Source organism: Mesorhizobium australicum WSM2073 (assembly GCF_000230995.2).
Lineage (GTDB): Bacteria > Pseudomonadota > Alphaproteobacteria > Rhizobiales > Rhizobiaceae > Mesorhizobium > Mesorhizobium australicum.
On sequence record NC_019973.1, the window covers coordinates 4,177,506 to 4,233,479 of the forward strand.

Here is a 55,974-nt window from a genome sequence, read left to right on the forward strand (position 1 = left end):
TGATCGATGTCGATTCGGTCTATTTCCAGTGCGCTCGCGCCATCGTGCGGTCGGAACTGTGGAACCCTGCCAAGCATGTCGACCCGAAGTCGCTGCCGACACCCGGAAGGATTTTGGAAATCACCAGCCGCAAGAATATCGACGGCGAAACCTACGACAGGGAGTGGCCGGAGCGGGCGAAGAAGTCGATGTGGTGATCGCCTGGAAGCGCGATCACGCCTCGTTCAGCACGTCATAGATATTGCGCATCTGCTCGCCGATCATGTCGCATTGTTCCGGCGTCGACTGGCTCATCGCCTTCTCGATCAGCGCCATATGCACTTTCAACGCCCGCATCAGCAGCGCCTCGCCGGCTTCGGTCAGCGTAAGCCGCAAGATGCGCTTGTCCTTCTCATCGCCTTCGCGCCGCAGCAGGCCACGCGTCTCCAACTGCGGCAACAGCATGGTGATGTTGGAGCGGCCGACGAGCAGCTTGCGGGCGAGGTCGTGCTGCGACATGCCCGGGTGGCGGTAGAGGTTCATCAGCACGTCGAGCTGCGCCGGCTTAAGGTCGAGCGGCGCAAGTTTCACCGCCAGCGTGCGCTCCAGCACATGGCAGGCGCGCGCCACCGCGACCCAGTTGCGAAAACGCGGGTTGTCCCAGGGTAGCTCTTGTTTATTGTTCATCTTTGAACTATTATGTTCATGCTTGAACGTATGGATGGATTCTGACTATGGCATCATTCGGGCTGAAGGTCATCCGAGGTGTGTTTGGTGCGGCCGAACATGTCGCGCCGCGCATCACCGGGCGTGCGGCTTTCGAATTGTTCTGCCGTACGCCAAGCACCAGGACACTGACCGACGGCGAGCGCCGCGCCATCGACCGCGCCGCGGAGTTCATGGCCGAGGCGCGGCATCACCGGCTGAAGACCGCGACCGGCTGCGTCATGGTTCATGAATTCCGCCCCGAGCCGGGCCGCGAGTCCGCCGGCACCGTCCTCGTCATCCATGGCTGGCGCTCGCGTACCGAATATATGCGCGTGCTGATCGAAGGTTTTCGCGCCGCCGGCTACAAGGTCGTCTCGCTCGATCTTCCCGGTCATGGCCATTCGCAGGGCAGGCACCTGAACATGGTCAATGCCGTCGAAGCCGCAAGAGTGGCCGGCGAATGGTTTGGGCCGTTCGTGGCTGCCGTCGGCCATTCCTTCGGAGGCGCCGTTGCCGCCAATGCCATCGCCGGCTCCGTCAAGGACATCCCGCCGCTGTCGGCCGCACGTCTTGTGCTGATCGCGGCACCAAGCTCGCTGCCGGCAATCTTCGCCGACTTCAGCCGCATGCTCAATGTCGGTCCCCGCTCGCAGGTCGCCATGGCTGACCGCGTCGAATATCTCTCCGGCCGGCCGTTGCACGAATTCACCGGTGACCGGCAGCTCGCCCAGGCGCCCGTGCCGACGTTGGTCATCCACGCGCCCGACGACCGGGAGGTGCCGGCTGAACATGCACGACGCTATGCCGGCGCCGGCGACCATGTACGGCTGCACTGGGCCGACGGGCTCGGCCATCGCCGCATTCTGGCCGACAAGGGCGTGGTTGAACGCGCCGTCGGCTTCGTGACCATGCAGCAGAACCCGTCGCTGCTCCACTGAGCGGCACTCAGGCTATTTCTTCTTGTCTCCGGGCTCTACAGGCAGTCCGGCAGCCTTCCAGGCCGTGTAGCCGCCGAGGATGTGTTTGACCGGGGAAAGACCCATGTCCTGCGCCGTCTTGGTAGCCAACGCTGAACGCCAGCCGCCGGCGCAGAAGAAGACGAAGCTTTTTCCGGAAGCGAAGAAAGGCTTGTGGTAGGGGCTTTCGGGATCGATCCAGAACTCCAGCATGCCACGCGTGACGTGCTTGGCGCCGGGAATTCTGCCGTCGCGTTCGATTTCACGAGGATCGCGCAGATCGACGAAGATGGTGTCTTCGTCCTCAAGCAGCCCTGCCGCTTCCTCGGGCGAAACCACTTCGATCTCGGCATTGGCTTCATCCAGCAGTTCGCGATACCCTTTTTTCACGTGGTTCCCTCCGGCCGCAAGTTTGCTGGCAAGTCGGATTTCGAGCACAACGGATGGTGTTTGTCACGCCTCGATGGTGCCGGCCATGGCCTTCCAAGCGGCCATTGCCCCGGCTACCGTCGCCATCAGGGCGGCGCGGGAAGCGCCGTCACGCGCCTGAATCGACATGCCATGCTGGACTGTTGCGAAAAAGGTCGCGGCTGCAAGGCAATCGAAGTCGGCAGGCAATTCACCCTCGGCCACGCCGCGCTGCAGACGCTTCTTCAGCGCGGCTAGATTCTCGGCGCGCCGGCGCCGCAAATCCGCGCAGATCGCGCCCCGGCTCGAGTCTTCGTGCAGCGCACCCAGCGTAATCAGGCAGCCCTGCGGACGATCGCTTTGCGAATAGGCCTTCGCGGTCCGGCGCAAGAACCGCTCGATCGCAAGCCGCGCCGTTGGCGCCTCTTCCAGCGCGAGCCAGATGTCGGCGCCCTCAACGCGGGAATAGAGATCGGTCGCCTCGAGGAACAGGGCCTCCTTGCTGCCATAGGCGGCGTAGAGGCTCGGCGAATTTATGCCCATTGCCACGGCGAGATCGCTGATCGATGCGCCTTCATAGCCCTTGGCCCAAAACACGTCCATCGCGCGCCGCAAGGCCGCGGTTCGATCGAAGATGCGGGGACGACCTCTTTCCGACATGATGCTCTTTTCTGTGTTGATCGATACATAAATGAGTTGACGCGGCCAGGCAAGGCTGGCAGGTATTTATGTATCAATCGCTACATAAATGGAGAAACCGATGTCATCAGGAAATTTGAACGGCAAGGCAGCACTCGTCACCGGAGGCAGCCGCGGTATCGGCGCGGCCATTGCACGAAGGTTGGCGGCGGAGGGGGCCGATGTGGCGCTGACCTATGTGCATGGCGAGGAGCAGGCTCGGTCCGTCGTCGCTGAGATAGAGACCAAGGGCGGTCGCGCCATCGCCATTAAAGCCGACAACCGTGACGCCGAGGCCATAGACCAGGCGGTGGCCGATGCTGTGACTGCCTTCGGCCGGCTCGACATCCTGGTCAACAGTGCCGGCATCTGGCGCGCCGCGCCGATCGATGCGCTGTCGCTTGCCGATTTCGACGAAACCATGTCGATCAATCTGAGAGCGCCGTTCATCGCCTCGAAAGCGGCGGCAAGGCACATGGGCGAGGGCGGCAGGATCATCTCGATCGGCAGCAATCTGGCCGAGCGGGTCACCGACACCAGCCTGGGCGCCTACTCGGCCAGCAAGGCGGCGCTGGTCGGCCTGACCAAGGCATTGGCCCGCGACCTCGGGTCACGCGGCATCACCGCCAATGTCGTCCATCCCGGTTCGACCGACACCGACATGAACCCGGCCGACGGCCCGCATGCCGAGCATCAGCGCCAGAAGATGGCCACCCCGCGATTCGGCCAGGCGGACGATATCGCCGGCATGGTTGCCTGGCTCGCCGGACCGGAGGGCAGGTTCGTCACCGGAGCCGCGCTGACCATCGATGGAGGCGCAAACGCGTAAGCCACAGGGATTCCCGGGCCGGCGCGACAGTTCGGTCGCGCCGGCCGTCACGATGTTGTGAAACCGTTCTGCAACAGCCCTGCCGAAATTTATGAAAGCTTAACGAAATCGGTATGAATCGGTATAGTCGCGCCTTACATCCGCCATGCGGTGAGCGGGACGGTCTAGCGTGCGGAACGGGAACCGGTTGCGACCGGAGCGGGTGATCCATGAAATTCCTCGGTAAAAAAGCAACCGTGATGCCGCTGGTGGCGATTACGGCGACGCTGGCTTTCGGCATGCCTCAGGCAGGAGCCCAGGGATTTTTCGACATGCTGTTCGGCGGTGGCATCAGGCATGAGCCGAAAGGCGAGTTTCCGCCTCCTCCGCCAAAGCACAAACCCAAGCCGAACGCTCCGGCCGGCGGCGGCGTGAGGATCAGCAGTCCGTCCTACTATACTTACAAGGCCGACAAGCTGGTGCGTGTCGACTTCTCGACGCTGGCGACGGCGCCGCAGCCGGCTGCACCGCAAGACGCCGCTTTCGTGCCTTCGGCCACGGGTGCTGCCTTCCATGAAGCCATTGCTGGGCTCGCCGACTATGAACTCTATGCCGAGCCCGACATCGCCAAGGCGCTGATCGCCTATTACTCGGCCAACCCGGATTTCATCTGGGTGACCGGAACCACCCCGAACAACCGCGCGCAGGATGCCGTGCGGGTGCTTGGCGAGGCTGCAAGCTACGGCCTCACGCCTGCCGACTACACGGTCGATGTGCCTGCCGCCAGTTCGTCCTCGGCGGACGACGAGGTCAAGCTGAAGGAGCTCGTGCGATTCGAGATGGCGCTGTCGGCACGTGTCCTGCGCTATGCCCATGACGCCCAGAATGGCCGTGTCGAGCCCAACCGCATGACCGGCTACTACGATTTCCCGGCCAAGCCGCTCGACATGATGGGCGTGCTGAAGACTCTGGCGCATACCCAGGAGGTTCGCACCTATCTGGAATCGCGCCATCCGCAGAATGCGGAATATCAGGCGCTGCGCGTCGAACTGGAAGCGCTGCAGGCGAGCGCCGAGAACGAAATCGTCGTCGATCCCAAGCTGCTGCTGAAGCCAGGCGAAACCAGCCCCGAATTGCCGAAGCTGCTGTCGCTGATCGCGCGTAATCTCGATGACGAGATGGGCGGCACCTATGGCGAGGTCCTGTCGCGGCTGGCAACCAGCGAAGTCTACGTTCCCGAGCTGGTGCCGCTGATCAAGGCGGTGCAGCAGAAGGAAGGCATGAAGGGCGATGGCGTCATCGGTCCACGCACGGTCGCCACGCTGGCCGGGACGTCGAAGGCCGACAGGCTGCTGAAGGTGGAGGTGGCGCTGGAAGAACTGCGCTGGCTGCCTTCCGATCTCGGCAGCCCGCGTGTTTTCATTAACCAGCCTGCCTTCACCGCAAGCTATATCGACGACGGCCAGGAAAAATTGAAGACGCGTGCCGTCGTCGGCCGCGTCACCAACCAGACCGCCTTCTTCTACGACCAGATCAAGCAGGTCGATTTCCACCCCTACTGGGGCGTGCCGCAGTCGATCATCGTCAACGAAATGCTGCCGAGGTTGCGCGGCGATCCCGGCTATCTTGACCGGGCCGGCTACGAGGTGACGGATTCACGCGGCAAGCGCATCCCTTCGTCGGCGGTGAACTGGGGCGCTTATGGCGCCAACATTCCCTATAATGTGCGCCAGCAGCCGAGCGAGGCCAATGCTCTGGGCGAACTGAAGATCCTGTTCCCCAACAAGCACGCGATCTACATGCACGACACGCCGCAGAAATCGTTCTTCAAGCAGGATATGCGCGCACTCAGCCATGGCTGCGTGCGCCTGCAGGATCCGCGCGGCATGGCGGCGGCAGTGCTCGGCACCTCGGTCGATTATATCGCGGAGAAATTGAAGCACGGACACTCGACCGAGGATGTGACACGCACGATCCCAGTCTATGTCGCTTATTTCACCGCCTGGCCCGACATGTCCGGCAAGGTCGAGTATTTCAGCGACGTCTACGATCGCGATTCCCGGCTGAAGCAGGCCCTGGACGCAACCGAGGCGGTGCGCTCACCCTCGAGCTAGTCGTTATCGCTCCGACAGCGAGCGCCTGAAACCGGCGTCGCGCCCGGCGATCAGCCAATAGACCAGCCCGGCAACCAGACCGGCGGCGGCTATGATGCCGATGTCGGCCCAGCGCTCCAGATCCACGTCCTCCGCCGCGCCCGGCCAGATCAGGAAGAAACCTCCGGCCGCAGCCGCGGCGCCGAAGACCATGTGCAGCATAGCGTTGCGAAGAGAGAAGAATTCGGCGATCAGCGCAAAAATCAGCGTCTGGGGCGCGGTCACCACGATGGTCAGGAAATAGATGAACATGCCGAGCGGCGGTACCACAAAGGCCGCGATCGGCGAGACCCCCATGAGGTCGAAATAGGCTGGCGCGTTGGGCAGGGAACTCAGCGCGGCATAGATCGCCACGACGGCGATCAGACCAACCAGTATGGCGACGAGATAGCCGGCCAGCATCATGAGGACGCGCTTCATCAAGTGCTTCGCAGCCGACATACCCACCCCCTGAAGCGCGGTCCCTCCACAATCAGCCATCAATGGCGAATTGACGCAAGGGGAGACGGAGCATTCCTGGGCTCGCTGGTGAAAATCCCGCAGCTCAGGCGCCGCCGCACATATGCTGCGAATCCGGGAGAGCCCAGGAGCCTTTCGCGACGAGGTCGACGGAATAATAAACCCGGCCACGGTCGTCGTCCTTGGGGCAGTCCCTGGGAATGGAGATCAAGCACATGACGACGGGTTCGCCGACCTTGGCGGCGGCAAGGCCAGCCTCGCGATCATAGGATACGGCGCCGCCGCCATTGGTGAATGTGGCCGCGCTGCCCGCTTCGGGAGTAGCCGTTTCCAGCGGATCGTCGCCAAGCCGCGTGGTCAGCGTCTCGATATGCGTCGACGCGCATTGGCCAATCGCCGAGGGCAGGGGCTGGTCCTTATTGCCGGGATTCCGTGCAGCAGCGTCCAGCGCCTTCTTGCCGATCAGCGCGATGGTGTAGTCCTGCACCCAGGACGGCGCATTTCCATAGGTCTGCAAGGCGTTGTCGAGCGCGCTGGCGATACAGGGGGTATCGCTCTTGCAAGCATTGCGATCGGCGATCAGCCCGCGGGCAATCTTGCGCTTGTCGCCGCCGAACGCCGGCTCGAATTCCTTGTAAGCCTTCGAAACCAGCAGATCGATCGCCGACAACTGCGGGTCGGCGCAGATCGCCTTTTCCGCCGGCAGGTTTGCCTTGCCGCAGTCGAAGGACGGCCCGTCCGCCAATGCCGGAGAAACGGCAAGGAAGCCGCCGGCTGAGACGATGGCGAATACAGACAGAAGATAGGGTCTAACGAAACATCGCATCATGGCCCCCAAGCCAACAGGATTGCCGAAGGCGCGGCCCCGCGCCCAGCCTAACATACGCCAGGATGGACAATTTTGACGCTCGTTTTGTCGTTGAGAACACGCAGACGCAGCGCATTCGCGACGTGATGTCCGCGAACCTTATTTTGGTTCGGCCGTCACAGGATCGAAGACGATTTCGACCTTTGCCTTGTCCGAGGTATAGTAGGTGACGGTGTAGCCGTCCTTGTCCCAGTCGACCTCCTTCACGTACCGAAACCCGTCACGCTGCTCGACCTTGGCGATGATCTCCGACAGCTTCTTGGCATTGGGTGGCGGCAGTGCAGTTTCATCCGCGGCAAAGGCGGGTCCGGCGGCGAAAAGAACGACGACGGAGGCCGCAAGCAGAAATCTGGACATGGTTTTCCCTCAAGTTTCGACGCAAGGAAACTCGCTGTCATGCAGGTTTGTTCCGCATGTGGGTGTTCCGGCGTTCAGCGCCTGTGCGGAAAGGCAGAGCGCCAAAGGGGAAGGCGGGCTGTAGCTGCCGATGTGATGTTCAGCAAACAGATGGTGGGCGATGCAGGGATTGAACCTGCGACCCCACCCGTGTGAAGGGTGTGCTCTCCCGCTGAGCTAATCGCCCGCTCGTTGCCCGAAGGCCAAGCGAGCCGCGATATAAGGGAGGCCGACCCATTAAGTCAAGGCAGCGTCTGGTGTTGTCACACAGATCGGATTTGCGGTCTCGCCAAGGCCCGTTCCGCAGAGATTTTCATCGTGGCGCTCAGTGTGCGGCGGCGCCGATCAACCTTTGCGCCAGATCGAGCGTCAACGCATCGAAATGCGAGATCACCGCCGAGGGCTCGAACTCGCGCACATGACGGTCGGTGTAGCCGAAATCGACGGCGACGACAGGAATGCCGGCCGCCTTGGCGGTGTCGATATCGGTTTGCGAATCGCCGACCATCAAGGCGCGGTGCGGATCACCGCCGGCGAGTTTGATGGTCTCGATCAGGTGGCGCGGATCGGGCTTGCGGAACGCGAACGTGTCCTGCCCGGCAATTGCCGCGAAATGCCTGGTCAAGCCGAGTGCTTCGATCAGCGCCAGCGAATTGGCCTGGTATTTGTTCGTGCAGATTGCCAGCAGATAGCCGGCCTTCTCAAAACGGGCAATCGCCTCGGTCACGCCGGGGTAGGGGCGGGATTTGCCCGGAATGTTGTCGGTGTAGTGATCGAGGAACAGTTTCAGCAGCCGGTCGTGCTCCTCGACCTTGAGGGATCGTTGCTGCGCGGCATGCGCCCGTTCGATCATCACCCGGCCGCCATGGCCGACGAAGCGTTTGAAGCCGGCTTCGTCGACGGCCGATAGTTCGCTGGCCGCCAGGCTGTGGTTGAGGCTGTCGAGCAGGTCCGGCGCCGTGTCAATCAGCGTTCCATCGAGGTCGAACACGATGATCGGGCGAGTCATGATCCATCCTGCGCAGGTTTGTGCATGGCAGGCGATAACGGCTGCGACGCGTTAAGGCAAGCAGACCGGCGGGGCGGCTGCCAAGGGCTTTGACCCGGCCTGCAAAAATGCTAGGAGCCGAAAACGCTAAAGCGCGTCGCGTCGAAACAGACTCATGCGGCGCGCTTCAGGTCTTTCTTTCATGCATGTCGTTTTCCCAAAGCCGAGGTCATTTTGGGCGACATGCATTCGGTTTCGGGGCAGCAAAGCAGCATGGATGCGAGGCAATTGAAGGTCGAGGCCGCGCGGGCGGCCCTTGCCCATGTCAGCGACGGCATGCGGCTCGGCATCGGAACCGGCACCACTGCCGAGGAGTTCGTGCGGCTGCTTGCCGACAAGGTCGCCACCGGCATGACCATAACAGGCGTGCCGACCTCTGAACGCACTGCTGCGCTGTGCCGCGAACTCGGCGTGCCGCTGTCGACGCTGGAGGAAACGCCTGAGCTCGATCTCACCGTCGACGGTGCCGACGAGGTCGACCCGGAGCTGACATTGATCAAGGGCGGCGGCGGGGCGCTGCTGCGCGAGAAGATCGTGGCCGCGGCCTCGCAGCGCATGATCGTCATCGCAGACCGATCGAAGATGGTCGAGACACTCGGCCGGTTTCCGCTTCCAATCGAAGTCAACCAGTTCGGCCTGCGCGCGACCGAGATCGCCGTGGTCATGGCGGCTGGAAATCTCGGCCTTTCGGGTCCGGTGACATTGAGGATGACGGGACGCCAGCCTTTTGTTACAGACGGCGGCCATTTTATCCTCGATGCATCTTTTGGCCGCATTCCGGATACAAGAGCGCTTTCGAATGCTCTCCACGCCATTCCTGGCGTGGTCGAGCATGGTCTTTTCATCGGGCTGGCGTCAGCGGCCATCATCGCCGGCGGCGACGGTATCCAAACTGTCCATGCCGCCCGAAAACCAGGGAGTTCTACCGATCATGATGTTGCATAACCGGGTTCGCCGTCTTTCCGTCCTTGTGGCGGCTTCGGCCGTCTTCGCGTTCTCCTCGCCTGTCTTCGCGCAGGACGTCACGGAATCGCATCTGAAGGCCGCACGCGCCGCGGTCGCCGCGATCCACGCGACCGACCCGTTCGACAACATCCTGCCGCAGGCCGCCGCGGCGCTCGAATCGCAGCTTATCCAGAAGAACCCGGACATGCAGGAACTGATCGGCAAGACGATCAACGAGAAGGCGCTGGCGATGGCCTCACGCCGTGCGGATCTCGAGAAGGAAGCGGCTCTTGCCTATGCGAAGGTGTTTTCCGAAAAGGAACTCTCCGACATCGCGGCTTTCTACAGCTCCGAGTCCGGCAAGAAGCTGCTCGACAGCGGCCCGACCGTGACGCGTGACCTCGTCAAGGCCGCCGACATCTGGCAGAACGGCGTCGCGCGCGATCTCGCCCAGCAAGTCGGCGAGACTCTGGCAGCGGCGGCAAAAGCCAAGGCGCCGGCCGCACCCGCCGATGCAACCGCGCCCGCGGACGGTGCTGCTCCTGCGGATGGCGCGGCCCCCGCCGACGGTTCTGCGCCGTCGGACGGCACGCAGAACTGATCGTGATCTTTCCGACGGCCTCGCGGCCATCTGTGAAGCCCGGCTTGTCCGGGCTTTTCTTTTGACGGTTTGCGGCCTACCTGTCAGTCGCATTTTGGCGTTCAAGGAGCCGCTTCATGGCCGGTTATGACTACGACCTCTTCGTCATCGGCGGCGGCTCCGGAGGGGTGAGGGCGGCGCGGGTCGCGGCAGCGCTCGGCAAACGCGTTGGCATTGCCGAAGAATACCGTTTCGGTGGCACCTGCGTCATCAGGGGCTGCGTGCCGAAGAAGCTCTATGTCTATGCCTCGCAATTTCCCGAGCATTTCGCCGACGCCGCCGGCTATGGCTGGACAGTGCCGGAAGCCAGTTTCGACTGGCAGACGCTGGTCGCCAACAAGGACCGCGAGATCAGCCGGCTGGAAGCGATCTACAAGAAGAATGTCGAGGGTTCGGGTGGCGAGACGTTTCACACGCGGGCGATGATCGTCGACCCGCACGTGATCCACCTCCTGAGCGAGGACCGCACCGTCACCGCCGATCAGATCCTGATCGCCACCGGCGGCCGTCCGGCAGCGCATCCGGCGCTGCCCGGCCACGAACACTGCATCTTTTCCAACGAGGCTTTCGACCTCAAGGAACTGCCAAAGGCGATCATGATTGAGGGCGGCGGCTATATCGCGGTCGAGTTCGCCAACATCTTCCATGGCCTCGGCGTAGACACCACACTGGTCTATCGCGGCAAGGAAATCCTCGGCCGCTTCGACATGGACCTGCGGCGCACGCTGCATGAGACGATGGAGAAGAAGGGGATAAAGATCCTTTGCCATTCCGTCTCCGAATCGGTCAGCAAGCGGCCGGACGGACGGCTCGACGCGCAGCTCATCGGGGGGCAGGTGCTGACGGTCGATCAGGTGATGCTGGCCATCGGCCGCATCCCCAACACCGAGAATATGGGCTTGGAAGGCATAGGCCTCGATATGACCGCCGCGACCGGTGCGATCAAGGTCGACCCGTATTCCTGCACCAGCATCGACAATATCTGGGCGATCGGCGATGTCACCAACCGCGTGCAGCTGACCCCGGTGGCGATTCACGAAGCCATGTGCTTCGTCGAGACGGCCTTCAAGGACAATCCGACGGCGCCCGACCACGACACGATCGCAACGGCTGTCTTCTCGCAACCGGAAATCGGCACGGTCGGCCTGTCGGAAGACGAAGCCGTAAAGCGCTTCGCCGATGTCGAAATCTACCGCGCCAGCTTCCGGCCGATGCGGCACACGCTGTCGGGCCGTGACGAAAAGATGCTGATAAAGCTGGTCGTCGATGGCGCTTCGCGCAGGGTTCTCGGCGCCCACATATTGGGGCCGGATGCCGGCGAAATGGCACAGCTGCTCGGCATCCCCCTGAAGGCCGGACTGACCAAGGACGACTTCGACCGCACAATGGCCGTGCACCCGACCGCCTCCGAAGAGCTCGTCACCATGTACAAGCCGACCTATCGAGTGAAGGACGGCGAGCGCGTCTGACGTCGCCTGACGCGGCGCTGCCGCCGCCAGCCACGGCCGGCGGCGGCAGTCGAACCGCTACAGCAAGGTGCCGCGCAGGATGACGAGCGCCACCGAGAAATAGATCACCAGTCCGGTGACATCGACCAGCGTGGCGACGAACGGTGCGGATGCACTGGCGGGGTCGAAACCGATCCGTTTCAGGGCGAAAGGCAGCATCGACCCCGACAGCGAACCGAAGGTGACGATGCCGACCAGTGCGGCACCAACGGTTGCGGCAATCAGCGGCCAGTGCGGGCCATAGTCATAGAAGCCCGTATATTGCCATAGCGCGATGCGGCAGACGCCGACCACGCCCAGCATGGCGCCGAGCACGAGACCGGTAGGCAGTTCGCGCAGCGCCACCCGCCACCAGTCACGAAGGCCGATTTCGCGCAGCGCCAGCGCGCGGATGACCAGCGAGGTCGCCTGCGAGCCGGAATTGCCGCCGGAGCTCATGATCAGCGGGATGAACAGCGTCAGCACGATCGCCTTCTCCAGCTCGCCCTCATAGCTTTGCATGGCATTGGCCGTCAGCATCTCGCTGATGAACAGCGCACAGAGCCAACCACCGCGCTTCTTGATCATGGCGAGAAAGCTCATCTTCATATACGGCTCGTCCAAAGCCTCCATGCCGCCAAAGCGATGCACGTCTTCGGTCGTCTCCTCAATCATCGTGTCGATGATGTCGTCGATGGTGACGATGCCGAGGATCTTGCCGTTGTCGACGACCGGGACGGCGAGCAGATCGTATTTGGAGATCGTCTGCGCCAGGTGTTCACGATCCGTCAGCGGAGTGACCGTCACCGGCACGCGGTCCGGCGCTACCGACAGGATCGGGTCGTCAGGTTCACCGGTGATGAGCCGACGCAAGCCCGTCGACCCCACCAGGAGATTTGTCCGCGGATCGACGATGTAGATTGCATAGACGGTCTCGCGCGTCCGTTCGACCTTGCGGATGTATTCGAGCGTGCGTCCGACGGTCCAGTCGGAGGGCACGCTGACGAACTCCGTCGTCATGATCGAGGCGGCGCTGCCTTCGGGATAGCCCAGAATGGAAAGCAGGGTGGCGCGCAGCGGCGGCGCCAGCGCACCGAGCAGCTCGGAGCGTGCCGGCTCGTCGAGCTCGCGCAGGATGTCGGCCGCGCGGTCGACGGACATGGCGGTGAGCAGCTTGCTCGCCTTGGGACGAGGCAGGGCCTCCGCCAGTTCGGGCGCGCCTTCGAGCTCAGGCTGGTCGAAAATCTCGACCAGCCGTTCGAAGGGTACGGCGCAAAGCAGCTCCGTCGCGGTTTCGCGCGATTCATGGTTGAGCGCCTCGACAAGGTCGGCGACGTGATCATTGGCAAGGATGCGGGCGATGGCGACGGCCTCGTCGTCCGCTACGGGGAAAAAATCGTTCATGGCTCACTCCTTGCCGTCCGGCAGGACATGAACCATTCAGGTCACGTCTAGGCGGACGGCGGTTGCGTTCGACTGTGACTGTCGCCAGGCATGGCGCGGTGACCTTTCTGCTTGCGGGTTCGCTTTTAACTGCTGCAAGCCGGCGCAACATAGGAGCGCGCCTTGCCGAGTCAATCGCGGTGAGGAAGGAAAACAGTGTCGAACGGCCCTGATCGCGAGACTGTGATCACCGTGGATCGGTCACCGTTGCAAGCCACGGTGACATCAGCGTTATTTCTGCTTCAGCCGGCGCGAGAAACGCGTCCATTTGTCCTCGACCGGCCTTGGCTGGGCCAGGATCGTGGTGAGTTCCAGCGGCAGGCTCGGGGCAAGCGGCTTCTTCGTGGCGACGCCATCGGCGATCAGGACCATCGAGTGGTAGAACTCGGTCCCGGCGGCAGATCTCGGTGCCACGGCTTCGTGCATGACACTGATCACCGTCACATCAGGGCAGTTGTCCTTGATGGCCTGGTGGAAGGCGATCTTGCCATCAGGGTCGAGAGCCCCGGTGGCCTCGTCAAGGAACAGCAGGCCCGGTTGCTGCAGGATGATACGAGCCACCACCAGTTTCTGCTTCTGGCCGCCCGACAGGACCTGATCCCAGCTCTTGCCCTCGCGGCTTTCATTGGCCATGTGTTCGATGAAATCGCCAAGGCCAGCCTTGTGCAGTGCCGACGCGACCTGGGTATCGCCGTGGTCGCCTTCGGAGCCTGGTAGGCAGACCAGCTGTTTCAGCGACACCTGCGGCAGCTTGACCTCCTGGGCGGCATAGAAGCTCTTGACGCCCTCGGGGAAGACGATGGTGCCGCGGCCATAAGGCCACAGGCCGTTGATCGCCTTGATCAGCGAGGTCTTGCCGCACCCGGATTCGCCTTTCAGGAAGGTCCATTCGCCGCGCCGGAAGCGCAGGTTGGCGGAACTGAGGAATGGTGTCGCATCCTCACCCTGATGCGCCAGCTCCAGCTTCTGGATGGTCAGACCGAAGACCGGATTCTGGCTGGCGTAGTGGAAGTCGGAACGGCCGCTCTGGCTGTAAAATTCCTGCGGGTGCTGGACTTTCTCGATCGCGTTGGCGAGCTCCGTCACGCGCTGGCTGTTGGCGCGCAGCGTCGCGATGGCGGGCATGACATGAATGAACCAGGAACACTGGCTGATGAGCTGGGCGACCATTTCGGAGCCGGTGATGTAGCCTTTATAGTCCAAGCGGCTGTGGATGAACGGCACAAGGCCTGGAGCATAGGCGACGATACGGGCGCCGACGAAGTTGTAGATCAGCTCGAACGACATATAGCTGGTGTTGACGACATTCAGCCGCCCCCAGGTGCGATCGATGTCGACATAGAGCCGGTCGTGCATCCTCTTCTGCACGCCCTCGCCATGCGAGGCGGCGACATGGAAGCTGCGGCGCAGGAACGTCGTCAGTTCGCTACGATAACTTCCCTCGGCCTTCTGCATGCGAATGTTGAGACGTTCCAGCAGGCTGCCGAGCTTGACGGCGATCCAGGTGTTGAGGGGGACGTAAGTGGCAACCGCGAGAAGGGCGAGAACAGCGCTGCCATAGCTGCCAAGGAACTCCAGGCCTTTGACCTCCACTGACGACTGCAACAGGTTCTGGCCTATAAAGTAGAGCGAAGTCGCCAGCCCCAGCACGCCCATGGCGAGGCCGATCGCACCGCCGGTCATGTCCTTGATCGATTCCTGGATGCGCTGGTCGACATTGTCGGGCGCAACGATGCCGCCGTCCGCGGAACCATGTTGAGCGTGAAAATGAGTATGGTTGCCGTCGAGCAAGGCCTGGTTGAATTGGTCGTTCAGCCAGCCGCGCCATTTGCGGTGCAAGGTTGCCGAGACGAGATTGCGCACGCCGGTGAAGCCGACGTCCTTGAGCATGACCAGCAGCACCAGTATGCCGGCGTTGGTCAGGATTGTCTCCAAGGGCCTGGTGTTGGCGGCATCGTGCAGGAAGGCGATCGAATTCACCAATTCGCCCGACGCCATGGCGAACCACACGCTGGCCTTGCTGGACAGCGCGGTGAGCAGGGCTATCACCAGCGTCAGCGCCCAGGCTTCCTTCCAGCGGTCCGAGATCCAGTAGGCTCGCACGAGCCCCCAGAAATTGCGCATCGAGGATACCGGCGTCAAATGCGACCGCCCTGCGGCGTCGCTGCGTAGTCCATCCGGTACTGACTCTTGCGATCGCCTGCCGATCCGAATCACGATCCCGCCCAAACCTTTTTTGTTTTGTTACGGATGGTAACACCAATTGATCATTTTCCATTAATTTTTAAACCAGGCCTGTGGGATTGCTCTCGCGGCCGTTGCACTGAAGCAACAGATTGAAGATCGAATCGCCAGCAAAACGGTGGGCAGCGATCAGGAAATTTGATTGGTTTCAGCAGCTTGGACGCGGCGAACGGGGCTTTTGTCGATCTTCCCCTGGGGAAACCTGGTACACGGTTTCGTGACTCAAAAAATCATGAGGGCCGGGGTCGACGCCGCTTCCTTGCCGCGGCGAAGTCGCCAATATCGCATCGGAACAGCGGGAGTGCAGGATCGTTCTCTTGCCCATTCGTCAACCAAATGGGGGATCCGCACCGGCCCAATGGCAAGCGGCTCTTTCATCAGCTACGTCAAAATGGAGGAGAAGTGGCGTCCCCTGGCCTCAGCCGGTTTTCTCCAACTCGCCACGCGCCTTGGCCGCCGCGACCTGACGGATCGCATCGGCCAACGTGTCGGCATCCTGCGCACCCATCACGGCATATTTGTCCTCGAGCAGGAAGCACGGCACGCCTGTGATGCCCATGCGCGACGCGGTGGCGATTTCCGTGCGAACCGCCTCGACATCAGCGTCACTCGGCAAGAGCGTTTCGACAACAGCGGCGTCCATGCCGGCCTCGCGGGCAGCTTCGACCAAGACGGTGTGGTCGCCGATATTGGCGCCTTCCTCGAAATTCAGCTGGAATAGGTGGCGCACCAGTCGGTTCTGGACGTCCTCGCCGGCGGCACCGGCCCAGCGGATCAGCCGATGCGCGTCGAGTGTGTTCGGCGCCACCTTGATAGCGTCGAAGGCAAAGGAAATGCCTTCAGCTTCGCCAAGCGGTTCGATGCGAGCATGAATTTCGCGAATGCGCTCGTCGCTGCCGAACTTGGCCAGCATGTAGTCGTGGCGGTCCTTGCCTTGCGGCGGAATGGTTGGATCGAGTTGGAACGGCCGCCAGCGTATATGCACTTCGACATCGCCGGCCGCGGCGATCGCCTTGTCCAGCCGCTTCTGACCGATGAAGCACCACGGGCAGACGACGTCCGACACCACGTCGACGGTTATGGCGTTCGCTTCGCTCATCTCGATCTCCGGACTTCAGTTCGGTTTGCGCCACCATGTTGGCAGCTGATAACCGAATATGGGCGTCTTGCGCGGATGTTCCAGATAATTCCAGTAAGCAAGCCACTGCTGCGTATTGTACTGCATCGGCACCATGTAATTGCCGGAGATCAGCAGCCGATCGAGAACGCGAACCGCCGCGACGTAATCCTCTTTCGAACGGGCTCGCAGCATTGCGTCGATGGCCGCATCGATCGCCGGATCGGCGACGCCGGCGAGGTTGAACGATCCCTCGGTCCTGGCCGCGGCGGACGACCAGCGCCCGATCTGCTCAATGCCAGGGGACAACGAATTGTTGAAGCCGCTGGAGCCGATCAGGACCTCGAAATCGAAACGCTGCTTGCGCGACTGGATCTGGTCGCCGTCCAGGCTGCGGATGCTGACATTGATGCCGATCTTCTCAAGCGTGCGCTGATAGATGCCGGCCAGACGTTCTTCATCCTGCGAGGCGGTCAGAATCTCGAAGCCGAAAGGTTTACCGTCGGGATCGATCATCGTGCCGTCCTGCACATGGTAGCCGATGCTTTTCAGAAGATCGAAAGCGGTCTTCAGCACCTTGCGGTCCTGGCCCGAACCGTCCGTCACCGGCGGTTTCCAGGTGCCGTCCATGACGTCGGCCGGCACGCGGCCGGGATAGGGCGCCAGCAGCGCCTTTTCCCTGTCATCAGCCGGATGGCCGAGCGCGGAAAGCTCCGAGTTCTGCCAGTAGCTCATCGTGCGGGTGTACTTGCCGCCGAACAGGTTCTTGTTGGCCCATTCGAAATCATAAAGCATGCCGAGCGCGCGCCGAACCACGGGGTTGGAAAACTTCGGCAGCCTCGTGTTGAACAGAAAACCCGTCACGACGGGTGGAATGCCGGTATCGAAGGTTTCTGAGACAACGTCTCCCCTATGAAACGCCGGAAAGTCGAGATCGCGCTCGCGTTTCACCGGATCGCTGTCGTCGTCGATGGCGCAAAGACCCTTCTTGAAAGCTTCGAGCTTGGCGTTGGCGTTGAGAAAATACTCGATGGTGATCTGGTCGTAATTGTCGAAACCGCGCTTGGCGGGAACGTTCTTGCCCCAATAGTCGGGGTTGCGCTTGAAGACGATGCGCTGGCCGGGCGTCACCTGCGCGATCCTGTAGGGACCGCTGCCGATCAACGGCTTCAGCGTCGTCCTGTCGAAAGTGTCGATGTCGAAAGCGTGCTTGGGGATGATCGGTGTCAGCGCGATGATCAGCGGAAACTCACGATCGGCCTTGTCATTGAAGGTAAAGCGCACGCTGTGGTCGCCCGTCTTTTCGAGCTTGGCGATCCTGGCCATGCGGTCGCTGTAGGGCGGACGGCCTTTCTGCGTATAGGCATCGTAGGTGAACAGCACGTCTTCCGGCGTCACTGGCTGACCATCCGACCATTTGGCATTCGGGTTGAGATGGAATTCGATGGTCTTGCGCTCGGGATCCATGTCGGCGGTGTCGGCCAGAAGCCCATAAAGGGTAAAGGGCTCGTCGGCACTGCGCTGCATCAGCGGCTCGAAGACCAGATTGCCGTAAATCGTGTCCATCATGCCGCGCGCGGTCGTGCGCAGGCTTTTCAGGATGAAAGGGTTGAGATTGTCGAAGCTGCCGACGACGCAATAGGTAATGCTGCCACCCTTCGGCGCGTCGGGATTGACGTAGCTGAAATGGGTGTAGTCCGGCGGCAGGGCCGGTTCGCCCTGCATCGCAATCGCGTGTTTCGGCTCCGACAGCGCCGGAGGCGACGACAGGCTGAAAAACGATAATGCGGTGACCAGCCAAACAAGAACGCGGCCCATGACCGTCTCCTTAACAGGTCGGCTTGATGATTCGGTCCGCACCCTAGCATGGGGCACCTGCGTGGCGGCCAATGGCGTCGTCAAGAATTACCGGTCGGCGGGCTGGATTCGACGCCGCTTGCAGTGTAACACGCCGTCCGAAGTCATTCTGTTGCCTCATTTTGGCAACAGGTAGCTGGACCACACGGCGCGAAGAAGCCGGTCCCGGGATCATTGAGAGGAAGTGCACGACATGACGAGCCTGAACAGCAACGCGTACCGCCTGTCGGTCATGGCCGCAGGCGTGGTTGGCTTTCTCGGCGCAGGACTTCCCTCTGCTTCCGCGCAGCAGCAGCCGCAGATTCCGCAGGGCTGGTTCAAGGCCTGCACCAAGCAGGAAGACGTCGACATCTGCAATGTCCAGAACATCGTCACCGCTGGCAATGGCCAACTCGTCACCGGCGTCAGCCTGATCGAGCTCAAGGGCAAGGTGAACCGCAAAGTGTTCCAGGTGACGGTCCCGACCGGCCGCCTCGTGCCTCCCGGCATCGGCCTGCAGATCGACACCGGCAAGGCGCAGAAGCTCGACTATGTCATCTGTTTCCCGGATCGTTGCGTGGCGGAAGTGCCGCTGACCGATCAGCTTGTCGCTTCGTTCAAGAAGGGTCAGGGGATCACGCTGACCTCGATCAATTTCCAGAACCAGGCCAACCCGATCAAGATCGCGCTGCAGGGCTTCAGCGGCGCCTATGACGGCCCGCCGCTGCAGCAGTCGGACATCGAGGACCGGCAGAAGAAGCTTCAGGACTTCGTCGCCAAGAACAACCAGGACTTCGCCAAGAAGCTCAAGGACGAGCAGGACAAGGCGAAGACCGCCAACTGATCCGGCGTCGGGCATAGCGAGTCAAAAAAGCGGGGTCATGCCCCGCTTTTTTCATTTCTGGCCATACTCAGCATGACGGATGTCAGTGCCTGGACTGCCGTTTCGGCGCATAGCGCCCATCCGGCTTCTTGTCGAACATTTCCTTGATTTGCGGATGGCGGACCGGTTCTCCCGACTGATCCTCGAGCAAATTCTGCTCGGACACATAGGCGATGTATTCGGTTTCCGAATTCTCGGCGAGCAGGTGGTAGAATGGTTGGTCCTTGCGCGGCCGTACGTCGGCGGGGATGGCCTCGTACCATTCGTCGGTGTTGGCGAATTGCGGATCGACGTCGAAAATGATGCCTCGGAACGGGAACAGCCGGTGGCGAACCACCTGTCCGATCGCGAATTTGGCCGTTTTCATCGCACTCACCACTGAATTCCTTGGCTTTATTTGGCGCAGACTCCGCATCAATTCAATCCCGAGCGTCTGAGCCTTCAAGATACGCGGTATGCGCAACAAAGGTTTTGATGAACGTCGCGATACCGCGGCAAAGTCCGCAAAATCGCTACCGCTGCCGAGCCGGCTTCCGAAGGCCGCCCGCAAGTGCCGCAAAGCCGCTGCCCGGACGAAGCCCTTCCCGCATGAAGAAGGCGCGCAGCGGCGTAAAGCCGCCAAGTACACCCAGGCCAACGCCACGCGCCATCTGCGCCGGCAACATGTCCGAAAGCAGCGACATGTTGAGCAGATTGACTGCGCTGCTGCGCGCCAGAATATCGGGCCGGCGCTTGAAATCGTATGCAGCAAGGGCCGCAACAGCCCCCGGAGCCTCACGATTTTCACGCGCGATTCCAACCAGATCGTCGATATCCCTGATGCCTAGGTTGAGGCCTTGCGCGCCGATCGGCGGGAACACGTGCGCCGCCTCACCGACAAGCGCCACCCGTCGCGCCGCGAAACGCAGGGGGGTCACCGTCGACAATGGATAAATCTGGCGACCCGGCTCGACGGATACCCGGCCCAGCATCGATTGCATCTTTTGCTCGACGCGGAGCGAGAGCGTTGCATCGTCCAAAGCGGCAAGCTCCTTGGCGGTCTCTGGCTTGACCACCCAGACAAGGCTGGAGCGATTGCCCGGCAGTGGAACCTGCGTGAACGGGCCGGTCTCTGTATGGAATTCCGTCGAGGTGAAGCCATGTTCGCGGTTGTGGCCGAAATTGAGGACAAGCGCCGCCTGAGGGTAGGCGCGCGCCGCCGTCGAGATGCCCGCGGCCTCGCGGGCCGGCGACAGGCGGCCGTCGGCGGCGACCGCAAGGGACGCATCGATCTCGCTGCCATCAGCCAGCGTGGCATGCGCTTTGCCGGCGCCGAGATGCCATGCCTTCACCATGGATCTGCGCCACTCGATGCCGGAATGCGCGGCCACCTTGCTGGCAAGCGCCGGGCCAAGGACGCCGTTGGGCAGGTTCAGGCCGAACTGTTCCTCGCCGATCTCGCTGGCGCGGAAGGTGACGACGGGGCTGCGGATCAGCCGGCCGGTCGCATCGGCAATGCGCATCACCTTCAAAGGCGCGCCCTTGGACCTGATGTCCTCGAGCACGCCCAGCCCTTCGAGCACCTTCAGGGCAGGCGTCATGAGCGCCGTGGTGCGACCGTCGGGAGCCGGGGTTTCCGGCCCGGCAATCGTCACCGGAAAGCCGGCATCGGCGAAGGCAAGCGCGGCGATCAACCCCGCCGGCCCCGTGCCCGCAATCAGTATCCGCGCTGTTTTCTGATGCTCCAAGATCGGCTTCCGGTCTGCAGTTGAGAGGCGGCCACCAGACCTGCCAGTCCAAACAGGCATATAGGGCAGATCATGCGGCTTGATCAACGCGGCGATTCGGCCCATTCGGATGTCATGACCGGCCAACAGGACGACTTCAGCCATCTCGACCGCGCCGGCCGCGCCACGGCAAATGTCGCGCGCGACCCGCGTTTGACGGTCAACGTCGTCGTCTGTGCAAGCATCGCGTTGGCCTGGCTGCTGCTTGCCGCGATGGCGATACGCGGCGCCGAGGCGCGGATCAGCGCGCCGGGTGACGCTCTCCTGCGCAACCTGCCACAGCTGCCGCTGCCCGATTTCCTGGACCATTTTTTCGTTCTTTGCCTTTCGCCAGCGCCGCTGGACGCAAGCATCGGCCCGCGTGCTTTGGCACTCATCCTCATGTGGTTCCTGATGGCGATCGCCGCGATGCTGCCGTCGGCGGCACCGATGATCCGCACCTATTGCGAGATCGCCGATACGGCGCGGATCAAGCGGGCGCCGGTCGTCCATCCGCTGGTGCTGGTTGCCGGCTACCTCTGCGCCTGGCTCGCCGCATCGCTGCAGTTTGCGGCACTGACACTTGCCGTCCACGCAGTCGCCGCGTCCGCGGGGGTATTCGATCCGGTGCTTGGCGTTGCTGGTGGGCTGGCCTTGCTTGTTGCCGGCCTCTACCAGTTCAGCGGCCTCAAGGAGGCCTGCCTGACGAAATGCCGGAACCCATTCTCGACCTTGTTTTCAAACTGGAGTGCCGAGACCTTCCGCATCTTTCGGCTGGGCATCGTGCAAGGTATCTGGTGCCTGGGATGCTGCTGGGCATTGATGCTGGTGATGTTCGCCGTCGGCGTCATGAACGTCTTCTGGATGGCGCTGATCGGCGTGTTCACCCTAATTGAAAAACAAACGATGGGCAGTCTTCCAACCCGGCTGGCCGGTGCGATACTGCTTGTCTGGGCAGCCGTGCTGCTAGTAGTCTCACTGTGATTGGGGGGAATTCGATGACTGACCCGGGCTGGGCAATGAAAGGAGAGCTCGTACTCTCCTGCAATTGCACGGTTTTTTGCCCTTGCGTCTTGTCGCTCGGCAGTCACCCACCAACAGAAGGCTATTGCCAGACATGGGCGGGTTTCCGTATCGATGCGGGTCACTTCGGCGAAGTCGACCTCTCCGGCCTCAACCTTGGGCTGATCATGGAAATCCCCGGTTACATGAGCCGCGGCAATTGGACCGCGGGCCTGTTCATCGACATCAGAGCCTCGGTTTACGCGGTCAAGGCGTTGACCAAGATCTTCACCGGCAAGGCCGGCGGGACCACGTCGCTGCTCTCGATTCTGGTCGGCAAATTCCTGGGTGTCGAACAGGTGCCGATCACCTACGAGACACGAGACAAGACGCGTATCTTCCAGATTCCGAAGATCATCGACGGGGCGGTCACGCCAATCGCGGGCAAGGACCGCGACAAGGATACGGTGATCACGAATTCGGAATACTGGATCGCGCCGGAGATCATCGTGGCGAGGTCCGACAAGAGCAAGATGCGCGCCTTTGGCCGCAACTGGAATTTCGCCGGCCGATCGGCCGAGATCTGCAAGCTTGATTGGCGGGGCCCGTGAGCAAGAACACAAAAGCCCGCAAGATCGCCGGAAAGATCACCGACCGAATTCCGCGGCCGAAGAAGAAGGTCACCTGGCCGCAGGCGCGTGCGTTTTCGGTGCATCTGCTGACCGCCTCCGGTTCGTTCCTGGCTTTCCTGTCGCTGGTGGCGGCGAGCGAGGAGCGCTGGACGGCCATGTTCTGGTGGCTAGGCCTGGCGCTGTTCGTCGATGGCATCGACGGGCCGATCGCCCGAAAGCTGGAGGTCAAGGAAATCCTGCCGACCTGGTCCGGCGAACTCCTCGACAACATCATCGACTACGTGACCTACGTGCTGATCCCGGCCTTCGCGCTCTACCAACGGGGCTTCATGGGCGAGGGCCTGTCGTTCCTTTCGGCGGCGATCATCGTCGTCTCCAGCGCGATCTACTATGCCGACACCGGCATGAAGACGAAGGAGAATTTCTTCAAGGGATTCCCGGTGGTCTGGAACATGGTCGTGTTCACGCTGTTTGTCATCGAACCGGGACAATGGGTCTCGTTCGCGGTGGTGGTGGTGGCCGGCATTCTGACTTTTGTCCCGATAAACTTCATCCATCCGGTGCGGGTGAAGCGGCTGCGGCCGATCAACCTCGGCATGACGCTGTTGTGGTGTGCTTTCGGCGCGCTCGCGCTTGCGCAGGCCGCACTCGCCGCTTTCTACGACCAGATCGGCGTGCTGGGCGAGCAAGTCGGCACTTTCACGAAGATCGGAATCACCGTTACCGGGCTCTATCTCGCAACCATTGGTGGCCTCATGCAGTTCTTTCCGAACCTCGGCGCCAAAAAGGCCTGACCAGCCGCTCTTCAAGGAATCCTCTCCATGTCCAAAGCCATCCGCATCCACTCCAATGGCGGTCCGGAAGTCCTGATCCATGAGGACGCCGATCCTGGCCAGCCGGGTTCGGGGCAGATCCTGATCAGGCATACCGCGATCGGTCTCAATTTCATCGATGTCTATCATCGCTCGGGTCTTTATCCGCCGCCCGGCGGATTTCCGCTCATTCCGGGCAGCGAAGCCGCCGGCGTGGTGCTGGAAGTCGGCGGGGACGTCAATTGGCTGAAGTCGGGCGACCGGATTGCCTATGCCGTGACGACAGGCGCTTACGCGCAAGAGCGCGTCATCGATGCCAGCAAGGTCGTCAAGGTACCGGACGGCATCAGCGACGAGCAGGCCGCCGCCATGATGCTGAAAGGCATGACCGCGGAATACCTTCTGCGCCGCACCTTCAAGGTGAAGGCGGGCGACACCATCCTGTTTCACGCCGCGGCCGGCGGGGTCGGCCTGATCCTCGGCCAATGGGCGAGGCATCTCGGCGCGATGGTCATCGGCACCGCCAGCTCCACCGACAAGATCGAACTCGCCAAGGCGCACGGCTTCGACCATGTCATCAACTACAAGGAGCAGGATTTCGTCGCCGGCGTAGCAGCCATCACCGGCGGCAAGAAGTGCGACGTCGTCTACGATTCGGTGGGTAACGACACATTTCCGGCATCGCTCGACTGCCTGAAACCGCTCGGCATGTTCGTCAGCTTCGGCCAGTCCTCGGGACCCATCCCGCCGTTCTCGATGTCGCTGCTGGCGCAGAAGGGCTCGCTGTTCGCAACCAGGCCGACGCTGTTCGTCTACAATGCCAGGCGCGAGGACCTCGATGCCTCCGCCGCCGCACTGTTCGAGGTCGTGCTCAGCGGCGCCGTCGAGATCAAGATCAATCAGCGCTATGCGCTGAAAGATGCCGGCAAGGCACATGCGGACCTCGAAGGCCGCAGAACGACAGGTACGACCATCCTGGTTCCCTGACGGCAATCTGCCTGCGTTTTCAGCGCGCTGCCGCAGCCGCGAGCATGGTTTGCCCGAAAAGCCGGCCCGCCATATGCTTGTGCGAAGGAAGGCTGATCTTTGCCCTTGAGTTTCCGCTGAAATTCTTGAAGCTCTTTCAAGTTGGGTGCTGCTTTCGCACGAGAGCCGGCCGCGCATACGATGCTTGCGGGAACACAGAACATGTCCGGTAATCCGGATGGGAGGCACTGTGAGTGCAAATCATGATGGGGCGAACCTGCTCGAGGTTCGTGGCCTGACCAAAATATTCGGCACGCTGACAGCGTGCGATCATATTGACCTCAACATCGCCAAAGGTGAAATCCACGCTTTGCTCGGCGAGAACGGCGCCGGCAAGTCGACGCTGGTCAAGATGCTGTTCGGCTCGCTGGAACCCAATTCCGGCGAGATTTTCTGGAACGGCCAGGCAGTGCGGATCACCAGTCCAGGCGTTGCCAAAAAGCTCGGCATCGGCATGGTTTTCCAGCATTTCTCGCTGTTCGAAGCCCTGACGGCCGCCGAGAACATCGCGCTGTCGCTGGATGACGGCTCGCCGATCGGCAGCATCGCGGCCAAGGCGAGGGCGCTTTCCTACAGCTACGGCCTGCCGCTCGATCCGGAATCGCTGGTCGGCGATCTGTCCGTCGGCGAGCGCCAGCGCATCGAGATCATCCGCTGCCTGCTGCAGACGCCGCAGCTCATCATCCTGGACGAGCCGACATCGGTGCTGACGCCGCAGGAAGCGGACAAGTTGTTCGAGACGCTGGAACGCTTGCGCGCGGAAGGCAAATCGATCCTCTACATTTCGCACCGGCTCGAAGAGGTCAAACGCATCTGCGACCGCGCCACGGTGCTGCGGCACGGCAAGGTGGTCGGTCACTGCAACCCGCGCGAGGAGACAGCCTCATCGCTCGCCCGCATGATGGTCGGCAACGAAGTGCAGGCCGTGGTGCGCGCGCCGGTCGAGGGGATCGAAACCGCGCAGCCGCTGCTCGAAATCCTCAACCTCAACCGCAAGCCGGCAACGCCGTTTTCCATTCCGCTCAAGAACATCAGCCTCAATGTCCGCGCTGGCGAGGTGATCGGCATTGCCGGTGTCGCCGGCAACGGCCAGGGCGAGTTCTTCGAATCCGTCTCCGGCGAGGTTTTGCAGCAGGATGCCGCCTCAGTGCGCATCCGCGGCAAGAACGCCGGCAGCCTCACCATTACCGGGCGGCGCCTGTTGGGGGCCGCGTTCGTGCCGGAGGAGCGTCTCGGCCATGGCGCCGCGCCGCGCATGAAGCTCTCGGAAAACCTCCTGCTGTCGCGCCATGCCACGGACGGCAAGGCTTTTGTCGGCAGCGGCGGGATGGTCAAGAGCGGCGCCGTCTATGCCGCCTCGCAGCGCATCATCGAGGCGATGGATGTGCGCAAGAGCGCCCCGGATCCTGAAGCGGCAGCACTTTCGGGCGGCAATCTGCAAAAATTCATCGTCGGCCGCGAACTCGACCGCCGGCCAAGCGTGATGGTGGTGAACCAGCCGACCTGGGGTGTCGACGCCGGAGCCGCAGCGCACATCCGTCAGGCCCTGATCGAGCTCTCTCGCAGCGGATCAGCAGTGCTGGTGATCAGCCAGGATCTCGACGAGCTGTTCGAAATATCGGACGCGATTGCCGTCATGCACAATGGCGAATTGTCCAGGCCGATGCCGATCGCCGAAGCGACTTTCGAGAAGGTCGGCTTGCTGATGGGCGGCGCCGAGCCCGGCCACGCCGAACATACGCTGGAGACGGCATGATGCGCCTCGAACTCGTCAAACGCCCGCAGCGCTCGGCGCTGTTTTCGATGCTGTCGCCATTCATCGCCTTCGGGCTGACGATCATTGCCGGCGCGGTTCTGTTCGCTCTGCTCGGCGTCAACCCGCTGAATGCCTTCCAGATCTATTTCATCGAGCCGATCAGCCAGGTCTGGCAGTTGCATGAGCTGGCGATCAAGGCAGCGCCGCTGATCCTGATCGCTGTCGGCCTGTCGGTCTGCTACAAGGCCAACATCTGGAACATCGGCGCCGAGGGCCAGTTCATCTTCGGGGCAATCTTCGGCTCCATCATTCCCGTGTTGTTCCCGCAATTCGAAGGCCCGTTGGTGCTGCCGCTGATGCTTCTGCTCGGCATGGTCGGCGGTGCGGCCTACGCGGCGATCCCGGCCTTGCTGAAGACCCGGTTCAATACCAACGAGATCCTGACCAGCCTGATGCTGGTCTATGTCGCGCAGTTGTTCCTCGACTGGCTGGTGCGCGGCCCTTGGCGCGATCCGCAGGGCCACGGCTTTCCGCAGACGATCCAGTTCGGCGACGCGGCCGTACTGCCGGAACTGATGCCCGATGCCGGGCGCGCCAATTGGGGGTTTGTGTTCGCCCTGGTGGCCGCGGTGCTGATCTGGATCCTGATGGGCCGCATGCTCAAGGGCTTCGAGGTCCGCGTGCTGGGCTCCAGCCCAAGGGCAGGGCGCTTCGCCGGCTTCGGCCTCAACCGGATGGTGTTCTTTGCCTTCCTGCTATCGGGAGCGCTGGCCGGCCTTGCCGGCATCTCCGAAGTTTCCGGCGCCATCGGGCAACTTCAGCCCGTGATTTCGCCCGGGTATGGCTTCACGGCCATCATCGTGGCGTTCCTCGGCCGCCTCAATCCGCTCGGCATCGTCGCCGCGGGCCTGGTGCTGGCCCTGACCTATCTCGGCGGCGAGGCCGTGCAAAGCGCACTCGGCATTTCCGACAAGGTGGCGAGGGTGTTCCAGGGCATGCTGCTGTTCTTCGTGCTCGGCTGCGACACGCTCATTCATTACCGCATCCGCTTGATCGGTCTGGCGCTGACGAAACAGGAAACGCCCGCGAAGCTCGAGGCCGCACCAAAGTTGAAGGAAGCCCGCTGATGGACATCACCGTCAACATCCTCCTGACCATCGCCACGGCGGCGACGCCGCTTTTGATCGCGGCGATAGGCGAACTGGTGGTCGAACGTTCCGGCGTGCTCAACCTCGGTGTCGAAGGCATGATGGTCATGGGCGCCGTCGGCGGCTTCGGGGCCGGCTATCTGACGGGATCGCCCTGGATCGGCCTTCTGGCGGCGATCGTCGTGGGCGCGCTGTTCTCCTTGCTTTTTGCCGTGATGACGCTGTCGCTGGCCACCAACCAGGTGGCAACAGGCCTGTCACTGACGCTGCTTGGTCTCGGCCTTTCCGGCATGATGGGAACAAGCTTCGTCGGCCAGCCCGGTGTCAGGCTGCCCAATCTCGATATTCCCGGCCTCAGTTCCATACCGGTCGTGGGCAGGCTTCTTTTTGGCCAGGATCCGATCTTCTACATTTCGATCGCGCTGACGGCCGCGGTGATGTGGTTCCTGTTCAAGACGCGTACCGGCCTCACGCTGCGCTCGATTGGTGACAGCCATGCCTCGGCGCATGCGCTCGGCATCAAGGTCATCCGTTACCGCTATCTCTCGGTCATCTTCGGCGGTGCCTGCGCCGGTCTTGCCGGTGGGCATCTGTCGCTCGTCTATACGCCACAGTGGGTCGAGAACATGTCCGCGGGCCGAGGCTGGATCGCACTCGCACTGGTGGTGTTCGCGTCCTGGCGGCCATGGCGGGTACTGGCCGGCGCCTACATCTTCGGCGCGGTGTGGATCGGCCAGCTTCATGCACAGGCTTTTGGCATTCCAGTGCCCTCGCAGATGCTTTCTTCTCTGCCCTATCTGGCAACCGTCGTGGTTCTCGTTCTAATCTCGCGCAACAAGCGTCTGACGATGATGAACACGCCGGCATCCCTGGGGCAGCCATTCGTTCCGGATCGTTGACAACAAGAACAAGACGGGAAGCTCCAAGGCTTAACTCAGAGAGGTAACACAATGAAAAAACTGCTTATTGCCCTGATGACGACGACAGCGGCTTTGTCGCTGGCCGTGTCCGCGGAGGCAGCCGACAAGTTGAAGGCCTGCTGGGTCTACACCGGCCCGATCGGCGATTTTGGCTATTCCTACCAGCACGACCAGGGACGCCTCGAGGTCGAGAAGGCGCTCGGCGACAAGGTCGAGACTGCTTACCTGGAAAACGTCTCCGAAGGCCCCGATGCCGATCGCGCTTTCGAGCGCCTGGCGCGCGAAGGCTGCAAGATCATCTTCGGCACCTCGTTCGGCTTCATGGACGCCGAAGTGAAGGTCGCCAAGAAGTTTCCCAAGGTGATGTTCGAGCACGCCACCGGCTACAAGACCGGGGACAATCTCGGCATCTACAATGCCCGCTTCTATGAAGGCCGCTACGTGCTCGGCCAGATCGCCGCCAAGGAATCGAAGTCCGGCGTCGCCGGCTACATCGTCTCCTTCCCGATCCCGGAAGTGGTGATGGGGATCAACTCCTTCATGCTCGGCGCGCAGTCGATCAATCCGAACTTCAAGGCCAAGATCGTCTGGGTCAATTCGTGGTTCGATCCGGGCAAGGAAGCCGACGCCGCCAAGGCGCTGTTCGACCAGGGCGCCGACATCATCGTCCAGCACACCGACTCGACCGCGGCCCTGCAGGTGGCCGAGGAGCGCAAGCTGCACGGCTTCGGCCAGTCGTCCGACATGATCAAGTTCGCGCCCAACGCGCAGCTGACCTCGCTGACGGACGAATGGGGTCCGTATTATATCAGCCGCGTGCAGGCGGCCATCGACGGCACCTGGAAGCCGGACAATGTCTGGCTCGGCATCAAGGACGGCGCGGTCAAGCTCGCGCCCTACACCAACATGCCCGACGACGTTAAGGCGATGGCCGAAGCGACCGAAAAGAAGATCGCCGGAGGCTGGAACCCCTTCACCGGGCCGATCGCCAAGCAGGACGGCTCGGCATGGCTGAAGGACGGCGAGGTCGCCGACGACGGCACGCTGCTCGGCATGAATTTCTACGTCAAGGGCGTCGACGACAAGTTGCCGCAATAAGCAGCACGCCACGTCTCTATGGGAAGGGCGCCGCGAGGCGCCCTCAGATCGCTGACAAACCCCGTCTATTTTAGGCGGGGTTTTGTTTTATGCGACTGAACGTGTTTGCGATTTCGCGGTCAGGACGATTTGACATGAGGTTGCAGGAGGCAGCGCAATGGTTTGCGGGCCTCAGGCGAGGCCTGGCTTTGACTTTGGCCACAGGCAAAGGGCGATTTTCTTGATGTTCTGAGCCGCGGCTGCGATCAGGCACTGGCAGGCGACGCGAACGTGACTTCGGAAACGGGCGTAGCGGTGGCCATGCAGTTGCTTGGCGTCCGCGAAGGAGCGCTCGACGGTCTCCTTGCGGCGGCGATAGATAAGCTTGCCCCAGCCGGTAAGGCGATTGGCGTCGATGCGCTCTCGCGCATCTTGCCAGACATGACGGGTGATGGTGCGTGTCGCGGCGGCGTTGGTCGTGCAGGAAGCCAGCAGCGGGCAGGCCTGACAGATGGCCGGGTCGCTCCTGTATTGGCGGTAGCCATTGCGATCGGTGGTGGCGTAGCTGAGAAGCTGGCCTTGCGGGCAGCGATAGCCATCCAGGTCCGGCTCATAGGCGAAGGCTGTCTTCCTCATCATGCCGGGCTTTGGCGGTGTTGGATTGCGATAGCCGGTGACGCCGAGGATGTCGCGGTCCTCCAAACCCTTGGCGATGCCGGCGGTCGCATATCCCGCATCGAGCCCAACCGCCCCCACCTGGAAGCCAAAGCGTTGGCGCTGCCGGTCGAGGCGGCCCAAATAGACGATCGAGTCATGCACGTTGGCCGGCGTGGCATAGGTGTCGGTGATGATGGCATGGGCGGCATCCACCGTGCGGTGGTCGAGATAGAAGAAACCCTTCGGCTTGCCGTCGCGTACCATGTAGCCACTGTCGGGATCGGTACGCGAGACCTTGGTCTGCTTCTCGGCAGGCTGGCGCTCCTTGTTCTTCAGCGGCTTCTTGCCGTGCTGGGCGCGGTCTTCCTCGATTGCGGCATCCAGCGCCTCCCAGTAGTCGGCGCGCGACTTGGCCACCACCGCGAGGTCGAAGCGGTTCTTGTTGGCGTTGGCCTTGAGATGCGTACTGTCCGTGTAGAGCACCGTGCCGTCGACAAGCCCATGCCGGATCGCCTGCTCGACGATCCGGTCGAAGATACCCTGCGCGATGGTCTCGTCCTGATACCGCCGGCGCCGGTTCTGCGACAGCGTCGAGGCGTCGAACACCTTGTCCGTCAGCTTCAGCCGCAAGAACCAGCGATAGGCGACGTTGACCTCGATCTCGCGCACCAACTGGCGTTCCGAGCGAACCCCGAACAGGTAGCCCACGAACAGCGCCTTGAACATCAAGGTCGGTCCAAAGGCGGCCGGCCATTGTCGGCACAGTACAGCGGCGCGGTCAGATCGTGGATGAAGGAAAAGTCGATCGCGCGGTCGATCTTGCGCAACAGATGATCAGCAGGAACAAGCTGATCCAACGTTACCATCTCGAGCGCGGTCTGTTCGGGGGCGGGTCGCTTCAACATGACCCAGTGAATCAAAAACCCCCGGCAATTGCCAGGGGTTTGTCAGCAGTCTGAGGGCGCCGCGAGGCGCCCTTTTTCATTTGGATGGTGAACTTGACGGAAGGCTCAGACAGCCGAGCCGTAGAGATCGTAAGCGTCCGCGCGCTCGATCTTGACGGTGACGATGTCGCCGGCGCGCATCGGGCGGCGCGACTGGATGTGGACCGAACCATCGATCTCGGGCGCATCATATTTGGTGCGACCCTTTGCCGAAGTGCCGTGCGCCTCGTCGATCAGCACCGGCAGACGCTTGCCGACCTTCCTGGCCAGCTGCGCTGCCGAGATCTTCTGCTGGCGCTGCATGAAGCGATGCCAGCGCGCTTCCTTGATCTCCTGCGGCACCTGCTCAAGCCCGAGCTCGTTGGAGCGGGCGCCTCTGACCGGCTCGTATTTGAAGCAGCCGGCGCGATCGATTTTCGCTTCATCCAGCCAATCGAGTAGCATCTCGAAGTCGTCATCCGTTTCGCCGGGGAAGCCGACGATGAAGGTCGAGCGGATGGCGAGATCCGGGCACACGTCGCGCCAGCCGCGAATGCGCTCGAGCGTCTTCTCGCCATGAGCGGGCCGGCGCATGTTCTTCAGCACCTGTGGCGAGGCATGCTGGAAGGGGATGTCCAGGTAGGGAAGGATTTTTCCTTCGGCCATCAGCGGGATGACGTCGGCGACGTGCGGATAGGGGTAGACATAATGCATGCGCACCCAGATGCCGAGCTTGCCCAACTCCTCCGAGAGATCAAGGAATTTCGCCCGCACTTCGCGGTCGCCGAACATGGACGTCTGGTACTTGATGTCGATGCCGTAGGCGCTGGTATCCTGTGAGATGACGAGCAGTTCCTTGACGCCGGCCTTGGCCAGTTTCTCGGCTTCGCGCAGCACATCGGCGGCCGGCCGTGAGACGAGATCGCCGCGCAGTGCCGGAATGATGCAGAAGGTGCAACGGTTGTTGCAGCCTTCCGAAATCTTCAAATAGGCGTAATGGCGCGGCGTCAGCTTGACGCCTTGCGGCGGCAGCAGGTCGATGTAGGGATCGTGTGCGGGAGGGGCTGCCTCATGGACGGCGGCCATCACGCTCTCATAGGCCTGCGGACCGGTGATCGCCAGCACGTTGGGGTGCTTCTCGCGGATCACGTCCGGCTCGGCGCCCAGACAGCCGGTGACGATGACCCTGCCGTTTTCCGACAGTGCCGAGCCGATGGCGTTAAGCGACTCGTCGCGGGCGGAGTCGAGAAAACCACAGGTGTTGACGACAACGAGATCGGCGCCGTCATGCTTGCGGGCGATCTCATAACCCTCGGCCCGCAGACGCGTGATGATGCGCTCGGAATCGACAAGGGCCTTGGGACATCCGAGACTGACGAAGCTGACGCGTGGGGCGGACATGGGCAATTTTCCAATGGACGCGAACCGGAAACACCGATCCGGCCCGCAGTCTCAACATATGACGGTTGGCATGGCTCCTGGCAGGAGCTCAATTTGGGCGGCGCAATAGCACGGCTTGCTCAATCAGGCAAACGGAGCCCTGCGGCCCGGCATGTGCGTCAGTGCCCGTTCGACCCGAACCAGGGTGACAGGAAAGCGAAATGATCGGGGAATTGCTGCACGGCTCCGTCCAGCAGCATCTTGACCGCGACATAGAGGATGATGACCAGGCCGATATAGGCAATCCAGCGGTATTTGTGCAGCAAGCGCGCGACGAACGACGCCGCAAAGCCCATCAAAGCGATCGACAGCGCCAGCCCGACAATCAGCACCGTCGGATGGTTCATAGCCGCTCCCGCGACGGCCAGAACATTGTCGAGCGACATCGAGACGTCGGCAATGACGATCTGCCAGGCGGCCTGCGAGAAGGTTTTGCTCGGCCCCTTGCCGCCAATGACGCCATCCTTGTCGAAGTCGCCGTTCGACAGCGCTTCGGTGGCGTCGCGCTCATCGTCGTGGCTGACACGCAATTCGCGCCACATCTTCCAGCAAACCCACAGCAAAAGCAGGCCGCCGCCGATAAGCAGCATGGGACCAATGGTCAGCAGCCATTGCGTGATCAGGGCGAAGAAAATGCGAAGAACGGTGGCCGCCGCGATGCCGACAAGAATGGCTCGCTGGCGCTGGCTGGCCGGCAGGCCGGCAGCGGCAAGGCCGATAACGATGGCATTGTCGCCCGCGAGCGCAAGGTCGATGGCGATGACCTGAAGGAGAGCCGAAAAGCCCGCGGCGGTAAATATTTCCATCGACCTGGAAGCCCTTCGTCGAGTGTTCGTCGTCGATCGTCCGAACGGGCCTAAAGGCATGGTCCGCTGGCGTCAAGTGCGGCAACGGGCAACGCTGGAAAACCATTTTCGTGGCGGTGGAATTGCGGGAGGTTCTCGACAGCCGCCGGCACAAGCCGGAGGCGGGCGCAAGCCCGCGAGAACCTAATCGTAGAGATTGTATTTCGCCCAGTCGGCTTCCGGAATCTCGTCCCCGATCCGATAGCGGAGCTGGAGAACTTCCATATGGTCCGGTCCCGTCTGGCATTTGAATTTCAGCCGGTACCATTGCCCCTTGCTGCGGAACGCCGCACCGGGACTCCGGATTGCGTCGGCGCTCATCTCCGGCGTCGCGAAGGCGTAAGCGACGACGCGGTCGGCCTTGAACTTGCGATCATCGTGGGTGATCCGGTCCAGGATTTCGGCATCGCAACGTTGTTCGAGGCGGGTTTGCGGATCAAGTTTCATCAGCCCGGCGCGCAAAGCGTTGTCCATCGCACTGGCCGGAAAGGCCAGCGTCAGGGACGCAATGGCCATCATGCAGAGTGTCTTCATGGGCGGGACAAGCAACATGTTTTGTCTGAAAAATCAACCAATAGCGGCGGTTCATGCTCGGCAAACCCCGGCATTCAGAGGTCCGGCGCAATCAAAATCTCGTGTCGGGCTTCATCGTGCGCGACCTGCGGCCAACGAACCAGCGAAGCTCGGCCGGCATCCGTGAGATCATAGAGACCACGCTCGACCCTTGCGAACCAGCCATAGACATTGTGCTGAAGAATCTTCGGCGCGATCGACGTCAAGGCTTTCAGATCGCGCGGCCGTTTGGGGCCGTCCGCAAGCGCGGCGGCGCAGGCGAGGGCGCTCTGCCGGTAGGCGGTCATGATCGGAGTGCGCGATCCGCCGCCAGCGACAGGATCGCCGCGGCGGCGCTGATGCTCATCGACAAGGCGAGAACGCCGTCGCGCATTTTTGCGCGGTGCCTGGGCGACCGGACTGAGAAGCACTTCGACCCTGTCATTGGCGGTCACCGCGAGCAGGCCGAAGCCAAGCCGACGGCAGAGATTGCGGAACCTGGCATCGCTTTCGCGCCCCTTGCCCCGCGCCGACATGCGCGCTGCCAGCCAAACTTCATCGCAAGCAGCCGCACGGTCGACGCCCTGCAAAACCAGTTCGAGATTGAACTGCAGCTTCAGCTCGCAGATGACGACGATCGGCGGCTCTCCCTCGCGCAGCGCGACGATGTCGCAACCGCCGATTTCCCCTTTCACGACGAAGTCGAGGTTTTCGAGGAAGCGCTTCACCGGCGCGTAGAGTGAGGTCTCGTTCATGCCTCGAGGCTTAGCCGATTCGCCATGAAAGGCCTCGGCACCGTGGCCCCGAACTCATCTGTCGACATGCTCGATGCCCGGCGTGTCCGGCAACCAGCCTGCTTCGACGCTCGGCGCTGCCCGTTTCGACGGCTTCCTGTGAGGCAAGAACGGATAGCCGAGCTGGCCGAAATAGCTGGAGGGGATGGGATCATCGACGCCGTATTTCTCGGGCAGCTTGTTGCCGGTGGCATTGTAGGTGCCGAATATCACGTCGAGGAACGGCAATTGGCCGGCGAAGTTCTTGTCGTAGGCTGTGCGCTGGTTGGCATGGTGCCAGCGATGGAACTGCGGGCTGGCAATCAACCACTTGAAGGGGCCGAACGCAATCCGCAGGTTTGAATGAACAAGCATCGTGTGGCCGAAGTAGATAAGCGAAAAGACGGCGAGTGAGGCGTCGGAGAAGCCAAGGAGGTAGATCGGCGTCAACGATATTGCCTTTGTGACGATCGCGTCGACCGGGTGGGAATGGAAAGCGCCGAGCCAGTCCAGCTCCTCAATGCCATGGTGTATCGCATGGAATTTCCAGAGAGCGGGGATTTTATGGAAGGCCCGATGCGCCCAATAGACGCCGATATCGGTGATCAGGATCATTTCCGCAACCTGCAGCCAGATGGGCTGGCCGCTGACGGCCCGCGTTACCGATTGCGGGACAAGGATCGCGGCGGCTTCGAGGGTGCCGAGCGCCATCATGGCCATGGCTGCCTTTATGACGAAGGTGTTGAACAGCACATAAATCAGATCGACATCCAAGCCTTTGCGGAGGACCTTCTGCGGCTGCTCGGCAAACAGATGTTCGAACGGAATGAAGATCAGCGCACAGATCAAAAGCGCCTTGATGCCAAAGATGTCCATCTATCGCCCAGCCTGTCGCCGGCACGCCGCCAGCGCTTCAACTCCTCAGCAGAACCACATCTCCCTTTCCAAAGGCTGAAGGGATCTCCGATAATGCTTATGGCCGGCATGTGATCGCCACCGATGTCGTAAGACCGCGAGACGCGTACCGATCGTCCTTGCGAAGGGCGTACGCAGCCATCTGTCCTTGTGTCACATCGGTGTCGCAACCGCGCGATATCTGGACAATGCGCGCTTGTCGAACGCAGCGCAACGCGCGTCCTTCCAGGACTAACCCCTCCGGTCCCTGCCGGCGGGGTTTCTCATTTTCAGAACCATATTGTCGGTCGCGAGTTGTCCTTGCTATTGTGGCATTGCGGTCAGCGCAGGGACGCCCATCATGGATGCAAGCGAAATGAGTGCGATCGGCGATACCCTCATGAGGATCGTCACGCCCGACATGTCTCCCAAGCAGCTCGTCAAGGCTGCCCAGAAAGCGCACCCCAAGGCCTCCAAGAAGGATATCGCCAGAGCAGCCTTCTTTTCGATCATCGCGAACGCCGACCGGGACATCGGCAAGGCCAGGAACCTGCAGGCGTTTGCCATCGCGGAGCGTACACAGCAGTCCGACTGAGCAAGGTGGCGACCTTCGCCTTTGTGCAACATGCGGGCGGCCCGGCGAGGAGGGGTGGGACGCCGCCGGGCCTGACCAGCGGTGTTGGGTTGGGATGATTACCCGCCAGCTTGACCGTTAATACGCCAGCTTCCAGAAACGGCATCATTCAAACGGCGGGAGACGGTCGGGTTGCACCAAGCGTCGGGGCCACCAGACGAACGCGCAGCGAAAAGCGACCGAGCCAAGAAATCTGGCTGACATGTCTCCGGCTAAAAGCCAAATAGCAAACGCCGATCGTTTGCCGGGGCGGAGCGGTTGCGGCGGCTGTTGGGCTAACCCGCTATCTCACGGTCCCGTCATCAGGGAACCAATCCGCTGCCGATCTGTTGTTTTGGCAGCGTGGAGATGTCCCCTCAACTCCTAGCCGAATGGCCCGCTGCGCTCCTCCCGGAGGCGGCGGGCTTTGCTTTGTTGGAACCCGAGCCCCCCGACTTTGTTTTGGTAGAGAACAGGAGGCGCATGTGGAGCCGAAGTCATCACGCGAACTGCCAGGTCCAGAACCCCGCAAGGACCGAGGAAGGGACACCCGAAAAGCGGTTGCCAAAACACCTGACAAGACCAATGACTGGGACCGTGATGCCGTGCATGGAGATGGCGACACGATCGACATTCAGCCTGAGCCGGGCGTGGAGTCGAAATAGCCGTCTACGGTTGGGTCGACCCCGCAACCAACTTCGCCGCCCATCGTTGACCTATGCTGGTTGATCCCAGCACTCCAGAACTTGCCCGCCGGTTCCCACCTGGCGGGCCTTTTGCTGGTGGGTTGAAAAATATGTGCCGGTCATGAAGGTTCGGAACTGGTCCGCTTCCCTGTTATCGGTTCGCCCCTTTGAACTGCCTCCTGTCCCGGCCGAAGGCTTTTGCACCCGCGCAGCTGGGAGGTGCCGCCATTGGAACCAGCCGGGAAACAACGCGGTCGGCACGGCGATAGTCCAGAGGGAACAAGCGATTGCTAACGCATAGCAGTTGGCCGTGACATCATCACAATGACGGACGACTTACCCCGCCACATGTGAAAGCTTCACAGGGCGTATGAGGGGAATGGCCGGTGAAGGATCAAATTGTCGGATCACTTCGGTATCATCCGAAGCCTAAATGCATCGCGTGGCTCCCAGCGTCAGCAACGCTGGAAACTGAGCGAACCGAGCGAGACGCCAAGACCGCTGGCCTCAGGCGACTGAGGGCTTATTCGGAATGGCTCGTTCGCGACGATCTAGCCTCGATGCGCGATCAGGTAGACTGCTCGGCTCTTCTGTAGAGTGTCAGCCGGCTGTGGCACGGCCCACGCCTTGCGAGAGGGAGCTAGAGCAGGACTCGCTGCTATAGCGCTTCCCATTGCCGTTTGCCGTTTGCGGGCTGTCTGGCGCTGGCGATGTCATCGAAGGCGCATTCCATGCTCAGAGCATAAATCGAAACGGATTCGCTATCAGTCTCCTGTTTGTCACGCTGAGCGGGCTGGCTCCGCCGGCGGGCTTTTTTTGGCTCCTATGACGTCCTGCGGTTTTTTGAACCGGGCGCGCTAGGTGGAATGATGCGGAACAGTGGAATCGTTCGTTCTAGTTGCAACAACTGCAGTAACGGTTGATTCAACCATTGCTGGTATTCCATTTATGGTGGCGGCTCCGACAGTGCGGCGGGGGCTGGGTTGCCGGAGCCGCCTGCGCAGTCCGGTTGGGATTTGACCGCGCTGTCTCAGAATAGGACAGCGCGGTCAATGATTCGTTAATCGTGACAGTTTCGCCGGTCGGGCGTCAGCAGTAATCTGTAGCTTTCGACGATGGCAATGATCGCCTTGGACGCAATTCCGTGTGTCGGAGGCGGCCCGCCGGCTTGCGTTTCTCCAGTTTTATTGCGCTCTCGCCTCAACCCTCTCAAGGCACTGAACGGGAATATTAGGCCATGTCGCCTTGGCGCATTCCGATGCCGTAACGGCCACCACGGGCTCGCCTTGCACACTGGCCGCTTGGGTAGGCGTGGATGCTAGGAGGAATGTTTGCGTCAGGAGGGCTGACAAGGCTGCAACTTGAACAAGCACGGCGGCAAAGGCGATTTTCTTGAGCATGCCGAGAGAACGCGGTGGATAGCTACCGGTTCCCTGTGCCCACCATGCCCAAAATCATCGTGAATGGTAACTACGAGACGCTTTACGGCCCTTGCAGTCACCCCTTATCGGCTCTCAAATCGGCGGCCCCAGATGCCCGTGTCGAACTCGACCATGGCACCCGCGGATGATTGGTGAAGATGTTGCGGCACCATCGCAGCCAAGCGGGCTGGGGATAGCGGTGGGGTCCCTATCTGATTCATATGCCCTTCCCGAGAGATGGGTGACAGTTCATTCCGGATAGATGGGTTACACTTTCGGCCCTTTGCAAGGAGAGCAAGGTGCCTTGGAAGGAGTGTAACGTCATGGACGAGCGGCTGAAGTTCGTCGCGCGGCTGCTGGACGGCGAGAAGATGGCCGTGCTTTGCCGTGAGTTCGATATCTCGCGCAAGACCGGCTACAAGATCCTCACGCGCTACAATGATAGCGGCTTGGAGGGGCTGACGGATCGATCGCGCCGGCCCTACCGCCATGCCAATCAGCTTCCGTTTCAAATCGAGAAGCTGATTGTGCGTCTGAAGCAAGACAAGCCGACTTGGGGTGCGCCGAAGATACGCGAGCGGCTGGCCCGGCTATATCCGGATGTGCACCGGCCCGCGATTTCGACCGTGCACGCCGTGCTCGACCGGCACGGGATGGTCGAGCACCGCAAGCGAAGGCGCAACAGGGCGACGGGAACACCGCTTTCCAACGGCTGTCGGCCCAACGATCTTTGGTGTGCCGACTACAAGGGCGAGTTCATGCTCGCCGATCGGCGCTATTGCTATCCGCTGACGATCACCGACTTCGCCAGCCGTTATCTCATCGCCTGCGAGGCGCTGTCGACCACGAAGGAAGCCTATGCCTTCACCGTGTTCGAAAGGGTTTTCAAGGAGTTCGGCCTGCCCAGCGCGATCAGGACCGACAATGGTGTTCCCTTCGCCAGCCCCAATGCGCTGTTCAACCTCAGCAAACTGTCGGTCTGGTGGCTGCGCCTGGGCATCGACATCGAGCGCATCAAACCGGGCTGCCCGCAGCAGAACGGGCGCCATGAACGCATGCACCTGACCCTGAAGAAGGAAACCACCAAACCGGCAGGCGCCAACTTTCTGCAGCAGCAGGCCAGGTTCGATGACTTCATCGACGAGTTCAACTCAGAACGCCCCCACCAGGCCCTCGGCATGGACTGTCCGGCAGAGCGTTACGCACCCTCAACGCGACCCTATGCCGGCCTGCCAGATCTCGATTATCCGTTTCACGACAAGGCTGTCATCGTCACTACCTGCGGCCGCATCTGCTATAACAGAAAGAAGATCAACCTCAGCCTCGTTTTCGCCGGCCAGAGCGTCGGCATCAAACAGGTCGAGGACCATATCTGGCTGGCTAGCTTCATGGACTATGATTTGGGATATTTCGACGATGAGACATGCAGGCTCGAACCACTCCAAAACCCCTTCGGGCCAAAAGTGTTACCCATGTCTCCGGTATAAACCGTAACCTATGTGTCCGGAACGGACCATAGACGTTATGGCGGAGGGAGTGGGATTCGAACCCACGGTGAACTTGCGCCCACGCCGGTTTTCAAGACCGGTGCCTTAAACCGCTCGGCCATCCCTCCAGCGACTGCCGGCCACTGCTCTAGTGTGCCCGGCAAAGGCCTGTCAACCGGCTTGCATGAGCAGGTCGCTCCCTGAGCCTAGGACAGGACAGGCGGCGTCACAATCTTGCCCGGTTCCGGCCACAATCGGTTAATACCGTGATAAACAATTCCTGCGCACAAAGGATCGGGGTTCGAGGCGTCGTTGGCATTGTCGAGTGAGTGCTTTGGCTCCTCTGATGGTCGGATGCGACGTCTTCATGAGATTTAGGGGGCAATCAAGAATGCAGGCTGTGACGCACCCGCGTCTTCGTCGCGTTGCCACGGTTGCGTTGCTTGCAGCGTCGGCTGCATTGCTCGCCGCTTGCGCGTCGCAGCCCGAGCCGAAAGGGATGGTCTACAAGAAGACCCGCTCCAAGGAATATTTCGCCGAGACCGAATATGGGGTGAAGGCCAGTCCGCGCGCTGCCTTCATGCGGCGCGGCGGCGGTCGCGACCAGCTTGGCAAGCCCTATCAGGTGCGCGGCAAGTGGTATTATCCCAAGGAAGACAAGAAGTACGCCAAGGTGGGTCTGGCATCATGGTATGGCGACGCCTTCCATGGCCGGCTGACCGCCAATGGCGAAGTCTACGACATGGCGCATCTGACGGCGGCGCATCCGACCATGCCGCTGCCCAGCTATGCCCGCGTCACCAACCTCGAAACCGGCAGTTCGGTCATCGTGCGCGTCAATGACCGCGGCCCCTACCATGAGGGCCGCATCATCGACGTCTCGGAGCGAGCCGCGCAGATGCTGGACTACGACAAGGTCGGTACCGCGAAGGTGAAGGTCGAATATGTCGGCCGCGCGCCGCTCGACGGCAATGATGACCAGTACCTGATGGCCTCTTACCATCCAGGCAACCGCATACCGGACCCATCGGACGGCCTGCCGACCGGCGTCATGGTGGCCATGAACGGGCCTTCGCCGAGCCTTCCGGTCGGCGCGGCCGCCGTGCCGTTTCCAGGTCAGCTGACGGATGCCGCGGCACCGATGCAGGGACGGATGGCCGCGCAGCCGGCCTTCGGCGATCCGGCGCTGCCCGATTTTGGACCGATCGTGCCGGAACGGCCGCAGATCAGCCTGCCGCCGCAATCGCCGTTCGCCATGGCGTCGCTGTCCTATGCGGATGAACGCGTCCATCGCGCGGATGTCTTTGCCGCTCTGGACGACAGCGGCATGTCGCCCGCAGACATCCTGCGGTCGTGGAAAAACACCGGCCGCCAAGCGGCGCCATCCAGTGCCGACTATGTCGCCGCCGGCACGTTCGACGACGCCACCGAAGCCACACGTGTGGCCTCGGCACTAAAGCCCTTCGGCAGAATAGAAATCCAGCGCTCCGATCTCGACGGCAATGACTGGTATGCGGTCAACCTCTATCCGGACGGCCATGGCGGTCTGGACGAGTTGCTGAAGGCGGCGTGGTCTCATGGCGCGCCCGACGCGCTGGTCGTGCGCGACTGATCCAGCGCCGGTTTGCGCCCGGCAGTTGATCCCTCACCGAAAAAGCCCGATAGTTTCGGGACGCCGGAGGGGCCGGCCAACGGGTCGATTTTCATGCAGTTTCGCTTGCTACAGCCTTTCGCCGTTTTTTTTCTCCTCAGCCTCCTGCTTACGCTTTCGCCGGCCCAAGCGCAGCTTTTCGAGACCAAGGCCGCGCAAGCCTTCATGATCGATGCCGATACCGGCACGGTGCTGTTTTCGAAAGATGCCGATAAACCCATTCCGCCGGCTTCGATGGCCAAGCTGATGACGATGGAAGTGGTTTTCAACGCCCTCAAATCCGGGCGCCTCAAACTCGACGATACGTTCGTGGTCAGCGAAAACGCCTGGCGCAAAGGTGGCGCGCCGTCGGGGACCTCGACGATGTTCGCCAAGCTCAAATCGGCGATCCGGCTCGAGGACCTGATCCAGGGGGTGACCGTGCAGGCCGCCAATGACGGCTGTATCGTCATCGCCGAAGGCATGGCCGGATCCGAGGACAATTTTGCCGGAGAGATGACCGAACGTGCGCGCCAGATCGGCCTCAAGACGTCGACTTTCGTGAACTCCACTGGCCTGCCGGCCGACGGCCAGCAGACAAACGTGCGCGAATTGGCGCAGCTCGCCCTGCATCTATGGCGCGAATACCCCGATTTCTACCGGTATTACGGGTTGAAGGATTTCACCTGGAACAAGATCTCGCAGAGGAACCGCAACCCGTTGCTGGCGATGGACATCGGCGCCGACGGCCTGGCTGTCGGCGCAAGCGAGACATCCGGTTTTGGCATCGTGGCTTCGGCCAGCCACAACGGCACGCGGGTGATCGCGGCGATGAGCGGGCTGGCAAATGACAAGGAGCGCGCAGAAGAGGCACGCAAACTGCTCGATTGGGGCGTTCGCTCGTTCGAGAAGACCGAAATCTTCGCCAAGGACGAGGTGGTCGGAGAGGCCCAGGTTTTTGGCGGCATGAAATCCGGCGTGACGCTCAAGGCAAAAGGTCCGATCGACATCTTCCTGCCGATCACCAACCGCGACAAGCTGACGGCCAGGATCATCTACACCGGCCCGGTCGCGGCACCGGTGGAGGAGGGGCAGCCGGTGGGCGCACTGCGCGTCTGGATCGGCGACACGCTGAGCCAGGAGACACCGTTGTTCGCCGCCGAGTCGATCAGCGTCGGCACGTTGCCGCAACGCGCTCTCGATGCCGTCAAGGAACTGGCGATCGGGTGGCTTCGATAGCGCCGACGGCATGGACGTTTTCCCGAACGCGGACTATCTACAGCCCAACAATCCACTCGAACACGAACAAAGGCCCTCGGTTGGCGCGCGGTTTTTTCATCACCTTCGAAGGCGGCGAAGGCGCAGGCAAGTCGACACAGATCGAGCGGCTGGCCACCAAGATGCGCGCCAAGAAGTATGATGTCGTACGGACACGCGAGCCGGGCGGCTCGCCGGGCGCCGAAGCGGTCAGGCATGTGCTGCTTTCGGGTGCCGCCGAACCGTTCGGGCCCAAGATGGAAGCGCTGCTCTTCGCAGCCGCGCGTTCCGACCACGTCGAGCAGGTCATCCGTCCGGCGGTCGAACGCGGCTCCATCGTGCTTTGTGACCGCTTCCTGGATTCCTCGCGTGTCTATCAAGGCGTTACGGGTGGGATCGATCCGGCATTCATGGCCATGCTGGAACAGGTCGCCATCAACGGCATGATGCCCGACATGACGCTGATCTTCGATATCGACCCGGCCGAGGGTTTGAAGCGCGCGACATTGCGGCGTGGCAGCGATGCCACAGCCGACCGCTTCGAAAAAGAGACGCTGGCCATCCACCAGGCCCGCCGCGAAGCGTTCCTGGCGATCGCCGCGGCAGAGCCGGAACGCTGCATCGTCGTCGATGCGTCCGCCGATCCGGACACGGTGGAGGATGTCGTCACGGCGACCGTGTTCGCGGCACTGGAGGCAAGGGCGTCCGAGCGCAACAGGCAGGTCGCACCCGTATGATCTTCGAACGCATCGCGCCGGAACAGCATGATACGCTGGACGGTGTGCCGGAACCCTCCGAAACACCGCGTCTGGTCGGACACGGGCAGGCCGTCACCATGCTTGCCGCCGCCTATCGTGCGGGAAAGCTGCCTCATGCGCTTATCTTCGCCGGTCCGGTCGGGATCGGCAAGGCGACGCTCGCCTTCCATCTCGCCCACCACCTTTTGAAGCATCCGGCCTTCGACCAGGCGCCTGGCAACCTAGCAGTTCCAGATCCGGCCTCGCCGCTGTTTCGCCAGATCGCAACCGGCGCGCATCCCGGCGTACTGCATCTGACCCGCCCGTTGAACGACAAGACCAAGAGTTTCAAGACCGTCGTCACCGTCGACGAAATCCGCAAGGTCAGCCGCTTTCTGTCGCTGACTTCGCATGACGGCAGCTACCGGGTGGTGATCGTCGATCCGGCCGACGACATGAATGCCAATGCGGCCAATGCCTTGCTGAAGAATCTCGAGGAACCACCGGCACGGACCCTGTTCATTCTCATCGTCCATGCACCCGGCAGTCTGCTGCCGACGATCCGCTCGCGCTGCCAGGTGGTGCGGCTGACACCGCTCGACGCCAACGAACTGATGGCGGTGCTGGAGACAGCGGAGCCGCCGCCGCCCGACGATCCGGCCGCGAGGGCTGCATTGGCCGAGCGGGCAGGGGGCAGCGCCCGCAACGCGATCCTGTTGACGCAGTATGGCGGGCTGGAGATCGCGCGGACGCTGGATGGACTGGTGGCGACGGGAAAGAGCGATATTGGCGGCGCCTATCGCCTGGCCGAGGCGGTCGCGGGCAAGGACCAGGCGATACAGTTCGATATCTTCAATCGCCGGGCGCTGGACCTTCTGTCGGATGCGGCAAGCCAGGCGGCGCGGGCTGGCGATCTCAAGCGGGCCAAAACGCTGTCGGACAGTTGGCATGAGGCGCTGGACGCTATATCTGAGACGGACACCTACAATCTCGACAAAAAGCAGCACGCCCTGACCATGATCGACCGCCTGAATTCTGCAATGCGAATGTGACGGGCCTTTTTTGGTGCATGCCGTTGCCCCTTAAACCGGGGCCACTTTTGGGCGGCATGCACTGGTCTCGGGATGGCAATCGCCATTCCGATGCGATATCCACCGCCACGGCCTCCATTCAGACATTCATGACGGTTCATTCATGTCACGCGACACATTCTACATCACGACCGCGATTTCCTATCCGAACGGCAAGCCGCATATCGGCCATGCCTACGAGCTGATCGCCACCGACGCGCTTGCCCGCTTCCAGCGGCTCGACGGCAAGCAGGTCTTCTTCCTTACCGGCACCGACGAGCACGGCATCAAGATGCTGCAGACAGCCAAGCGCGAAGGCATTTCGGCGCGCGAACTGGCCGACCGCAATTCAGCCGAGTTCAAGCGCATGGCGACCGCGCTCAACGCCTCCAACGACGATTTCATCCGCACCACGGAGGAGCGCCATTACGCTGCTTCGCAGGCGATCTGGAAGGCGATGGCCGCCAATGGCGACGTCTATAAGGGCGGCTATGCCGGCTGGTACTCGGTGCGCGACGAAGCCTATTACGGCGAGGAGGAGACCGAGGTCCGTCCCGACAATGTCCGCTACGGGCCGCAGGGAACGCCGGTCGAATGGGTCGAGGAAGAGAGCTACTTCTTCCGCCTGTCGGCCTATCAGGACAAGCTCGTCGCGCTTTATGAAGGCCAGCCCGACTTCATAGGTCCGGCCGAGCGCCGCAACGAGGTGATGAGCTTCGTCAAGTCGGGACTGAAAGACCTGTCGATCTCGCGCACCACATTTGACTGGGGCGTGCCGGTACCCGGCGACGAAAAGCATGTCATGTATGTGTGGGTCGACGCGCTGACCAACTACATCACCGGCGTCGGCTATCCCGATGAAAAAGATGAGAAATGGAAGTTCTGGCCAGCCGATGCGCACATCATCGGCAAGGACATCGTGCGCTTCCACGCGGTTTATTGGCCGGCCTTCCTGATGTCGGCCGGCATCCCGCTGCCGAAGCGCGTCTTCGGCCACGGCTTTCTGTTCAACCGCGGCGAGAAGATGTCGAAATCGGTCGGCAACGTCATCGACCCGTTCACCATGATCGAGCATTATGGCCTCGACCAGGTACGCTACTTCTTCCTTCGCGAAGTGCCGTTCGGCCAGGACGGCAGCTACAGCCATGAAGCGATCGTCAACCGCACAAACGCCGATCTGGCCAACGGTCTCGGCAATCTGGCGCAGCGCTCGCTGTCGATGATCGCCAAGAATTGCGGCGGCGTGGTACCGAAGCGCGGCGACCTGGCGGAAGCCGACAAGGTGATCCTGGATCAAGCGATCGACGCTCTCGCCACCGCGCGCAAGGCAATGGCCGAACAGGGCATCCATCTGGCACTGGCGGCGATCTTCGGCGTGGTTGCGGAAGCCGACCGGTATTTCGCCGGACAGGAACCTTGGGCGCTCAAGAAAACCAATCCCGAGCGCATGGAAACGGTGCTGTGGACTACGGCCGAAGTGGTCCGGCGCGTGGCGGTTCTATGCCAGCCCTTCATTCCGGGCTCGGCCGGCAAGCTGCTCGACCTGCTGGCGGTGCCGGCGGACTATCGCGAGTTCGTGCATGTCCACGCCGACCACGCGCTCGTTTCCGGGACGGCGCTGCCTGCGCCGGAAGGCGTGTTTCCGCGCTATGTCGAACAGACGGACGCGAACGCCTGATGCTCGTCGACAGCCATTGTCATCTGGATTTTCCGGACTTCGCCGAGGAGCGGGCGGCCATTGTCGCCCGCGCCAAGGCGGCCGGAATCGGCCGCATGGTGACGATCTCCACGCGCGTGAAGCGGTTTCAGCAAGTTCTTGAGATCGCAGAGACTTTCGACGAAGTCTATTGCTCGGTCGGCACTCACCCGCACAATGCCGCCGAGGAGCTCGACGTCACCACCGCCGACCTTGTCCGCCTGTCCACTCACCCAAAGGTGGTGGCGATCGGTGAAGCAGGTCTCGATTATTTCTACGACAAGGCACCGCGCGATGCGCAGGCGCAGGGTTTTCGCGCTCATATCGCCGCCGCCCGCGAGACCGGGCTGCCTCTCGTCATCCATTCACGCGATGCCGACGACGACATGGCCGCCATTCTCGAGGACGAGACAGGGAAGGGCGCCTTCCCGTTCATCCTGCATTGTTTTTCGTCGGGACGGCGGCTCGCGGAGGTCGGCGTGTCGTTTGGCGGCTATGTGTCGTTCTCGGGCATCCTGACCTTCAAGAACTCGATCGAATTGCGCGCCATCGCCGCCGATTTGCCGCGTGACCGGCTGCTGGTCGAGACCGACGCGCCATATCTGGCGCCGGTGCCGTTTCGCGGCAAGCGCAACGAGCCGGCTTACGTCGCGCAAACCGCGAAGGTGCTGGCCGAGACAATCGGCGTCAGCGAGGCTGAGATCGCGGCGGTGACGACCGATAATTTCTTTCGGCTGTTTGGAAAAATGCCTCGCCAGCAGGCGCTCGAGACATGAGCGACCGGCTGCGCCTGACAATTCTCGGCTGCGGGTCATCCCCAGGCACGCCGCGCATCACCGGCGACTGGGGCAATTGCGATCCCACCAATCCCAGGAACCGGCGCATGCGCACGGCGGCGCTTGTCGAGCGCATTGCCGCCAATGGCGGCCGCACCACGGTCGTCATCGACACCGGCCCCGATTTCCGCGAGCAGATGCTGATGGCTTCAGTCAGGCGCATCGACGGGGTGATCTACACGCATCCGCATGCCGACCACATCCACGGCATCGATGACCTGCGCGGCTATGTGCTGGAACAACGGCATCGCATCGGCATCCATGCCGACGAGCCGACCATGCTGCGGCTGCGCGAGGCGTTCGGCTATTGCTTCCAGACGCCGGCAGGCAGTTCCTATCCGCCGATCGTCGACGCCCGCATCATCGATCATACCAGGCCGGTCGTGATCGAAGGAGAGGGGGGTGCCCTCACCTTCGAGCCGCTGCCCCAGATCCATGGCGACATCATTTCGCTGGGTTTCCGCATCGGTGGGCTCGCCTACTGTCCCGATGTCAGCGACTTTCCCAAGACCACCGCAGAACGGCTGCGAGGTCTCGACATGCTGGTCATCGACGCTTTGCAATACAACACGCACCCAAGCCATCTTTCGCTTGGCCAGGCGCTGGACTGGATCGAGGCGCTTTCGCCTGGGAGCGCCGTGCTGACGCACATGCACGTGCCGCTCGATTACACCGCCGTGATGGCCGAGACGCCCGACAATGTCGAACCAGCCTATGATGGCATGGTGATCGAAATCCCATACCAGTCAAACCGCTAGAGGCTGCTGCTCAGTTGGCGTTTCAAGTCGTCGTTTGAACGCTCGAGCATGGGTTCGAGGTCGTGAAGTGCCGGTGGCGCGCATTCACGATGATTGCCGGCAGCGGTCAGAACCGCAGCAATTCCCCGGCCGCGCTACGTGCGCAAGTTCCATAATCTATCTTATGCGACTTTTATCACGGCGTGAAAAGCATCTCGAATCCATCTCACAGCCCTGCTTCACAGCCCTGCTTCACAGCCCTGCTTCACAGCCCTGCTTCACAGCCCGCGCTTCCGAAGCAGACCGGACCAAAAGCGTCTCAAACTCGCGAATGAAACTGGCGCACGCCGCTCCATGCCGCGGTATTCGATCCTGTCGCGACCGACCGCTTCGTCATTCCAGACCAATTCAAAGGCGATGCCTTTGAATCCGAGCTCGCCGATCTGACGCACGATGGTCTCTTGCAGATAGATATCGGATAGTCGCACGCCATCGGGCCGCTCCGGCAACTTGAATATCTCGGCCCCGCCGATGGCCTCCGGCCGAAGGACGAGATTTTCGATCATCATGATACCGCCATCGTCAAACCGGACGGTTCTTGAACGTTCTTCGTCCATCGCATCGACCACATTGGTGACGTTGAACAGCGATATGGGTTCGTCAGCACGAAGCGACAGGAAGTCACCATACGGTTCTAGAATCGGCCTTAGCAACTTCAACGCCGTGCTCCTCAGAATGAGCACGTGCTCGCCGAGCCAAGGAAAATCGGAATATAGCCGGGGTGTTCCGTCTTCTTGCTCGCGCAGGAATTTCATCCGCGGCGGACGCCATCGCTTCTGGCCCAGGTCGCCGAGGCTCGCGAATAGCTGGTAGTCCTCGGCTTGTTGGGGAAGAACCCATTCCTGTCCCTCCACTACACGCGGACTATAGATTTTCACCCGACCTCCTGACCCGGCGCCGCCGACACCGGGACGTCGCTCGAGACATCGCGTCCGGTTTGGCGGACGCCCGTACCGAGCATATCATGCCAGATGACGCGGCGGCGGCGCGCGACGCTTTCCATGTGTTCCTACATCGCGACCGGTCGCATCAGGGCAGCCTCCGGTGGTCGAGCAGGATGCGGTGGATCTGGATTCGCTCCGGTAATTCGATCAGGAACTCCGGGTCGCGGTCGAGATGGTGGACCTTGGTTGGCTCACCCTTGGTGAAAGCCGTCATCGATTCGTGGTCGGGCCAGTACGAGATGGTGGTGAACCAGCTTTCCCCTTCGCGATCCTCGCGAAACGGCTGGACGCCCAGGGCGGTCTTCTCAAGCGGCGGAATACCTTCGGCTCTCAAATAGACTTCGTAAGCGTCGCCTACGTCAGCCCGGGTACGGCCGCGCCAGATGCGTGCGATGGTCGGCGTTGTCGTCATCGATCTTTCTCCTTTTGCACCTCTTCAAATCCTTCTGCTGAGCCATGGACGCGCGTCAGGAAGTCCCGCACCAGCGGAAGCGCGCTATCGAAATGGGTTTCCAGAAGCCAGTGGCCGGCGCCTTTCACTGCGCCGGCATGTAGCCATCTTCCGGTCCCCAGGCGATGAGAGTCGGCGGCTGTCTTTCGCGCAAATAGGCATAGCTGCCAGCGCAGCGCTATCTGCTGGCTGGTCCCGTTGCGCGTAGCGGCAGCGAGGCGTCGTAGGCGTTCCTAAAAATAGTCGAGCACCCCGCTGAAAGCAGTTGCTATTGCAATGACGTGGACGAGGCCAAGCGCCAACCAACCGGCGCGGCCGGCTTGAGCAACAAATGCCCCATAGGCAGGAAACTGTGCCACAGCCAACCCTAGGGAAAGGCCGGTAATCGTGTTGTCGGTCAAAAGAGTTGCCAACATGGGGATTGGATAGAGAATGCGGGCTAGCACATAGTCGCCATGCCCAGCTCCGGCCGAAAAGAGTGCCAGCAGGAAGGCAACGGGAGTAGCGCATAGGCCGAAAAGGAGACCTGCCTGCCATGAGAACTTTGGCAATGTCATTCCCTTCCCCATCAACCACATCTATGCGGATGCGTTCAGCCATAAGAACCGCGGCACTCGACAACAAAGATAGATCATGCGGATTTTCCTCGGTCGGTCCATTCGCTTTATCGCAGTTCCAGTAATCTGCAACGTTTACCCACTTTAGCAAGCTCAATGTCCCCGTCTCAGGGCCGCCTCCAGCTTGGAACCGACGGAACTTCTGGACGGCGATTTCGGCAATGGAATTCGACCATCCCAGCAACTACGCTAGCTTCAATCCATCACGCCTCGGCTGGACTCAAAGGCTTATCAAGAATGACCACACGATCTTCCTTTCTCGGCTTGCCCGATCGCCTCGTCGATGACACGGCCCCCCGCGCGGTGATCTTCGGCGCTGGGCACGGCAGCACCTATCCCGGCAAGGACAGCAGCGGTCATGCCTTGGCCGCCGATGCCATCCGCGTTGCGAGCCAGGGTGATGCCGCGCTCGTCGAGCATTGGGATTTCGATCTCGGCGGCCCGCTGTTCGACGGCAAGCCGGTCTGCTGCGTCGACGCCGGCAACATCCTGACCATCATGCATGACAATGCCAGCAACCGCGCCCGGATCGAGGCGAAGACGCGCGAGGTCCTGTCCTTGCCGGCCGTGCCCATCCTGCTCGGCGGCGACGATTCCGTGGTCAGTCCCTTCCTCGCCGGCTTCGCGGATCACGGGCCTGTCTGGATCCTGCAGATCGACGCCCATATCGACTGGCGAGACGAGGTGCATGGCGAACGCCACGGCTACTCCAGCCCGATGCGCCGCGCGAGCGAGATGGCGCATGTCGCCGGCATGGTGCAGGTCGGACTGCGCAGCGTCGGCAGCGCACGCCTCACGGAAATCGAAGCGGCGCGGCGCTATGGCAGCCGTTTCGTCACCGCCCGCGAGGTCCACGGCCTGGGTGTCGAAGCGGCGCTCGGCCATATTCCGGAAGGCGCGCGAGTCGTCGTTACCCTCGACTGCGACAGTCTCGACCCCGGCATCATGCCGGGCGTGGCCGCGCGTACGCCCGGCGGCCTTACCTACACACAGGTCATCGATCTCATCGCGGGCCTGGGCAAGCGAGCGAGGATCGCCGGATTCGATCTTGTGGAGCTCTATCCGCCAGCCGACATTGACGGCCTGTCGGCGCTCACCGCCGCGCGCCTTCTTGTCAATGTTATCGGCGCCTTGGTCAGGCAGGTCTGAGACCCGACCTGAGGTCGAATACAGCCCCGGTCCGGCTTTGCGCCCGCTTCATGGCTTGCAGGAAAACTTTACCGAGGCCCCTGCTCCAGGCTGATCCGGTAACTCAGCGAACGCCTCGCGCCCGGCGCGATCAGCATCAGGCCGGGCTTGTCGGTGAACTCGCCATCGAAATCCAACGGACTGGCAATGCCGTGCCAGGGCTCGATGCACAGGAACGGTGCGCCGCCGGGTTTGGACCAGATGCCCACTTCCTGAAATCCCTGCCATGAGACCTCGATCGCCGGACCGTCATCGGCGCCATAGCGAACGCTGTTGCTGGCCGGCCGGTCCAGGATCACAGCGTCGTCGTCAAACAGCCGTTCGGACAGCTCGAGCACAGTGCCTTTGACCGGCGTTGGCTGCGGCGTTGCGATGAGCAGGCCATCCTTCAGCCGGCGGATCGGCGCTGGCTCTGCCTGGGCAAACGTCAGGCGATAGGCGTCCTTGGCCATATCGGGCAGAACCGGCCAGTTGAACGCCGGATGCGCCCCGATCGACGCCGGCATCGGTTCGTCGCCCGGGTTGGTAATCTCGAATTCTATGTCGAGTTGCGCCTCGCCCAGCGTATAGGTCACGGCCAGTCGAAATGCGAACGGGTAGTGCGTTCGGGTTTCCGCGTCGTCGGTGAGCACCAGCGTGCAGGATCGAGGCCCCCTCTCCGCCCACATAAAAGGCTTGTCGCGGGCGAAGCCGTGCTGCGTCATCGGATAGGTCTGGCCGCGATGGTGCAGGTGATCGCCCTTCAGCCGGCCGACGATCGGAAACAGCACCGGCGAATGGCGCCGCCAGGCCGGTCCAGCCTGCCACAGGAACTCAAATCCTCGTGCATCCCGCAGGGAAACCAACTCTGCGCCGTGGGCGATGATGGTTGCCGATATGCCCTCGCCATGAAGCGTCAGACTGTCCTGTTCCATATGTTCTCGCGGTTCGTCCGGCGTGGCCGGCAGGCTAGCAAATGGCCGGGCGTGAACTCAAGGTGGCGGACGGCATTTGCATTTCACGCGATCGCGATGAACCTTGATGGTGGGCCAGGCGCCCCTTTCGAAAGAAGAAGGCCGGAGGTTTCCCTCCGGCCAGCCAAGACTCAAAGCTGTTGCCTGCTACGGTCCGGACTATTCCCGCTCGCCGGTAAAATTCAGCAGCAGCTGGAAGATGTTGATGAAGTTCAGGTAGAGCGAGAAGGCACCGAAGACGGCGAGCTTCTGGCGCGACTCCGCATCGAAATTCTCCGCGTATTGCTCCTTGATCGTCTGCGTGTCCCAGGCCGTCAGGCCGATGAACACGGCGATGCCGATGACCGAGATGGCGAACTGCAGCGCGGTCGAGCCGAGAAAGATGTTGACGATGCTGGCGATCACAACGCCGATCAGGCCCATGATCAGGAAGGACGAGAACTGCGTCAGGTCGCGCCTTGTCGTGTAGCCGTAGAGGCTGGTGGCGCCGAACATGGTGGCGGCGATGAAGAAGGTGCGCGCGATGCTGGTGCCGGTGAAGACGAGGAACACCGAAGCCAGCGACAGGCCCATGACGGCACAGAAGGCCCAAAACATCGCCTGAGCGCTTGCCGCTGACATGGTCTGCATCTTGAACGAGAACAGGAGCACGAAGGCGAGCGGCGCCAGCATCACCACCCATTTCAGCGGGCTGGAAAAGATCGGCACATAAAGCGCCGGCGTCGACGACACCAGGAAGGCGACAAGGCCGGTAACCACCAGGCCAAGGCCCATATAATTGTAGACGCGCAGCATGTGCTGGCGCAGGCCCTCGTCATAGACGGCTCCAGTCCGGGCGCCTGTGCCCACGCGGTATCCAAGATTGGGCGTATTCATTCGAGCTCTCCTTTGTGGATTGGTCAGTAAAGCGTTCTGGCGAGCGTTTCGGCGGCGCGGTCGAGATCATGAACCTCGCTCTTGGCGACGACAGCGTAGGCGACATCGCCGATCTGGAAATAGGCCGAGGAGATGTCGCCCGAGGGCGCCATGGTCGGCTTGACCACATCGAAAGTGCCCGGCCGGATCGCAAACAGCGAAACCAGGCCCATCTCCTTGGTGTCGACCGCAATCTCGACACTCGGGCCGAAGCGCGACGGATAGATCTGCACGTCGCGGACCTTCCAGTCCTTCGGCAGTGCCGGCATGACGATGGCGGTGGCGGCGCGGATCTCGCCGGCATTGTAATTAGGCGCCTCGGTCTGCGAGGGCATGTTTTCGCGCAGCAGCGTCGTCCTGTGTGCCTGTACCGCCTCGTCGACATAGGCGGGCGGCTGCGGTGAAGCGACGACCTTGGTCACCGACATCGGCCCGACGATGCCGTTGGCCAACCAACCGGCGGCAACGAAAGCGGCGACCGCTGCCGCGCGTTGCAGCACACCGAAGATGCGGCCCCGGCCAAGCCCCCTCTCCAGCCGCCGCGCGGCATCGGCCGTCGCCGGCCGCGCCATGCCTTCGGAGCCGGCCAGCGCCACGCGCAATTCATCGCGGGTGCGCAGATCCGACATCACACGCGCGGCCGTGCCCGGACGCGCCGACAGGAAGGCTTCGACCTCGATGCGGCGGCTAACGTCGAGCTGGTCGTCGACATAGGCGTCGAGATCGGCGTCCGTAACCGGGTCGACAAGAGCGGTCATGAGTCACCTCCCACGATCCTGAGATGATTTTTGCCCCGGGCGGGCGCCTCTTCCATCTGCCGCAAGGCTGTGCGCGCCCTGCCGATACGCGACATCAGCGTGCCCAGCGGCACGCCGCTGGCGTTGGCGGCCTGCTGGTAGGAGAGCCCTTCTATAGCGACCAGATGCAGCGCCGAGCGCTGCTCTTCCGGCAGGCTGAAAAAGGCTTCGCGAACCTGCGCCAGGCGCACGGAATGGTCCTGCGGCGCCGGAGTGCTGCCGTCGGCCAGATATCGGGCCTGTTCGAGGCGTGCCGCTTCCGAGCGGTGCGAGCGCAGACGGTCGATGAAGGTGTTGTGGACGATCGACAGCAGCCAGGCGCGCAGGTTTCCGCCCGAGCGGAACGTGCCGCGCCGCTCATAGGCGCGCACCAGCGCGTCGTGCACGAGATCCTCGGCCTCGACGCCGTCGCGCGTCAGCGAACGGGCGTAGCGCCGCAGCGACCCGAGCTGTCCTAGGATGTCAAAGCGTGGCATCGACCGTTTCATGCCCTGTTTACGGAGCATGTGGGGATTTTAATCCCGGCCCTGCCGATTTTTCTTCGCGCGAAAATATCGGTTGCAGGTATTTCGTCTCGCCTAGGTGCCGTGAGCGCCCTTAGGTCCAAGTGGTTTTGCCGGCTGGGGAACCGTGACACCGCACGCGCGCAACACCCACCGGCGGCCGTCGCTACGAAAATCGGTGATGCTCAGTGGCTCGACGTCGATCTTTGAGCTGGCGGCAAGCGACGCCCCGAGAACATGCAGGATCGCGGCGCGGATGACGCTGGCATGGGTCACGGCGATGGTATGGCCACGTTCGGCGATTAATCGATCCATCAATCCAGCGGTCCGCCGGGCAACATCGGCCAGCGACTCACCACCATGCGGGACCGCATTCGGATCCGTAAGCCATGCGGCGATTTCTTCAGGCTGTCGCGCCTGCACCTCTTCAAAGCTCTTGCCTGCCCATCGTCCGTTATTCTGGTCGGCCAGCATCGGATCGACGGACGCGTTCAGCGACAGCGCCTCGGCGGTCTGACAGGCGCGAAGCGCCGGCGCTGTCCACACACGGTCGGCGCGACGCAGCGTCCCGCGCATCGCCTTTGCCAATGTCAGCGATCGTGGCTCCAGCGGTTCATCCGAGGGAAACCGCCCTTTCCGGGTCGCCGCCGTGGCACCGGCGCAGATCATGGTCAGACGGACGAGCATGGCATGCCTTCTCTGAAGTGGTTGAAAAGCCGCACCAACAAGGCGCCGCCTTTCGCGCCGGCGCGATCAAAACCGCTGGTGAAACGTGGCCAATTTGCGTATCACTCCGCCGCGCCAACGGAACCATGATGATGTTCGAAGACCTGCAGCCAGCTCCCGCCGACAAGATTCTTGCGCTGATCGGCCTCTATCGCGCCGATCCACGCCCTGGCAAGGTCGATCTCGGTGTCGGCGTCTACAAGGATCGCGACGGCAAGACGCCGGTTATGCGGGCCGTGCGCGAGGCCGAGAAGCGGCTGCTGCAGGGCCAGGATACCAAGACCTATCTCGGCCTTGCCGGCGATACCGGGTTCAACACTGTGATGGCCAAGCTCGCCTTCGGTCCGGGCGCGGACCTGTCGCGCATCCGGGCGGCACAGGCGCCCGGTGGCTCCGGCGCGCTGCGGCTGGTGGCAGAACTGCTCAAGCGGACGCTTTCGGATGCCACGGTCTGGGTCTCCGACCCGACCTGGCCGAACCATATGCCGGTGATGCGTGCCGCCGGCCTGCAGATTCGCGAATATCCCTATTTCGATGCTGCCTCCGGAGCGGTTCGTTTCGACGATATGTTGGCGGCGCTGCGGTCGGCCAACAGCGGCGACGTGGTGCTGCTGCATGGCTGCTGCCACAATCCGACCGGCGCCAATCTGGATGCGGCCCAGTGGGAGGCCATCGCCGATCTCGTCGTCGAGCGCGGCCTGCTGCCATTTGTCGACATCGCCTATCAAGGCTTTGGCGACGGCCTGGAGGCCGATGCCCTCGGCTTGCGGCTGCTGGCCGCGAAAGTTCCGGAAATGGTTGTCGCGTCGAGCTGCTCGAAGAATTTCGCGGTGTACCGCGACCGTGTCGGCGCGGCGATGATCCTGGCCAGGGACGGCGCGCAGGCCGACGTCGCGATGAGCCAGATGCTGTCGGCGGCGCGCGCCATGTATTCGATGCCACCCGACCATGGTGCCGCGGCAGTTCGCATCGTCCTGGAAGACGCCGCGCTGCGTGCCGACTGGGAAGCAGAACTGGAAGAGATGCGTCTTCGTATGCTGAGGCTTAGGGTCGCATTCGCCGAGGCGCTGCGCCGGCAATCCAATTCCGACCGCTTCGACTTCGTTGCCAGCCATCGTGGCATGTTCTCGCGGCTCGGCCTCACGGAAGCGCAGGTCGAAAGGCTGCGCGCCGAGCACGCCGTCTACATGGTCGGCGACAGCCGCATCAACGTCGCCGGCCTGCCCGAGGACGGCATGGATGACCTCGCCAAGGCGATCGTTTCCGTGCTGGACTGACGAGGCGGGTACGGTGCGCCTGTGGACAAGGTCCCCTCGCCGGCTGACAGCGTTGGCCGAGTGGCGGTTCGCGCGATAGCATCCGCACCATGACGCCATCGAAAGACATTTCACG

Annotated in this window: 55 protein-coding genes and 2 tRNA genes (2 of these 57 running past the window's edge); 28 read left to right on the forward strand and 29 right to left on the reverse strand. The window is 62.1% G+C overall.

The window, feature by feature from the left end:
- On the forward strand, positions 1–197 hold the 3' portion of the coding sequence (locus MESAU_RS20010; RefSeq protein ID WP_015317863.1) for a pyridoxamine 5'-phosphate oxidase family protein. Its footprint begins 415 nt before the window's first position; 197 of the gene's 612 nt are visible here — the last part of the coding sequence; the start codon falls outside the window, past its left edge; its stop codon occupies positions 195–197.
- Between the two features lie 16 nt (positions 198–213).
- On the opposite strand, the gene MESAU_RS20015 is transcribed toward MESAU_RS20010, so the two are convergent.
- Positions 214–666, reverse strand: a complete 453-nt coding sequence (locus MESAU_RS20015) for a MarR family winged helix-turn-helix transcriptional regulator (RefSeq protein ID WP_015317864.1) — start codon at positions 664–666, stop codon at positions 214–216.
- A 47-nt stretch (positions 667–713) separates the two neighbouring features.
- On the opposite strand from MESAU_RS20015, the gene MESAU_RS20020 reads away from it, so the two are divergent.
- Entirely contained in the window at positions 714–1,625 is a 912-nt protein-coding gene (locus MESAU_RS20020; RefSeq protein ID WP_015317865.1) for an alpha/beta hydrolase, read from the forward strand.
- 12 nt (positions 1,626–1,637) lie between these two features.
- Here MESAU_RS20020 and MESAU_RS20025 read toward each other — a convergent pair whose 3' ends face one another.
- Both MESAU_RS20025 and MESAU_RS20030 read right to left on the reverse strand, forming a co-directional pair.
- The gene (locus tag MESAU_RS20025) at positions 1,638–2,033 is read right to left on the reverse strand and encodes a rhodanese-like domain-containing protein (RefSeq protein ID WP_015317866.1); all 396 of its coding nucleotides are present in this window, start codon (positions 2,031–2,033) and stop codon (positions 1,638–1,640) included.
- A gap of 63 nt (positions 2,034–2,096) precedes the next feature.
- The gene (locus tag MESAU_RS20030) at positions 2,097–2,711 is read right to left on the reverse strand and encodes a TetR/AcrR family transcriptional regulator (protein WP_015317867.1); all 615 of its coding nucleotides are present in this window, start codon (positions 2,709–2,711) and stop codon (positions 2,097–2,099) included.
- Between the two features lie 100 nt (positions 2,712–2,811).
- Between MESAU_RS20030 and MESAU_RS20035 the strand changes: the two genes are divergently transcribed.
- Positions 2,812–3,558 carry a 3-oxoacyl-ACP reductase family protein gene (locus MESAU_RS20035; RefSeq protein ID WP_015317868.1) on the forward strand — a complete coding sequence of 249 codons (747 nt, stop codon included), beginning with the start codon at positions 2,812–2,814 and terminating at the stop codon, positions 3,556–3,558.
- Positions 3,559–3,767: 209 nt separating this feature from the next.
- The gene (locus MESAU_RS20040; protein ID WP_015317869.1) at positions 3,768–5,651 is read left to right on the forward strand and encodes a L,D-transpeptidase family protein; all 1,884 of its coding nucleotides are present in this window, start codon (positions 3,768–3,770) and stop codon (positions 5,649–5,651) included.
- Positions 5,652–5,654: 3 nt separating this feature from the next.
- Here the strand turns inward: MESAU_RS20040 and MESAU_RS20045 are convergent, their stop codons facing one another.
- The 5 genes from MESAU_RS20045 to MESAU_RS20065 form a co-directional block, all read right to left on the reverse strand.
- Positions 5,655–6,131, reverse strand: a complete 477-nt coding sequence (locus MESAU_RS20045; protein WP_015317870.1) for a hypothetical protein — start codon at positions 6,129–6,131, stop codon at positions 5,655–5,657.
- Positions 6,132–6,234: 103 nt separating this feature from the next.
- Entirely contained in the window at positions 6,235–6,975 is a 741-nt protein-coding gene (locus MESAU_RS20050) for a lysozyme inhibitor LprI family protein (protein WP_245262883.1), read from the reverse strand.
- A gap of 141 nt (positions 6,976–7,116) precedes the next feature.
- Entirely contained in the window at positions 7,117–7,374 is a 258-nt protein-coding gene (locus MESAU_RS20055; RefSeq protein ID WP_015317872.1) for a PepSY domain-containing protein, read from the reverse strand.
- Positions 7,375–7,525: 151 nt separating this feature from the next.
- Positions 7,526–7,600 (reverse strand) — tRNA-Val (locus MESAU_RS20060).
- A 138-nt stretch (positions 7,601–7,738) separates the two neighbouring features.
- Positions 7,739–8,422: a phosphoglycolate phosphatase gene (locus MESAU_RS20065; protein ID WP_015317873.1), complete on the reverse strand. Its 684-nt coding sequence runs from the start codon at positions 8,420–8,422 to the stop codon at positions 7,739–7,741.
- Positions 8,423–8,674: 252 nt separating this feature from the next.
- Here MESAU_RS20065 and rpiA point away from each other — a divergent pair, with 252 nt between their 5' ends.
- The 3 genes from rpiA (at position 8,675) to gor (ending at position 11,515) form a co-directional block, all read left to right on the forward strand.
- Positions 8,675–9,406, forward strand: a complete 732-nt coding sequence (gene rpiA / locus MESAU_RS20070; protein ID WP_015317874.1) for a ribose-5-phosphate isomerase RpiA — start codon at positions 8,675–8,677, stop codon at positions 9,404–9,406.
- Positions 9,393–10,007: a DUF2059 domain-containing protein gene (locus tag MESAU_RS20075; RefSeq protein WP_015317875.1), complete on the forward strand. Its 615-nt coding sequence runs from the start codon at positions 9,393–9,395 to the stop codon at positions 10,005–10,007. Before rpiA ends, MESAU_RS20075 begins: the two co-directional genes overlap by 14 nt.
- A 116-nt stretch (positions 10,008–10,123) precedes the next feature.
- Positions 10,124–11,515, forward strand: a complete 1,392-nt coding sequence (gene gor / locus MESAU_RS20080; RefSeq protein WP_015317876.1) for a glutathione-disulfide reductase — start codon at positions 10,124–10,126, stop codon at positions 11,513–11,515.
- A gap of 57 nt (positions 11,516–11,572) precedes the next feature.
- On the opposite strand, the gene mgtE is transcribed toward gor, so the two are convergent.
- The 4 genes from mgtE to MESAU_RS20100 form a co-directional block, all read right to left on the reverse strand.
- The gene (gene mgtE, locus MESAU_RS20085) at positions 11,573–12,937 is read right to left on the reverse strand and encodes a magnesium transporter (protein WP_015317877.1); all 1,365 of its coding nucleotides are present in this window, start codon (positions 12,935–12,937) and stop codon (positions 11,573–11,575) included.
- Positions 12,938–13,207: 270 nt separating this feature from the next.
- Positions 13,208–15,100, reverse strand: coding sequence for an ABC transporter ATP-binding protein/permease (locus MESAU_RS20090; protein WP_015317878.1), 1,893 nt, complete (start codon positions 15,098–15,100; stop codon positions 13,208–13,210).
- A 538-nt stretch (positions 15,101–15,638) separates the two neighbouring features.
- Positions 15,639–16,319, reverse strand: coding sequence for a DsbA family oxidoreductase (locus MESAU_RS20095; RefSeq protein WP_015317879.1), 681 nt, complete (start codon positions 16,317–16,319; stop codon positions 15,639–15,641).
- A 15-nt stretch (positions 16,320–16,334) separates the two neighbouring features.
- On the reverse strand, positions 16,335–18,155 hold the full coding sequence (locus MESAU_RS20100) for an extracellular solute-binding protein (RefSeq protein ID WP_015317880.1): 1,821 nt from the start codon (positions 18,153–18,155) through the stop codon (positions 16,335–16,337).
- A 232-nt stretch (positions 18,156–18,387) separates the two neighbouring features.
- Between MESAU_RS20100 and MESAU_RS20105 the strand changes: the two genes are divergently transcribed.
- A complete protein-coding gene (locus MESAU_RS20105; RefSeq protein ID WP_015317881.1) occupies positions 18,388–19,017 on the forward strand; it encodes an invasion associated locus B family protein in 630 nt (209 codons plus the stop codon).
- Between the two features lie 82 nt (positions 19,018–19,099).
- Here the strand turns inward: MESAU_RS20105 and hspQ are convergent, their stop codons facing one another.
- Positions 19,100–19,423, reverse strand: a complete 324-nt coding sequence (gene hspQ, locus MESAU_RS20110; protein ID WP_027142695.1) for a heat shock protein HspQ — start codon at positions 19,421–19,423, stop codon at positions 19,100–19,102.
- Between the two features lie 145 nt (positions 19,424–19,568).
- Complete coding sequence (locus tag MESAU_RS20115) at positions 19,569–20,783, reverse strand: UbiH/UbiF family hydroxylase (protein ID WP_015317883.1); 1,215 nt, start codon at positions 20,781–20,783, stop codon at positions 19,569–19,571.
- Between the two features lie 114 nt (positions 20,784–20,897).
- Between MESAU_RS20115 and MESAU_RS20120 the strand changes: the two genes are divergently transcribed.
- The 8 genes from MESAU_RS20120 (at position 20,898) to MESAU_RS20155 (ending at position 29,195) form a co-directional block, all read left to right on the forward strand.
- Positions 20,898–21,785: a DUF2182 domain-containing protein gene (locus MESAU_RS20120; RefSeq protein ID WP_041163839.1), complete on the forward strand. Its 888-nt coding sequence runs from the start codon at positions 20,898–20,900 to the stop codon at positions 21,783–21,785.
- A gap of 14 nt (positions 21,786–21,799) precedes the next feature.
- Positions 21,800–22,414 (forward strand): DUF1326 domain-containing protein, encoded by a 615-nt coding sequence (locus MESAU_RS20125; protein ID WP_015317885.1) that lies wholly within the window; start codon positions 21,800–21,802, stop codon positions 22,412–22,414.
- Positions 22,415–22,461: 47 nt separating this feature from the next.
- Complete coding sequence (gene pcsA, locus MESAU_RS20130) at positions 22,462–23,229, forward strand: phosphatidylcholine synthase (protein ID WP_224587278.1); 768 nt, start codon at positions 22,462–22,464, stop codon at positions 23,227–23,229.
- 27 nt (positions 23,230–23,256) lie between these two features.
- The gene (locus MESAU_RS20135) at positions 23,257–24,234 is read left to right on the forward strand and encodes a quinone oxidoreductase family protein (protein WP_015317887.1); all 978 of its coding nucleotides are present in this window, start codon (positions 23,257–23,259) and stop codon (positions 24,232–24,234) included.
- A gap of 217 nt (positions 24,235–24,451) precedes the next feature.
- Positions 24,452–26,029 carry an ABC transporter ATP-binding protein gene (locus MESAU_RS20140; RefSeq protein ID WP_041163454.1) on the forward strand — a complete coding sequence of 526 codons (1,578 nt, stop codon included), beginning with the start codon at positions 24,452–24,454 and terminating at the stop codon, positions 26,027–26,029.
- Positions 26,026–27,156: an ABC transporter permease gene (locus MESAU_RS20145; protein ID WP_015317889.1), complete on the forward strand. Its 1,131-nt coding sequence runs from the start codon at positions 26,026–26,028 to the stop codon at positions 27,154–27,156. Before MESAU_RS20140 ends, MESAU_RS20145 begins: the two co-directional genes overlap by 4 nt.
- Positions 27,156–28,076, forward strand: a complete 921-nt coding sequence (locus tag MESAU_RS20150) for an ABC transporter permease (protein WP_015317890.1) — start codon at positions 27,156–27,158, stop codon at positions 28,074–28,076. The genes MESAU_RS20145 and MESAU_RS20150 overlap by 1 nt, the downstream gene beginning before the upstream one ends.
- A gap of 51 nt (positions 28,077–28,127) precedes the next feature.
- Positions 28,128–29,195: a BMP family ABC transporter substrate-binding protein gene (locus tag MESAU_RS20155; protein WP_015317891.1), complete on the forward strand. Its 1,068-nt coding sequence runs from the start codon at positions 28,128–28,130 to the stop codon at positions 29,193–29,195.
- Between the two features lie 171 nt (positions 29,196–29,366).
- Here the strand turns inward: MESAU_RS20155 and MESAU_RS20160 are convergent.
- The 6 genes from MESAU_RS20160 to MESAU_RS20185 form a co-directional block, all read right to left on the reverse strand.
- Positions 29,367–30,736 (reverse strand): IS1182 family transposase gene (locus MESAU_RS20160; RefSeq protein ID WP_085986604.1). Its coding sequence is split into 2 segments (ribosomal slippage): positions 29,367–30,568 and positions 30,568–30,736, totalling 1,371 coding nucleotides; the frame shifts between segments, so codons are not numbered across the junction.
- 105 nt (positions 30,737–30,841) lie between these two features.
- Positions 30,842–32,155, reverse strand: coding sequence for a 30S ribosomal protein S12 methylthiotransferase RimO (gene rimO, locus MESAU_RS20165; protein WP_015317892.1), 1,314 nt, complete (start codon positions 32,153–32,155; stop codon positions 30,842–30,844).
- A 158-nt stretch (positions 32,156–32,313) separates the two neighbouring features.
- A complete protein-coding gene (locus tag MESAU_RS20170) occupies positions 32,314–33,000 on the reverse strand; it encodes a TerC family protein (protein WP_015317893.1) in 687 nt (228 codons plus the stop codon).
- A gap of 183 nt (positions 33,001–33,183) precedes the next feature.
- Positions 33,184–33,591, reverse strand: coding sequence for a DUF930 domain-containing protein (locus MESAU_RS20175; protein WP_041163455.1), 408 nt, complete (start codon positions 33,589–33,591; stop codon positions 33,184–33,186).
- A gap of 56 nt (positions 33,592–33,647) precedes the next feature.
- On the reverse strand, positions 33,648–34,346 hold the full coding sequence (locus tag MESAU_RS20180; protein ID WP_015317895.1) for a DUF2161 domain-containing phosphodiesterase: 699 nt from the start codon (positions 34,344–34,346) through the stop codon (positions 33,648–33,650).
- A gap of 54 nt (positions 34,347–34,400) precedes the next feature.
- Positions 34,401–35,240 carry a sterol desaturase family protein gene (locus MESAU_RS20185; RefSeq protein WP_015317896.1) on the reverse strand — a complete coding sequence of 280 codons (840 nt, stop codon included), beginning with the start codon at positions 35,238–35,240 and terminating at the stop codon, positions 34,401–34,403.
- Between the two features lie 379 nt (positions 35,241–35,619).
- Here MESAU_RS20185 and MESAU_RS20190 point away from each other — a divergent pair, with 379 nt between their 5' ends.
- The gene (locus MESAU_RS20190; protein ID WP_015317897.1) at positions 35,620–35,853 is read left to right on the forward strand and encodes a hypothetical protein; all 234 of its coding nucleotides are present in this window, start codon (positions 35,620–35,622) and stop codon (positions 35,851–35,853) included.
- Between the two features lie 2,424 nt (positions 35,854–38,277).
- Positions 38,278–39,465 carry an IS481 family transposase gene (locus MESAU_RS20200; protein ID WP_041163264.1) on the forward strand — a complete coding sequence of 396 codons (1,188 nt, stop codon included), beginning with the start codon at positions 38,278–38,280 and terminating at the stop codon, positions 39,463–39,465.
- 38 nt (positions 39,466–39,503) lie between these two features.
- On the opposite strand, the gene MESAU_RS20205 is transcribed toward MESAU_RS20200, so the two are convergent.
- A tRNA-Ser gene (locus MESAU_RS20205) sits at positions 39,504–39,593 on the reverse strand.
- A 263-nt stretch (positions 39,594–39,856) separates the two neighbouring features.
- On the opposite strand from MESAU_RS20205, the gene MESAU_RS20210 reads away from it, so the two are divergent.
- From MESAU_RS20210 to MESAU_RS20240, 7 genes are all read left to right on the forward strand, one after another.
- Entirely contained in the window at positions 39,857–41,077 is a 1,221-nt protein-coding gene (locus MESAU_RS20210) for a septal ring lytic transglycosylase RlpA family protein (protein WP_015317898.1), read from the forward strand.
- Positions 41,078–41,170: 93 nt separating this feature from the next.
- Positions 41,171–42,334: a D-alanyl-D-alanine carboxypeptidase family protein gene (locus MESAU_RS20215; protein WP_015317899.1), complete on the forward strand. Its 1,164-nt coding sequence runs from the start codon at positions 41,171–41,173 to the stop codon at positions 42,332–42,334.
- An 80-nt stretch (positions 42,335–42,414) separates the two neighbouring features.
- Positions 42,415–43,089 carry a dTMP kinase gene (gene tmk, locus MESAU_RS20220; protein ID WP_015317900.1) on the forward strand — a complete coding sequence of 225 codons (675 nt, stop codon included), beginning with the start codon at positions 42,415–42,417 and terminating at the stop codon, positions 43,087–43,089.
- Positions 43,086–44,141 (forward strand): DNA polymerase III subunit delta', encoded by a 1,056-nt coding sequence (locus MESAU_RS20225; RefSeq protein ID WP_015317901.1) that lies wholly within the window; start codon positions 43,086–43,088, stop codon positions 44,139–44,141. The genes tmk and MESAU_RS20225 overlap by 4 nt, the downstream gene beginning before the upstream one ends.
- 142 nt (positions 44,142–44,283) lie before the next feature.
- Entirely contained in the window at positions 44,284–45,837 is a 1,554-nt protein-coding gene (metG, locus tag MESAU_RS20230; RefSeq protein ID WP_015317902.1) for a methionine--tRNA ligase, read from the forward strand.
- Positions 45,837–46,631, forward strand: a complete 795-nt coding sequence (locus MESAU_RS20235; RefSeq protein ID WP_015317903.1) for a TatD family hydrolase — start codon at positions 45,837–45,839, stop codon at positions 46,629–46,631. The genes metG and MESAU_RS20235 overlap by 1 nt, the downstream gene beginning before the upstream one ends.
- Positions 46,628–47,449, forward strand: a complete 822-nt coding sequence (locus MESAU_RS20240) for an MBL fold metallo-hydrolase (RefSeq protein WP_015317904.1) — start codon at positions 46,628–46,630, stop codon at positions 47,447–47,449. The genes MESAU_RS20235 and MESAU_RS20240 overlap by 4 nt, the downstream gene beginning before the upstream one ends.
- 257 nt (positions 47,450–47,706) lie before the next feature.
- On the opposite strand, the gene MESAU_RS20245 is transcribed toward MESAU_RS20240, so the two are convergent.
- From MESAU_RS20245 to MESAU_RS20255, 3 genes are all read right to left on the reverse strand, one after another.
- Complete coding sequence (locus tag MESAU_RS20245; protein ID WP_015317905.1) at positions 47,707–48,366, reverse strand: imm11 family protein; 660 nt, start codon at positions 48,364–48,366, stop codon at positions 47,707–47,709.
- Between the two features lie 151 nt (positions 48,367–48,517).
- Complete coding sequence (locus MESAU_RS20250) at positions 48,518–48,844, reverse strand: hypothetical protein (RefSeq protein ID WP_015317907.1); 327 nt, start codon at positions 48,842–48,844, stop codon at positions 48,518–48,520.
- A gap of 272 nt (positions 48,845–49,116) precedes the next feature.
- On the reverse strand, positions 49,117–49,440 hold the full coding sequence (locus MESAU_RS20255; RefSeq protein WP_015317908.1) for a hypothetical protein: 324 nt from the start codon (positions 49,438–49,440) through the stop codon (positions 49,117–49,119).
- 297 nt (positions 49,441–49,737) lie between these two features.
- Between MESAU_RS20255 and MESAU_RS20260 the strand changes: the two genes are divergently transcribed.
- Positions 49,738–50,649, forward strand: coding sequence for an agmatinase (locus tag MESAU_RS20260; protein ID WP_015317909.1), 912 nt, complete (start codon positions 49,738–49,740; stop codon positions 50,647–50,649).
- 68 nt (positions 50,650–50,717) lie between these two features.
- On the opposite strand, the gene MESAU_RS20265 is transcribed toward MESAU_RS20260, so the two are convergent.
- The 5 genes from MESAU_RS20265 to MESAU_RS20285 all read right to left on the reverse strand — a co-directional run bounded on the left by MESAU_RS20265 (position 50,718) and on the right by MESAU_RS20285 (position 54,543).
- Positions 50,718–51,602 carry an aldose 1-epimerase family protein gene (locus MESAU_RS20265; protein WP_015317910.1) on the reverse strand — a complete coding sequence of 295 codons (885 nt, stop codon included), beginning with the start codon at positions 51,600–51,602 and terminating at the stop codon, positions 50,718–50,720.
- Positions 51,603–51,800: 198 nt separating this feature from the next.
- Positions 51,801–52,517, reverse strand: coding sequence for a Bax inhibitor-1/YccA family protein (locus MESAU_RS20270; RefSeq protein ID WP_015317911.1), 717 nt, complete (start codon positions 52,515–52,517; stop codon positions 51,801–51,803).
- A gap of 23 nt (positions 52,518–52,540) precedes the next feature.
- Complete coding sequence (locus MESAU_RS20275; protein ID WP_015317912.1) at positions 52,541–53,314, reverse strand: anti-sigma factor family protein; 774 nt, start codon at positions 53,312–53,314, stop codon at positions 52,541–52,543.
- A complete protein-coding gene (locus tag MESAU_RS20280) occupies positions 53,311–53,841 on the reverse strand; it encodes a sigma-70 family RNA polymerase sigma factor (protein WP_041163458.1) in 531 nt (176 codons plus the stop codon). Before MESAU_RS20280 ends, MESAU_RS20275 begins: the two co-directional genes overlap by 4 nt.
- A gap of 90 nt (positions 53,842–53,931) precedes the next feature.
- Positions 53,932–54,543 carry a histidine phosphatase family protein gene (locus MESAU_RS20285; protein ID WP_015317914.1) on the reverse strand — a complete coding sequence of 204 codons (612 nt, stop codon included), beginning with the start codon at positions 54,541–54,543 and terminating at the stop codon, positions 53,932–53,934.
- A 131-nt stretch (positions 54,544–54,674) separates the two neighbouring features.
- Here MESAU_RS20285 and MESAU_RS20290 point away from each other — a divergent pair, with 131 nt between their 5' ends.
- Together MESAU_RS20290 and mazG are read left to right on the forward strand one after the other, a co-directional pair.
- A complete protein-coding gene (locus MESAU_RS20290; protein ID WP_041163840.1) occupies positions 54,675–55,859 on the forward strand; it encodes an amino acid aminotransferase in 1,185 nt (394 codons plus the stop codon).
- A gap of 89 nt (positions 55,860–55,948) precedes the next feature.
- Positions 55,949–55,974, forward strand: the 5' portion of a protein-coding gene (gene mazG / locus MESAU_RS20295) for a nucleoside triphosphate pyrophosphohydrolase (protein WP_015317916.1). Its footprint extends 799 nt past the window's final position; 26 of the gene's 825 nt are visible here — the first part of the coding sequence; its start codon is at positions 55,949–55,951; its stop codon lies beyond the right edge, outside the window.

Excerpts from the sequence above, each read along its gene's own strand:
- MESAU_RS20145 (WP_015317889.1), top strand. The coding sequence starts at position 26,026 with ATGATGCGCCTCGAACTCGTCAAACGCCCGCAGCGCTCGGCGCTGTTT.
- MESAU_RS20225 (WP_015317901.1), top strand. The coding sequence starts at position 43,086 with ATGATCTTCGAACGCATCGCGCCGGAACAGCATGATACGCTGGACGGT.
- MESAU_RS20240 (WP_015317904.1), top strand. The coding sequence starts at position 46,628 with ATGAGCGACCGGCTGCGCCTGACAATTCTCGGCTGCGGGTCATCCCCA.
- rpiA (WP_015317874.1), top strand. The coding sequence starts at position 8,675 with ATGGATGCGAGGCAATTGAAGGTCGAGGCCGCGCGGGCGGCCCTTGCC.
- hspQ (WP_027142695.1), bottom strand. The coding sequence starts at position 19,423 with ATGAAAACGGCCAAATTCGCGATCGGACAGGTGGTTCGCCACCGGCTG.
- MESAU_RS20175 (WP_041163455.1), bottom strand. The coding sequence starts at position 33,591 with ATGTTGCTTGTCCCGCCCATGAAGACACTCTGCATGATGGCCATTGCG.
- MESAU_RS20075 (WP_015317875.1), top strand. The coding sequence starts at position 9,393 with ATGATGTTGCATAACCGGGTTCGCCGTCTTTCCGTCCTTGTGGCGGCT.
- MESAU_RS20185 (WP_015317896.1), bottom strand. The coding sequence starts at position 35,240 with ATGGACATCTTTGGCATCAAGGCGCTTTTGATCTGTGCGCTGATCTTC.
- MESAU_RS20125 (WP_015317885.1), top strand. The coding sequence starts at position 21,800 with ATGACTGACCCGGGCTGGGCAATGAAAGGAGAGCTCGTACTCTCCTGC.
- MESAU_RS20280 (WP_041163458.1), bottom strand. The coding sequence starts at position 53,841 with ATGAAACGGTCGATGCCACGCTTTGACATCCTAGGACAGCTCGGGTCG.
- MESAU_RS20120 (WP_041163839.1), top strand. The coding sequence starts at position 20,898 with ATGACCGGCCAACAGGACGACTTCAGCCATCTCGACCGCGCCGGCCGC.
- MESAU_RS20260 (WP_015317909.1), top strand. The coding sequence starts at position 49,738 with ATGACCACACGATCTTCCTTTCTCGGCTTGCCCGATCGCCTCGTCGAT.
- MESAU_RS20050 (WP_245262883.1), bottom strand. The coding sequence starts at position 6,975 with ATGCGATGTTTCGTTAGACCCTATCTTCTGTCTGTATTCGCCATCGTC.
- MESAU_RS20155 (WP_015317891.1), top strand. The coding sequence starts at position 28,128 with ATGAAAAAACTGCTTATTGCCCTGATGACGACGACAGCGGCTTTGTCG.
- MESAU_RS20095 (WP_015317879.1), bottom strand. The coding sequence starts at position 16,319 with ATGAGCGAAGCGAACGCCATAACCGTCGACGTGGTGTCGGACGTCGTC.
- MESAU_RS20030 (WP_015317867.1), bottom strand. The coding sequence starts at position 2,711 with ATGTCGGAAAGAGGTCGTCCCCGCATCTTCGATCGAACCGCGGCCTTG.
- MESAU_RS20265 (WP_015317910.1), bottom strand. The coding sequence starts at position 51,602 with ATGGAACAGGACAGTCTGACGCTTCATGGCGAGGGCATATCGGCAACC.
- MESAU_RS20090 (WP_015317878.1), bottom strand. The coding sequence starts at position 15,100 with ATGCGCAATTTCTGGGGGCTCGTGCGAGCCTACTGGATCTCGGACCGC.
- MESAU_RS20150 (WP_015317890.1), top strand. The coding sequence starts at position 27,156 with ATGGACATCACCGTCAACATCCTCCTGACCATCGCCACGGCGGCGACG.
- MESAU_RS20100 (WP_015317880.1), bottom strand. The coding sequence starts at position 18,155 with ATGGGCCGCGTTCTTGTTTGGCTGGTCACCGCATTATCGTTTTTCAGC.
- rimO (WP_015317892.1), bottom strand. The coding sequence starts at position 32,155 with ATGTCCGCCCCACGCGTCAGCTTCGTCAGTCTCGGATGTCCCAAGGCC.
- MESAU_RS20040 (WP_015317869.1), top strand. The coding sequence starts at position 3,768 with ATGAAATTCCTCGGTAAAAAAGCAACCGTGATGCCGCTGGTGGCGATT.
- MESAU_RS20275 (WP_015317912.1), bottom strand. The coding sequence starts at position 53,314 with ATGACCGCTCTTGTCGACCCGGTTACGGACGCCGATCTCGACGCCTAT.
- mgtE (WP_015317877.1), bottom strand. The coding sequence starts at position 12,937 with ATGAACGATTTTTTCCCCGTAGCGGACGACGAGGCCGTCGCCATCGCC.
- MESAU_RS20045 (WP_015317870.1), bottom strand. The coding sequence starts at position 6,131 with ATGTCGGCTGCGAAGCACTTGATGAAGCGCGTCCTCATGATGCTGGCC.
- MESAU_RS20105 (WP_015317881.1), top strand. The coding sequence starts at position 18,388 with ATGACGAGCCTGAACAGCAACGCGTACCGCCTGTCGGTCATGGCCGCA.
- MESAU_RS20020 (WP_015317865.1), top strand. The coding sequence starts at position 714 with ATGGCATCATTCGGGCTGAAGGTCATCCGAGGTGTGTTTGGTGCGGCC.
- MESAU_RS20170 (WP_015317893.1), bottom strand. The coding sequence starts at position 33,000 with ATGGAAATATTTACCGCCGCGGGCTTTTCGGCTCTCCTTCAGGTCATC.
- MESAU_RS20235 (WP_015317903.1), top strand. The coding sequence starts at position 45,837 with ATGCTCGTCGACAGCCATTGTCATCTGGATTTTCCGGACTTCGCCGAG.
- MESAU_RS20270 (WP_015317911.1), bottom strand. The coding sequence starts at position 52,517 with ATGAATACGCCCAATCTTGGATACCGCGTGGGCACAGGCGCCCGGACT.
- MESAU_RS20250 (WP_015317907.1), bottom strand. The coding sequence starts at position 48,844 with ATGACGACAACGCCGACCATCGCACGCATCTGGCGCGGCCGTACCCGG.
- MESAU_RS20290 (WP_041163840.1), top strand. The coding sequence starts at position 54,675 with ATGTTCGAAGACCTGCAGCCAGCTCCCGCCGACAAGATTCTTGCGCTG.
- gor (WP_015317876.1), top strand. The coding sequence starts at position 10,124 with ATGGCCGGTTATGACTACGACCTCTTCGTCATCGGCGGCGGCTCCGGA.
- MESAU_RS20210 (WP_015317898.1), top strand. The coding sequence starts at position 39,857 with ATGCAGGCTGTGACGCACCCGCGTCTTCGTCGCGTTGCCACGGTTGCG.
- MESAU_RS20215 (WP_015317899.1), top strand. The coding sequence starts at position 41,171 with ATGCAGTTTCGCTTGCTACAGCCTTTCGCCGTTTTTTTTCTCCTCAGC.
- MESAU_RS20135 (WP_015317887.1), top strand. The coding sequence starts at position 23,257 with ATGTCCAAAGCCATCCGCATCCACTCCAATGGCGGTCCGGAAGTCCTG.
- MESAU_RS20055 (WP_015317872.1), bottom strand. The coding sequence starts at position 7,374 with ATGTCCAGATTTCTGCTTGCGGCCTCCGTCGTCGTTCTTTTCGCCGCC.
- MESAU_RS20285 (WP_015317914.1), bottom strand. The coding sequence starts at position 54,543 with ATGCTCGTCCGTCTGACCATGATCTGCGCCGGTGCCACGGCGGCGACC.
- MESAU_RS20015 (WP_015317864.1), bottom strand. The coding sequence starts at position 666 with ATGAACAATAAACAAGAGCTACCCTGGGACAACCCGCGTTTTCGCAAC.
- MESAU_RS20255 (WP_015317908.1), bottom strand. The coding sequence starts at position 49,440 with ATGACATTGCCAAAGTTCTCATGGCAGGCAGGTCTCCTTTTCGGCCTA.
- MESAU_RS20190 (WP_015317897.1), top strand. The coding sequence starts at position 35,620 with ATGGATGCAAGCGAAATGAGTGCGATCGGCGATACCCTCATGAGGATC.
- metG (WP_015317902.1), top strand. The coding sequence starts at position 44,284 with ATGTCACGCGACACATTCTACATCACGACCGCGATTTCCTATCCGAAC.
- MESAU_RS20065 (WP_015317873.1), bottom strand. The coding sequence starts at position 8,422 with ATGACTCGCCCGATCATCGTGTTCGACCTCGATGGAACGCTGATTGAC.
- MESAU_RS20140 (WP_041163454.1), top strand. The coding sequence starts at position 24,452 with ATGGGAGGCACTGTGAGTGCAAATCATGATGGGGCGAACCTGCTCGAG.
- MESAU_RS20035 (WP_015317868.1), top strand. The coding sequence starts at position 2,812 with ATGTCATCAGGAAATTTGAACGGCAAGGCAGCACTCGTCACCGGAGGC.
- MESAU_RS20180 (WP_015317895.1), bottom strand. The coding sequence starts at position 34,346 with ATGAACGAGACCTCACTCTACGCGCCGGTGAAGCGCTTCCTCGAAAAC.